General features: G+C 57.2%; 57 protein-coding genes (1 of these 57 running past the window's edge). 18 read left to right on the top strand and 39 right to left on the bottom strand.

The features are described from left to right. Positions 1 to 172: 172 nt before the first annotated feature. The 3 genes from NMP98_RS19400 to NMP98_RS19390 form a co-directional block, all read right to left on the bottom strand. A complete protein-coding gene (locus NMP98_RS19400) occupies positions 173 to 457 on the bottom strand; it encodes a hypothetical protein (RefSeq protein WP_092635550.1) in 285 nt (94 codons plus the stop codon). 3 nt (positions 458 to 460) lie between these two features. After that, positions 461 to 823, bottom strand: a complete 363-nt coding sequence (locus NMP98_RS19395) for a hypothetical protein (RefSeq protein ID WP_254861390.1) — start codon at positions 821 to 823, stop codon at positions 461 to 463. A gap of 545 nt (positions 824 to 1,368) precedes the next feature. Beyond that, positions 1,369 to 1,761: a winged helix-turn-helix domain-containing protein gene (locus tag NMP98_RS19390; protein ID WP_254861389.1), complete on the bottom strand. Its 393-nt coding sequence runs from the start codon at positions 1,759 to 1,761 to the stop codon at positions 1,369 to 1,371. Between the two features lie 112 nt (positions 1,762 to 1,873). Between NMP98_RS19390 and NMP98_RS19385 the strand changes: the two genes are divergently transcribed. Continuing rightward, positions 1,874 to 2,542 (top strand): DUF7509 family protein, encoded by a 669-nt coding sequence (locus tag NMP98_RS19385; RefSeq protein ID WP_254861388.1) that lies wholly within the window; start codon positions 1,874 to 1,876, stop codon positions 2,540 to 2,542. A gap of 196 nt (positions 2,543 to 2,738) precedes the next feature. Here NMP98_RS19385 and NMP98_RS19380 read toward each other — a convergent pair whose 3' ends face one another. Further along, positions 2,739 to 3,422, bottom strand: a complete 684-nt coding sequence (locus NMP98_RS19380; protein WP_254861387.1) for a hypothetical protein — start codon at positions 3,420 to 3,422, stop codon at positions 2,739 to 2,741. Between the two features lie 45 nt (positions 3,423 to 3,467). Continuing rightward, the gene (locus NMP98_RS19375) at positions 3,468 to 4,484 is read right to left on the bottom strand and encodes a nucleotide kinase domain-containing protein (RefSeq protein WP_254861386.1); all 1,017 of its coding nucleotides are present in this window, start codon (positions 4,482 to 4,484) and stop codon (positions 3,468 to 3,470) included. A 120-nt stretch (positions 4,485 to 4,604) separates the two neighbouring features. Here NMP98_RS19375 and NMP98_RS19370 point away from each other — a divergent pair, with 120 nt between their 5' ends. Genes NMP98_RS19370 through NMP98_RS19355 form a run of 4 tightly spaced genes read left to right on the top strand, consistent with a single transcriptional unit; the run spans position 4,605 to position 7,033 of the window. Continuing rightward, a complete protein-coding gene (locus NMP98_RS19370) occupies positions 4,605 to 5,492 on the top strand; it encodes a zinc-ribbon domain-containing protein (protein ID WP_254861385.1) in 888 nt (295 codons plus the stop codon). After that, complete coding sequence (locus tag NMP98_RS19365) at positions 5,489 to 6,064, top strand: hypothetical protein (protein WP_254861384.1); 576 nt, start codon at positions 5,489 to 5,491, stop codon at positions 6,062 to 6,064. Before NMP98_RS19370 ends, NMP98_RS19365 begins: the two co-directional genes overlap by 4 nt. Before the next feature lie 16 nt (positions 6,065 to 6,080). Beyond that, on the top strand, positions 6,081 to 6,518 hold the full coding sequence (locus tag NMP98_RS19360; protein ID WP_254861383.1) for a DUF4231 domain-containing protein: 438 nt from the start codon (positions 6,081 to 6,083) through the stop codon (positions 6,516 to 6,518). A 44-nt stretch (positions 6,519 to 6,562) separates the two neighbouring features. Beyond that, positions 6,563 to 7,033 (top strand): TIR domain-containing protein, encoded by a 471-nt coding sequence (locus NMP98_RS19355; RefSeq protein ID WP_254861382.1) that lies wholly within the window; start codon positions 6,563 to 6,565, stop codon positions 7,031 to 7,033. 23 nt (positions 7,034 to 7,056) lie between these two features. Here the strand turns inward: NMP98_RS19355 and NMP98_RS19350 are convergent, their stop codons facing one another. After that, complete coding sequence (locus NMP98_RS19350) at positions 7,057 to 7,659, bottom strand: hypothetical protein (protein ID WP_254861381.1); 603 nt, start codon at positions 7,657 to 7,659, stop codon at positions 7,057 to 7,059. 440 nt (positions 7,660 to 8,099) lie between these two features. Between NMP98_RS19350 and NMP98_RS19345 the strand changes: the two genes are divergently transcribed. From NMP98_RS19345 to NMP98_RS19330, 4 genes are all read left to right on the top strand, one after another. Beyond that, positions 8,100 to 8,456 (top strand): calcium-binding protein, encoded by a 357-nt coding sequence (locus NMP98_RS19345; protein WP_254861380.1) that lies wholly within the window; start codon positions 8,100 to 8,102, stop codon positions 8,454 to 8,456. Positions 8,457 to 8,570: 114 nt separating this feature from the next. Beyond that, the gene (locus tag NMP98_RS19340) at positions 8,571 to 9,983 is read left to right on the top strand and encodes a DEAD/DEAH box helicase (protein WP_254861379.1); all 1,413 of its coding nucleotides are present in this window, start codon (positions 8,571 to 8,573) and stop codon (positions 9,981 to 9,983) included. Further along, entirely contained in the window at positions 9,970 to 11,310 is a 1,341-nt protein-coding gene (locus NMP98_RS19335; protein ID WP_254861405.1) for a DUF790 family protein, read from the top strand. The genes NMP98_RS19340 and NMP98_RS19335 overlap by 14 nt, the downstream gene beginning before the upstream one ends. Before the next feature lie 131 nt (positions 11,311 to 11,441). Next, the gene (locus NMP98_RS19330) at positions 11,442 to 12,113 is read left to right on the top strand and encodes a tyrosine-type recombinase/integrase (RefSeq protein WP_254861378.1); all 672 of its coding nucleotides are present in this window, start codon (positions 11,442 to 11,444) and stop codon (positions 12,111 to 12,113) included. A 49-nt stretch (positions 12,114 to 12,162) separates the two neighbouring features. On the opposite strand, the gene NMP98_RS19325 is transcribed toward NMP98_RS19330, so the two are convergent. Beyond that, the gene (locus NMP98_RS19325) at positions 12,163 to 15,816 is read right to left on the bottom strand and encodes an Eco57I restriction-modification methylase domain-containing protein (protein WP_254861377.1); all 3,654 of its coding nucleotides are present in this window, start codon (positions 15,814 to 15,816) and stop codon (positions 12,163 to 12,165) included. Between the two features lie 162 nt (positions 15,817 to 15,978). Between NMP98_RS19325 and NMP98_RS19320 the strand changes: the two genes are divergently transcribed. After that, positions 15,979 to 18,285, top strand: a complete 2,307-nt coding sequence (locus NMP98_RS19320) for an Eco57I restriction-modification methylase domain-containing protein (protein ID WP_254861376.1) — start codon at positions 15,979 to 15,981, stop codon at positions 18,283 to 18,285. Between the two features lie 8 nt (positions 18,286 to 18,293). Here NMP98_RS19320 and NMP98_RS19315 read toward each other — a convergent pair whose 3' ends face one another. The 6 genes from NMP98_RS19315 to NMP98_RS19290 form a co-directional block, all read right to left on the bottom strand. Next, positions 18,294 to 22,100: a helicase-related protein gene (locus NMP98_RS19315; protein WP_254861375.1), complete on the bottom strand. Its 3,807-nt coding sequence runs from the start codon at positions 22,098 to 22,100 to the stop codon at positions 18,294 to 18,296. Between the two features lie 86 nt (positions 22,101 to 22,186). Continuing rightward, positions 22,187 to 22,408 (bottom strand): DUF8139 family protein, encoded by a 222-nt coding sequence (locus tag NMP98_RS19310; RefSeq protein ID WP_254861374.1) that lies wholly within the window; start codon positions 22,406 to 22,408, stop codon positions 22,187 to 22,189. A 104-nt stretch (positions 22,409 to 22,512) separates the two neighbouring features. Beyond that, the gene (locus NMP98_RS19305) at positions 22,513 to 23,679 is read right to left on the bottom strand and encodes a hypothetical protein (RefSeq protein ID WP_254861373.1); all 1,167 of its coding nucleotides are present in this window, start codon (positions 23,677 to 23,679) and stop codon (positions 22,513 to 22,515) included. Beyond that, positions 23,669 to 24,460, bottom strand: coding sequence for a hypothetical protein (locus NMP98_RS19300; RefSeq protein WP_254861372.1), 792 nt, complete (start codon positions 24,458 to 24,460; stop codon positions 23,669 to 23,671). Before NMP98_RS19300 ends, NMP98_RS19305 begins: the two co-directional genes overlap by 11 nt. Continuing rightward, positions 24,457 to 25,140 carry a hypothetical protein gene (locus NMP98_RS19295; RefSeq protein ID WP_254861371.1) on the bottom strand — a complete coding sequence of 228 codons (684 nt, stop codon included), beginning with the start codon at positions 25,138 to 25,140 and terminating at the stop codon, positions 24,457 to 24,459. The genes NMP98_RS19300 and NMP98_RS19295 overlap by 4 nt, the downstream gene beginning before the upstream one ends. Further along, positions 25,130 to 25,483, bottom strand: coding sequence for a histone H3 family protein (locus tag NMP98_RS19290; RefSeq protein ID WP_092635745.1), 354 nt, complete (start codon positions 25,481 to 25,483; stop codon positions 25,130 to 25,132). The genes NMP98_RS19295 and NMP98_RS19290 overlap by 11 nt, the downstream gene beginning before the upstream one ends. A 405-nt stretch (positions 25,484 to 25,888) precedes the next feature. On the opposite strand from NMP98_RS19290, the gene NMP98_RS19285 reads away from it, so the two are divergent. Together NMP98_RS19285 and NMP98_RS19280 are read left to right on the top strand one after the other, a co-directional pair. Further along, entirely contained in the window at positions 25,889 to 26,062 is a 174-nt protein-coding gene (locus NMP98_RS19285; protein WP_176791250.1) for a hypothetical protein, read from the top strand. A gap of 1,015 nt (positions 26,063 to 27,077) precedes the next feature. Further along, positions 27,078 to 28,484, top strand: coding sequence for a Cdc6/Cdc18 family protein (locus NMP98_RS19280; protein ID WP_367997280.1), 1,407 nt, complete (start codon positions 27,078 to 27,080; stop codon positions 28,482 to 28,484). Positions 28,485 to 28,791: 307 nt separating this feature from the next. Here the strand turns inward: NMP98_RS19280 and NMP98_RS19275 are convergent, their stop codons facing one another. Then, positions 28,792 to 29,115: a DUF6788 family protein gene (locus NMP98_RS19275; protein ID WP_254861369.1), complete on the bottom strand. Its 324-nt coding sequence runs from the start codon at positions 29,113 to 29,115 to the stop codon at positions 28,792 to 28,794. Positions 29,116 to 29,248: 133 nt separating this feature from the next. Here NMP98_RS19275 and NMP98_RS19270 point away from each other — a divergent pair, with 133 nt between their 5' ends. Continuing rightward, a complete protein-coding gene (locus tag NMP98_RS19270) occupies positions 29,249 to 29,791 on the top strand; it encodes a hypothetical protein (protein WP_254861368.1) in 543 nt (180 codons plus the stop codon). Positions 29,792 to 29,828: 37 nt separating this feature from the next. Here the strand turns inward: NMP98_RS19270 and NMP98_RS19265 are convergent, their stop codons facing one another. Continuing rightward, positions 29,829 to 30,647: a hypothetical protein gene (locus NMP98_RS19265; protein ID WP_254861367.1), complete on the bottom strand. Its 819-nt coding sequence runs from the start codon at positions 30,645 to 30,647 to the stop codon at positions 29,829 to 29,831. A 228-nt stretch (positions 30,648 to 30,875) separates the two neighbouring features. On the opposite strand from NMP98_RS19265, the gene NMP98_RS19260 reads away from it, so the two are divergent. After that, positions 30,876 to 31,574, top strand: coding sequence for a helix-turn-helix domain-containing protein (locus NMP98_RS19260; RefSeq protein ID WP_254861366.1), 699 nt, complete (start codon positions 30,876 to 30,878; stop codon positions 31,572 to 31,574). A gap of 90 nt (positions 31,575 to 31,664) precedes the next feature. Here the strand turns inward: NMP98_RS19260 and NMP98_RS19255 are convergent, their stop codons facing one another. The 4 genes from NMP98_RS19255 to NMP98_RS19240 form a co-directional block, all read right to left on the bottom strand. After that, positions 31,665 to 32,594 carry an ArdC-like ssDNA-binding domain-containing protein gene (locus tag NMP98_RS19255; RefSeq protein WP_254861365.1) on the bottom strand — a complete coding sequence of 310 codons (930 nt, stop codon included), beginning with the start codon at positions 32,592 to 32,594 and terminating at the stop codon, positions 31,665 to 31,667. Positions 32,595 to 32,681: 87 nt separating this feature from the next. Then, positions 32,682 to 33,029, bottom strand: coding sequence for a DUF8013 domain-containing protein (locus tag NMP98_RS19250; RefSeq protein ID WP_254861364.1), 348 nt, complete (start codon positions 33,027 to 33,029; stop codon positions 32,682 to 32,684). Positions 33,030 to 33,104: 75 nt separating this feature from the next. Further along, positions 33,105 to 34,106 (bottom strand): DUF6610 family protein, encoded by a 1,002-nt coding sequence (locus NMP98_RS19245; RefSeq protein ID WP_254861363.1) that lies wholly within the window; start codon positions 34,104 to 34,106, stop codon positions 33,105 to 33,107. Positions 34,107 to 34,230: 124 nt separating this feature from the next. Continuing rightward, a complete protein-coding gene (locus NMP98_RS19240; protein ID WP_254861362.1) occupies positions 34,231 to 34,479 on the bottom strand; it encodes a DUF8129 domain-containing protein in 249 nt (82 codons plus the stop codon). 99 nt (positions 34,480 to 34,578) lie between these two features. Here NMP98_RS19240 and NMP98_RS19235 point away from each other — a divergent pair, with 99 nt between their 5' ends. Further along, complete coding sequence (locus NMP98_RS19235; protein ID WP_254861361.1) at positions 34,579 to 34,785, top strand: heavy-metal-associated domain-containing protein; 207 nt, start codon at positions 34,579 to 34,581, stop codon at positions 34,783 to 34,785. A gap of 22 nt (positions 34,786 to 34,807) precedes the next feature. Here NMP98_RS19235 and NMP98_RS19230 read toward each other — a convergent pair whose 3' ends face one another. Beyond that, positions 34,808 to 37,057, bottom strand: coding sequence for a heavy metal translocating P-type ATPase (locus NMP98_RS19230; protein ID WP_367997279.1), 2,250 nt, complete (start codon positions 37,055 to 37,057; stop codon positions 34,808 to 34,810). A 131-nt stretch (positions 37,058 to 37,188) separates the two neighbouring features. On the opposite strand from NMP98_RS19230, the gene NMP98_RS19225 reads away from it, so the two are divergent. Further along, complete coding sequence (locus NMP98_RS19225; protein WP_123115218.1) at positions 37,189 to 37,743, top strand: ArsR/SmtB family transcription factor; 555 nt, start codon at positions 37,189 to 37,191, stop codon at positions 37,741 to 37,743. 3 nt (positions 37,744 to 37,746) lie between these two features. Here the strand turns inward: NMP98_RS19225 and merA are convergent, their stop codons facing one another. Next, positions 37,747 to 39,201, bottom strand: a complete 1,455-nt coding sequence (gene merA / locus NMP98_RS19220) for a mercury(II) reductase (protein ID WP_144906847.1) — start codon at positions 39,199 to 39,201, stop codon at positions 37,747 to 37,749. Positions 39,202 to 39,279: 78 nt separating this feature from the next. Between merA and NMP98_RS19215 the strand changes: the two genes are divergently transcribed. Together NMP98_RS19215 and NMP98_RS19210 are read left to right on the top strand one after the other, a co-directional pair. Beyond that, positions 39,280 to 39,624 (top strand): winged helix-turn-helix transcriptional regulator, encoded by a 345-nt coding sequence (locus NMP98_RS19215; protein ID WP_080508382.1) that lies wholly within the window; start codon positions 39,280 to 39,282, stop codon positions 39,622 to 39,624. Between the two features lie 101 nt (positions 39,625 to 39,725). Continuing rightward, positions 39,726 to 40,280 (top strand): peroxiredoxin, encoded by a 555-nt coding sequence (locus tag NMP98_RS19210; RefSeq protein ID WP_080508383.1) that lies wholly within the window; start codon positions 39,726 to 39,728, stop codon positions 40,278 to 40,280. A 42-nt stretch (positions 40,281 to 40,322) separates the two neighbouring features. On the opposite strand, the gene NMP98_RS19205 is transcribed toward NMP98_RS19210, so the two are convergent. The 18 genes from NMP98_RS19205 to NMP98_RS19120 all read right to left on the bottom strand — a co-directional run. After that, positions 40,323 to 41,483: a hypothetical protein gene (locus NMP98_RS19205; protein WP_058365921.1), complete on the bottom strand. Its 1,161-nt coding sequence runs from the start codon at positions 41,481 to 41,483 to the stop codon at positions 40,323 to 40,325. 173 nt (positions 41,484 to 41,656) lie between these two features. Next, positions 41,657 to 42,193, bottom strand: coding sequence for a hypothetical protein (locus tag NMP98_RS19200; RefSeq protein ID WP_080508253.1), 537 nt, complete (start codon positions 42,191 to 42,193; stop codon positions 41,657 to 41,659). Continuing rightward, a complete protein-coding gene (locus NMP98_RS19195) occupies positions 42,190 to 42,345 on the bottom strand; it encodes a hypothetical protein (RefSeq protein ID WP_176329435.1) in 156 nt (51 codons plus the stop codon). Before NMP98_RS19195 ends, NMP98_RS19200 begins: the two co-directional genes overlap by 4 nt. Continuing rightward, a complete protein-coding gene (locus tag NMP98_RS19190; RefSeq protein ID WP_058364835.1) occupies positions 42,345 to 43,031 on the bottom strand; it encodes a DUF6166 domain-containing protein in 687 nt (228 codons plus the stop codon). The genes NMP98_RS19195 and NMP98_RS19190 overlap by 1 nt, the downstream gene beginning before the upstream one ends. 102 nt (positions 43,032 to 43,133) lie before the next feature. Next, the gene (locus NMP98_RS19185; protein WP_123115070.1) at positions 43,134 to 43,415 is read right to left on the bottom strand and encodes a hypothetical protein; all 282 of its coding nucleotides are present in this window, start codon (positions 43,413 to 43,415) and stop codon (positions 43,134 to 43,136) included. 53 nt (positions 43,416 to 43,468) lie between these two features. Further along, entirely contained in the window at positions 43,469 to 43,834 is a 366-nt protein-coding gene (locus NMP98_RS19180) for a DUF7568 family protein (protein ID WP_080508372.1), read from the bottom strand. Continuing rightward, complete coding sequence (locus NMP98_RS19175; RefSeq protein ID WP_058365830.1) at positions 43,831 to 44,136, bottom strand: hypothetical protein; 306 nt, start codon at positions 44,134 to 44,136, stop codon at positions 43,831 to 43,833. Before NMP98_RS19175 ends, NMP98_RS19180 begins: the two co-directional genes overlap by 4 nt. 53 nt (positions 44,137 to 44,189) lie before the next feature. Beyond that, entirely contained in the window at positions 44,190 to 44,411 is a 222-nt protein-coding gene (locus NMP98_RS19170) for a DUF8129 domain-containing protein (RefSeq protein ID WP_058365829.1), read from the bottom strand. A 121-nt stretch (positions 44,412 to 44,532) separates the two neighbouring features. After that, entirely contained in the window at positions 44,533 to 45,228 is a 696-nt protein-coding gene (locus NMP98_RS19165; RefSeq protein ID WP_058365828.1) for a nucleotidyltransferase domain-containing protein, read from the bottom strand. 2 nt (positions 45,229 to 45,230) lie between these two features. Further along, positions 45,231 to 45,896 carry a helix-turn-helix domain-containing protein gene (locus NMP98_RS19160; protein ID WP_058365827.1) on the bottom strand — a complete coding sequence of 222 codons (666 nt, stop codon included), beginning with the start codon at positions 45,894 to 45,896 and terminating at the stop codon, positions 45,231 to 45,233. 37 nt (positions 45,897 to 45,933) lie between these two features. Then, a complete protein-coding gene (locus NMP98_RS19155; RefSeq protein ID WP_254861360.1) occupies positions 45,934 to 46,215 on the bottom strand; it encodes a DUF7389 domain-containing protein in 282 nt (93 codons plus the stop codon). Between the two features lie 23 nt (positions 46,216 to 46,238). Then, positions 46,239 to 46,640 carry a DUF6166 domain-containing protein gene (locus NMP98_RS19150; protein ID WP_254861359.1) on the bottom strand — a complete coding sequence of 134 codons (402 nt, stop codon included), beginning with the start codon at positions 46,638 to 46,640 and terminating at the stop codon, positions 46,239 to 46,241. A gap of 78 nt (positions 46,641 to 46,718) precedes the next feature. Beyond that, positions 46,719 to 47,114, bottom strand: a complete 396-nt coding sequence (locus NMP98_RS19145) for a DUF7567 family protein (RefSeq protein WP_254861358.1) — start codon at positions 47,112 to 47,114, stop codon at positions 46,719 to 46,721. A gap of 77 nt (positions 47,115 to 47,191) precedes the next feature. Further along, positions 47,192 to 47,557, bottom strand: coding sequence for a DUF7568 family protein (locus NMP98_RS19140; protein ID WP_254861357.1), 366 nt, complete (start codon positions 47,555 to 47,557; stop codon positions 47,192 to 47,194). A gap of 3 nt (positions 47,558 to 47,560) precedes the next feature. Continuing rightward, on the bottom strand, positions 47,561 to 48,052 hold the full coding sequence (locus NMP98_RS19135; RefSeq protein ID WP_144906867.1) for a DUF7995 family protein: 492 nt from the start codon (positions 48,050 to 48,052) through the stop codon (positions 47,561 to 47,563). A 106-nt stretch (positions 48,053 to 48,158) separates the two neighbouring features. Next, complete coding sequence (locus NMP98_RS19130) at positions 48,159 to 48,581, bottom strand: DUF8025 family protein (RefSeq protein WP_058365747.1); 423 nt, start codon at positions 48,579 to 48,581, stop codon at positions 48,159 to 48,161. A 120-nt stretch (positions 48,582 to 48,701) separates the two neighbouring features. Beyond that, a complete protein-coding gene (locus NMP98_RS19125; protein WP_254861356.1) occupies positions 48,702 to 51,074 on the bottom strand; it encodes a heavy metal translocating P-type ATPase in 2,373 nt (790 codons plus the stop codon). Positions 51,075 to 51,134: 60 nt separating this feature from the next. Further along, positions 51,135 to 51,174: the 3' portion of a helix-turn-helix domain-containing protein gene (locus NMP98_RS19120; protein ID WP_123115081.1), read on the bottom strand. Its footprint extends 707 nt past the window's final position; 40 of the gene's 747 nt are visible here — the last part of the coding sequence; the start codon falls outside the window, past its right edge; it ends in the stop codon at positions 51,135 to 51,137.

The raw sequence follows: 51,174 nt of genomic DNA, 5'->3' as shown, positions 1-51,174 counted from the left end.
CACAATCTACATTTTGTACATTATTCATATTTTGGGCACAATCCCAACTTCCCCGATCTCTACCATTTAAATATAATCTACGCAATCTACATTATCTAGGTAGAGTCAGATTGGCAAACTCTCATCGGTAAGAGCACACCTCTACTTTTTGTAAGAGAGATCGGTCTAAATGCTACAGGTGCTCATCAAACCAATCTCCAAGACCACCTGAGACATTACGATACGCCCACCTTCCTCCACCACTCTTTGGGATTTGGGTTACGACGATTGAGTCATTCGTGTCGGTGACACCAGTCAGCTCATCGGCGATATCACCCGCGCCTTTGTTTGAAACGTCAACCAACCAGGTGGACTCAAGAGCATCAAATGTCGGACCTAGGGACTCAATCGCCTCGTGGATCTCTTCGTAGTCCTGTCCCGGTTCGTGTAAATCGTAACTGATCTCGTAAACCGTCATGTATTAAGAACTAAAGCTGCTAACGGCTGCACCTGCAATTCCGACAGCGGCCAGGGTATACTTCGGTGCATCATAGATCCCGTGGGCGATCGCATTGCCGGTCTCTGGGTTGTGGCGGTCTAATTCGATTGTCCATTCATCCTCGTACTCCCGGATCTGGAAGCTATCCGTCTCTCGCTGATCCCGGTACACCGCCTCTGCACCAGCTTCGATCGACCAATACGAACGCTCGAATCCCGGAGGGAGCGTAAGTTCGGCAGTCTTCGGAACGGTGATTTTCACTCCGTACCCTTGCTCGCGTGATAACCGTTTTGCCTCTGCCCAAGAATAGGCGTAACCGCTGTCCTCAGATGGTGAACTGACCATATCTAATTCTAGCAACTAAGTAACATAAAGGCTGAGTAAGCGGGGTGGAAGTGAAACACATTCCTAGCTATTTTTTAGCTCTACATTCCGCACACATTCATCACAATTATCACTACAACCTTCGAGCGCCAAGGAATGCAATGTACAGAATCTACATTATCCACATTATTTACATTATCCCAATGGGTGCGATATCGACATTGTCCAGCCATTCCGATATGAGAAACCGGGGTGGTAGACTGCCTCGGATTCCCGCCAGACCGAGGCACCATGGTCGTTCGACTATCTACACGACCCCAGACAGGAACGGGAGGTGACCAGTAGAACAGTGACGACGACCGCCTGAGTAATCGATGGATCAGTACTCGTGGTAGTGAAGCTCCACGGCAGCCACGAGACGGATTGCAGAGACGTTCTGATGGTTGCGGAAGAGATCAATCCGATTCAGCAAACCGTGTTTGTTGGTTGGCGATATGATGTGCTGAAACCCGGCAAAAGTTCCGATGAGCGTTGGGAACGACACAGACAGAGAACCCTACGACAGCTTACGAATAGGCGTCGTTGAACTCCCGTTCACGGCGCATCAGCTCTTCGACACCGTGCTCAAGAATACCCCGCCCCATTGCCGTCGGCCGATAGTACGTGTAAAAACCCTGGCTGTCAGCGGTCCGTCGCTGGCGCTTGTCGACAAGCCCGACGTCGACCAGTTCGTCGAGATGGTAGTGGAAATTGTGGGATTCGACCTCGACCGCGGTCTTGAGATCGGCAGCACTCAGTTCGTCGTTGGCGACGAGCGTGCGGAGGATCCGGAACCGCGTCGGGTGGCCGATCGCCTGTTGCATCGCGAGATACTCCTCAAGCGTCAGCCCGCTATCCTTGGGAAGCGGCGGTTCCGGCTGACGAATCTCCTCTGTTGGCTGGCGATCGGTTTCGGACATTTGGGGGTGCCTCGGGTCCTATGTTGGGACGCCACGTACTTAGTCGTTCTCGACTAGAATATTCCTGAAAACACCGATATTTATATACTATCGTTCCGAATCGACGAGTCGAATGCGGCAACGGATTATCGATAATCTCCCCCGTGCCGCTGGTGATTCAGATGCGCTCGCTCCAGTCCGGCGGGAACAGTTTCTCGTCTATCTGATGGGCCCATACCGGACATTCGACGTCGACGCGCTGCTGCCGGCGGACGCCGATATCGAAACCGATGCCCCGTCATTTGCGACGTGGGACGAGACCAGCGGCGAGTACGCCGAAGACGAGGTGTTGCGGCTCCTGCAGGAGACGCGGGACTGCCTCCGCGACCGCGGATTTAATGCTTTTCTCGCAATCGATGTCGGGATTCCGCTCGACGAGATGGATGCCGCCACACAGAGTATCGCCTTTGCGCAAGCGAGTAATGCAACAATCTTCATCGCTCCACAGGTCGGCGACAATCTCGGTGTCGGGATCGAGATCGGGAGCGTCCTCGAGGAGATTCTGTCGACAGCTGGAATGCAGGGGCCGGCAGCCGATGCAACGCCACCAAGGCGTGCGCGACGGGTGATGGTCGCGACCGAACCATCGGTTCGAAGTGCGATGCTTGGCGCCGTCCACGCGCGCTGGGACGCCAGTGTCCGGACGTTCACCGATGCCGCGGACTGCTGTCGGCTCTGCGCACAGTTCTGTACCCACATTCAGAACGAGGAGCTCTATGGCTCGCTCGACCGTCTGGACTGAGTGGGCTGTCAACCGTGGACTGATGAGGCCAGGGCCTCGTTGACACTCAACCCTAATTTTAGCGTGGACGCTGTTATCGGCGTGTTCCTCCCGTTATCATCTCCTCCGGCGTCTCGTCCACCTCTTATAGGTCCATCAGGTAGGCGTCCAGCCGCGCGACCTGTAACTGTCGGATCGTCCTTTGTTGACTCGCGTATCAGGCCGAAAGAGGCGGATCCTTGAACATCTGGTACATTACATCGACAGAACGGGCGCTCCGCATCCGGTCGAACACATTGACTGGGTCCGCCATCGACAGCTCCATCACGTACCCGTCCGGTCGCTGCAGGACCAGACTCTCTAGGCCGGGCGTGAAAAAGAGGCGTGAATCGCTCTCCCACGCTTCGCACCGCCCGACCTTGTCGTAGACACGATCGAAGAACTCGACGAACGCCTCCTTGTCGTCGGCCAGGTTCTCGATGAACTCTTTCAGGCGGGTAAAGCTGAACCACAACCGGGTGTCGCTACGCTCCATGACGCCGGCTTCCTCGAGGACCTCACCGTAGGCATCCACGTCGAGTTCCCAGAGATAATCGGCGTTCACCCAGTTCGCTGGCTTCAACTGACCGAACGCGCCGTAGGCGCTGTACATCTCGTACAGGTACTCGTCCTCGGACCCGTACTCGACCTTCGCGACTGGCTCCTCTCGCGTCTCGTCGGTGACGTGCTGGAACGGCGCACCCGTATCCTCGTCGGCCGCCCAAGTCAAATGGCGATCGTTCCAGTCCGGGATGAACGCAGCCCCACTAGAAGTGGAAGTGATACCGAACGTCCGATCACCCGGGAGATTGATCTTTACTTTGTCGTCTTTAGCGACGATCTCCAAGCTGAACTTCGTCACGTGCCATGATAGACACCACTTACCTCCGCTTACGGACTGCCGGATTTATATCTTGCTCCGTTCCGGAACCCGGATGTGTGGTGCCGTTTCGTAGATGCTCCGCAGCTCGTTTCCGGACCGGGCCTCGGAGTCCCGGAAGCATCGGCGGGCACGGCCGTTCGAGTGCAGGATCTTGTGGTACTTGTAGAACTCGCAGAGACAGTTCTGGATGTTCGCCAGCGACAGTTCCAGCGGGTCGCCCTCCTCCGTTTCCAGGAAAGGAAAATCCAAATCAAGCCGGTCGAACTCCTCTTGCTGGTGCTGGCGTAGCCACCGCATTACGGCAAGCCGGTCGAATCCGTTGAACTCGGTGACAAGTTGCTTCAATCCCTTCTGCGCGCCCGGTCCCGGTGACGACCAGTCGTCAGGTGAGAACGAGAGTACGCTATCACCGTCGTAGGAATCGACGGGATACAGGAGGTCCACAAGGGTCTGATAGGAGAGAAAGTTCCCGAACCCAGGTTGCGCCCGGATCAGGTCGTAGGCATCCTCCAGCGAATCGGCTGCGAGCACCTGGTCAAAGAAGTTGGGGTCCGCGGTGAGCTCGTCGAAGAGCGCAGCCACGTTCTCGACTTTGTCGGATGACCCCATGTGGTTGTAGCCGCTGACCATGTACGCCCCGGTGAACACTGTCTCGTCCAGCTCGTCGCGCCGATGTTTCAACTGGGCCTCAAACTCGGCCGCGTCGAAGTCGTCGAGCGACTGGAACCCGAGATAGTCGTGCGTCTCCAGCCGGCCGATCAACCGGTACAGCATCACATTGAAGATCTTGTCCTGCCGGGACGCATCGACCTCGAGGATGTGCTGGATGACGTACTGCGTCCCGGGATCGAGCTCGCGATAAACGTTCGTGAACCGGTATTCTTGGAGAATATCGTCGTCCGTCCACGGCGACTGCTGCCCCTCAACCACCCGACGATACCACACCTGCTGACGTTCGGTGATGAACCGCCAGAACAGGTCAAGCGTATCTTGGTCGAGACTATCCCTGATCTCGTCGGGCTTCGATAAGGATTGAGACATTACTCGTATGCTGTGTAAACCAGCCGTTGACTCATTGAATCTTACGGGAACCCGTTTTACCGAGCGAACATTCGTGCGGAGAAACCTTTAGGCGGCCGGAGGATCGCATCTCTACGTAGTATGAGATATGATTCCGATGCTGCACGCGACTTCATGCCCCCCAACGATCCGTGGGAGGAGCATAATGCATCGGAGGACGCCAAGAGCTATCTGACGCTCTACTACTGCGAGGACGACATCAGCAAGTATCCGGTCCGAGAGGTCACCAAGGTCAACGACAACAAGAGCGATCCGAACCTCGAAACGATGAGTTACGGCCTCTGCTCTACCTGCACCCGGGACATCCGCTCCGGCCTGGTCAAGAACGACCGCCCCTATCTCTTCTTCTGCACCAACTACCACGGCGACCGCCACCTCGCCGGATACTACCACATCGGCTGGCACTCCTTGGGCTGGCCACTGCTCACCAACTACCGGGACGGTAGCATCCAGGATGATTATCGACTGGTGGCCGACGAGATGCACTGGGTCTATCCACCGATCAGTTTCGAGACCGTCGCCGAGGAGACAGGGTTCGACGGGATCCAGAGCGGGTTCCGGAAGAAGCTGGTCGGTCCCGACCGGACCGCCGACCTCCTCGCCCTCCTCCACGACCGCGAGGATTATTCTGAGCGGTATATCGAGGAGATCCGGCGGCTGGAACGGATCAACAAGCGGTACCACGAGTACCGGTACCCGACCTGGGAGCGGGAGGACAGTTTCGACTGGGAGTCCGTGGAGAACTACGTCGAGATGGCGACCACGGACGAGGATGACGGCAATAAGGAAATCCTAGAGCAGAAGGTCGACGAGTTCGACGTCGATCTCGATCTTATCACCTCTAGAGGCGTGTCCGACTGGTTCTGCCTGCTCTGCGAGCATGAGTTCGAGAACGAGGCCCCGCTGAAACTGTGCCCTAACTGTGATAATGGAGGCGGGGTTATTCCCGACCGAGCGATCAACGCATGACCGACTCCACAGACCTCCTTGACCTGCAGAAACGGCAGCAGGAGCACGACGAAGGACATCACCGGGATGTCTACACGCTTCCGTATCCCGACAGGATGAACCACTACGTCCTGCACTTCTCGAAATACGTAGGCCGCCTCTCCCGAGACTACGCCGACGAGGAGACGCGGATGGAACAACTCGAAAAGACGCTGGCGGACAGCTTCATCGTCGCCCTCGCGGCGGCGAACACGCTCAACCTGGACCTGCAGGCGCAGCTGGAGGAGATGTTCGGGATCGAAGCCGAGGGCGTCGCAGAATGGGCGGAACAGCTGGATCCAGCTGACGACCCGATGGATTCGGAGGAGGTCCAGGACTGGCTGTTCCAGCGGATGGCCGCGCCCGCCGGCAGCATGTCGAATGCGATGGAATCCCTCGACCACATGGAGCCGATGAACACCCGGGAACTGCTCGAAGAGGAGACCGTCGAGATCGTCTCGGATCTGCTCATCGCCGCGGAGAATCTGGACGTCGACCTCGAAGCACTGCTGGACGACCGGTGGACGAAGATTGAGGAAGAGTCGATTCTGTGACCGTGGAGCCTTACCGATGGTAGATAATTTCGACGAATTCTACGAGTTCTACGAAGGACAGTTCGAGTGGTATGACGACAAGGCGGTTCGTAACAAATGGATGCATCGGTTAATGAAGGGCGCACAGATCGTGCTGGCCGCCATCCTACCTGTCGCCGTGTCGCTGTTCCCTGTGACGAGCAGCACGGTCTGGAAGAACACAATCATCATCGCTGCGGTCCTGCTTATCATCTTGGAGGCACTCGAATCCTATCTCAACTATCAAAAGAAGTGGATGAACTACCGAACCACCGCCGAAGGCCTGCGGCGGGAAGAACAGATGTTCAAGACGCGGACGGATGAGTACGAGGGTGTAGACGATCCTGAGCAGGTGTTCGTCGATCGGGTGCTGGCGCTCACCAGCCAGGAAAACCGGTACTGGGAGATTACTACGCGAAAGGCACAAGAGGCCTAGCCACGTTTTATCAATAAGCACGGCTTTCCAGGCCGCCATCACCAATGCCGACCCGCCGCGTCTTCATCAGTTACGAAGGAAGCGACCGCATGAAAGCGAAAGGCTTCCGGCTGCTCCGCTGGAACAACAACGTCGATGTCTCCTTCCACGACCGACACCTCCTCGACCCTGTAGACAGCACAAACGACGACTACATTCGTAGCTGCATCCGGGACGAAATGAAAGGTACCTCGGTCACCGTCGTCATGGTCGGCGAGAACACGAAAGACAGCGACTGGGTCGATTACGAGGTTGAGCGCTCGCTCAAGGAAGGCAACGGCCTAGTCGCAATCAAGGTCGATGACGATATCTCCGACGAGGACATCCCTGATAAGTTGAAAGAAAACGGCGCTGAGATCGTCGACTGGGATCCAAACGAGTTCGACGACGCGATTGAGCGAGCGGCGAGCCAGCGGAGCAAGGTCGGCGAGTCTACGGTCCGCGGCCGGGCAGGAACCGGCTGTGGCCGTTCCTGACACCCGTTCTCTGCCGTCTTCACTCAGGCGTTCCGGTAGAGAATGTCGATATCTTCAGGCCTGTCACGGCGGTCATGGGCCCGATTCGTTCGGCCCCAGACCAGCCCCTCTGCCCAAATCACCAGATCCTCTAGCACCCAGTCGGACGGCAAATTCCCGTCGACCACATGGATGTCGTATTCGAACGCATCATCCGTCTGATCGGAGTACGTCACCTGCACGCGAGCGTCTTCCGAGATGTCGTCGTCCGTGGTTCCGGCCTTGGAGACGACAACCGTGCTCGGGTGAGAGAAGAGAGGGTAACGCTCGGATGTCGGGCCAGTTCGAACCTCCACGCTTCCCGGGTCGGGGTAGTTCGATCCCTGCTGGAGCGGCCTGATCGGATATCCGCGATCGACCAGTTCTTCCTCAACCTCGTGAATAAACTGGGGGACACCATCGGCGTCCCTATTTACCGGTCCGTCAGCTCGTCCCGTACCGACGAGCGTGAACCATGTGTTCGTGCCAAGCGGACGGAGATAATGGAGGTTCTCCGTGGGGCCGTCGTCGACATCCGCACGGATGGTGAGTGCCTGTTCGCTATCAGTGATAGCCGTTGTCACGGATATATCCTCGATTGTTACCATAGTATCTCCAGATGATGGCCGGCCGATACGTGAAGGTACTGCCACAGACTTGGATCGGGACTCAAGCTCAGATAAACGAAGTTATGCCGTGGAAGTCGCGTTTCTGGATAATCCGTTGTAGAGTTCTTTGATTTTGCGACACGCTCCCCTGCCGTCCGCGTCCATCTGCTCGCACAACTCATACGGATTAGTGCCTTCGAGTACCGGTGGTTCGCCGCGCAGTTCGGGCGAACCACCGGTAAAGAGCGACCCTAATCTGTATCAGACAATCCCATCCTCCAGATTAACCAACAGTATACAGATCTGTCGAGCATTCGTTGGTTAACTTTGTCCAGCGACTCGGAGCGGTTCCACGACCATGATTGAGCGCGTCCTGCATCGGTGGAGGAGTGGTTTCGGCCACCCCGAATATCTTGAAATCGGAATGAGTAGTGGTCAGCATGACGCGGGCCGAGAAGGACGAGGAGCGGGAAGAGCGCATCAAGATACGCATCATCGTTGATACCTACAGCCCAGAAGAGCAGGCGTGGGGATGGTACGCGTATCTGGATGACACGATGGACTTTCCGTTCGAAGCACAGTGTGTCACCGAGCGAGAGGAGTCACCCCTAGAGGAAGGCGAAACGGTACGCGTGGTTGGAATGTCCCCGACAGATCCGACTCTCAACCAGATGTTCGTGACGATCGAGTGGATGGGCAGAGAACTTGGCGTGCCACTGGAGCAACTGGAGCCGATCGAAGCCAGTAGTAACACGAACCAAGCGATCGCGGACTGGCAGTACTGGCTCGATCGTTGACAACCAAGCCCCTCGATAGAACATCCCCAACTACAGAAGAACAGAGGCGTGCTTCACCAGATCCCGGACAACCCACATATTGAATCCGGTCGGGAACGTCCGAGGTGATACTGAATGCAAGTCGAATTCGACGACGGAACGCTCCTGCTCCGTAATGCCCCCGACGATGTTCCCTATGGGGAGTGGGACGACCGCGTCGACGAGTACCGAACGCGAGCATATCGATATCGAGCGCTGCTCGAGTGGGCCGGCGAGTGGACGGACGGAAACGAGCAGGCAACGTTGCAAGAGGGTTTCGCTCACACTCTCGAAGACGACGCGCGGGCCTACCCCGATCTCGAACTCACGCCAGCGCTCCACATCGAACCGCGCGACTACCAGCAGGCCGCGCTCGACGCCTGGATCGACCACGATCGGCGAGGGAGTGTCGTGCTCCCCACGGGCAGCGGGAAGACGTTCCTCGGGCTGCAGGCCATCGCCGACGCCGGCGTGAGCACGCTCGTCGTGACGCCGACGATCGACCTCATGAATCAGTGGCACGCCACGCTCACCAACGCCTTCGGCGACCAGCTCTCCGAGCCGATCGGCGTCCTCGGTGGCGGCAGCCACGACGTCACCGCGATCACCGTCACCACCTACGACAGCGCCTACCGCTACGTCAACGAGTACGGCGACCAGTTCGGTCTACTTGTCGTCGACGAGGAACACCACCTGCCAGCTCCGACCTACCGGCAGATCCCCGAGATGATGATCGCGCCGTATCGCCTCGGGCTGACCGCCACCTACGAGCGGCCCGACGGCAAGCACGAACTCCTCGAGGACCTCATCGGCCCCGTTGTCTACCGGGAAGACATCGACGAGCTCGCCGGTGAATACCTCAGCGAGTACGAAACGATCCACATGTCGGTCGAGCTCACGGCCGACGAGCGCGAGCAGTACGACGAAGAGTATCATATCTACCGGGACTACGTCGACAGCCACGAGTTCGACCTCTGGAAAGAAGAGGGCTACCAGGAGTTCCTCAAGAGCACCTCCTACGACCCGCAGGGGCGACGTGCCCTCATCGCCAAGCAACGCGCCGAACGAATCGCCCGCACTGCCGAGAAGAAACTTGACACACTTGACAATCTCATCAAGCGCCATCACGACGACCGCGCGATCATCTTCACCGCCAACAACGACTTCGCCTACGACATCTCTCGGGAGTTCATCGTCCCCTGCATCACCCACCAGACCAAGACCGACGAACGCACCGAGATTCTGGAGCGGTTCCGGACCGGCGAATACTCGATGCTCGTCACGTCGCAGGTCCTCGACGAGGGGATCGACGTCCCGGCGGCAAACGTTGGGATCATCCTCTCGGGGAGCGCCTCGAAACGCCAGTACGCGCAACGGCTCGGCCGCATTCTTCGACCGACGGACGACCGCCAGCCCGCCCGTCTCTACGAAATCATCACCGAGGACACGATGGAGACCTACGTTTCGCAACGCCGCCAGGAGGGGGTGAGTGCCAGTGCTGACGGCTGACCTCGCACGCTCGCGCACGACCGACGAGAAGGTCACCCCGCTGTTCATCGATCCCGACGAGGAGCGCTACCGACAGACCGCTCGAGAACTCATCCAGCTGTTTGAGAACCACCTTGGCGAGCCGAAAGGCGATCTCGAAGACGCGATTGACGAGCTCACCGTCGCGGATACCGACTACAAGATCGTCCAGGGACTCGCGAAGCTCCTCAAAGACGAGTGTGAGTTCGAGGTCGTCGCCTCCGTCGACCCACGGGAGATTCGCCGGCGACTCTTCGAGAAAGCCAACGAGCGCTATCCGATCGTCCGACAGCCGACGCTCGGCGAAGACACACAGAAACTGGAGGTGTACAGCGCGGTCGCTGACGACCTCGGGGTGTCGCTCGAGGAGTGCTATCGAGGGATGTACGCCGATCTCGAAGACAACAAACGACTCGTCCGAATCGGCACGCGGACGGCCGCCCAGTACGCCAGTGATGACGATACGTCGACGTCGACGACCAACCTGACCGGCAGCAGCGACGCGGAGTACGAACACACAGATCTCACCGTGGACTGGCTGTTGACGCGCTACAACCTCGCGCTCGCACAGGCGGTGCTCTACGACGCCACAGAAATGCGGATTCAGGTATGGGACCACTTCGGGACGGTGTTCAGCTACGTGAAGCTGTTCGGGTTGATGCATCGCATCTATCCGATCGACTCCGACGGTGAGCGCGTAGCGGGCACGGACCAAGCCGCCGGCTACGAGGCCGTACTGGACGGCCCGGCGTCGCTATTCTCGAAGTCGCAGAAGTATGGAATCCGGATGGCGAACTTCCTGCCGGCGTTGCCCCTCTGTGACCGCTGGGAGATGGTTGCCGAGATCCTCGTCGACGAGACGACCGGCGCGACGCGACAGTTCGCGCTCGATCACACGGAGGGCCTCGATTCGCACTACAGTGCTGGCAAGCGGTTCGATAGCGACGTGGAGCGGACGCTCGCGGATAAATGGGAGCGAGCGAATACGGACTGGGTGTTGGTGCGGGAGGACGATGTCTTCGACCTGGGTGCCGAGGTGATGATCCCCGACTTCGCAATCGAAAATCCCGATGGCAGGCGAGCGATCCTCGAGATCGTCGGCTTCTGGACACCCGAGTATCTGGACGCAAAGCTGGAGAAGATTCGAAAGGTGGAGGCCGACAATTTCGTGCTGGCTGTCTCGGAGCAACTGGATTGTGCGAGCGAGGAGTTCGGGAGCGCCGCCGATCGAGTGCTGTGGTTCAAAACTGGAATTCACGTCTACGATGTAGTCGATTTAGTCGAGCAATACGCGACAGAGATGCCATAGAGTCAAGAGTAGGCTCGCAAACGCAACCTTCTCCTGTCACAGTGGATCTCAGCTCCGATCGCTGTGAACCAATTCGTCTTAACAGCCGGAGAAGATGCGGGTTATCTTTGTATCGACAGACAGCGATAGATATGGTAGCAACACGAGAGAGAGCCCTTAGCGAACGGGAGTTCGAACTATTGTTAGAAGGAGCTGGGCGAATAGGAGATACGCAACGGAGGCTCGAAACACGAGCAGCTATCCTCCTTGGAGGTCGTCTTGGACTTAGACCAGGAGAAACAACGCACTTGTCGACATCGTGGGTTGACATAGAGCGGCAGATGATCCAAATACCCAGTCAAGAAAACTGTACGAAGGGACGAGATGGCGGGATCTGTGGATACTGTCGGCAGGCGGTAAAACAACGGCTGGACCACAATCCCAATACGGATTTTCAGAGCTTTGCTGAGCGTTATTGGCTCCCGAAAACAGAAGCCGCATCTCGAACAGTTCCGTACCACTTTTCATATCGAGTTCGAGTCGCGGTTGAATTGTTACTCGACGAACATGGTGGCTGGCCGTATTCGTTCTCGACCTTACAGCGGCGTCTAGAAACGGCCCTGGGACTGTCTCCAGAACTGTCCAATGACGCAACCTCGTTACACGGACTACGTGCCACAGCAGCCTCGTACCATGCAGGAAGAGGCTTGGATCTTCCCGCACTCCGAGCAATGTTCGGTTGGGAGGACATCACGACTGCACGTCAATATCTGAACGTCGATGGAGCGATGACCCGGCGAGCGCTGGACAGTATTCATCAGTAAAGCTGAACCCCCTGATGTTCGGAAACCAGGCGTAGCGCTAATTCAATAGTTATTCCATCGGCCCTACGTCTCCAAGATGAGTGTATTTCTCAGCAACCTTCTCGAAGTACGCCTCCGTCATAATTCGAGGATTCGACACCCGATGGAAGTCATCAAGGACGAACTGCATTTCCTCCTCATCCAGCCCATATGCGTGAAACACGGCCGCGTCAACTTCGGCTTGTAGTTCACGCCGAGTCTCCATATCCGTCGCCGGCTTAATCCCACCCAGTCGCTCACGCATCTCAGCAAACTCCTCACCATAACAGTTGAGCTTCGCCGCTCGATCGGCGATGTAGTGGAACCAGTCGTCGCCGTCAGTGAGTCGGGGCGCCTGTGACTCCTCAAATTTGTACTTCGAGGCGTGTGAATCAACTTTTGTCCGCATCAAGAAATCAAAGGGGATACTGTTGATCAGACCAAGCGCGACGAAAAGCTCCCTATCAGTGAAAACGCTGTCGTAAGCGCTGTGCATCGGGAACTCCGAAAGATCGTCCTTGGTAGGGTTCGCCTCGAATGGGCGGACCGTGTACAGCGTATGGACGACGACTCCACCTGGCGGAATTACAGCCGCGATGAGCGTCCGTTCATCAGTTGCACGAGCGACTTCACGGAGCACAAGTCGATACTCAGAGCTATGGAGACGGACGTCTTCCAAGGACAGTTCGGGACGGTCGAATTCCCCGGTCAGCAACCGATTGACGAAACGTTTCTGGGAACTTGACGGGAGATGGCTGAACGCAGGGGCATCAGCGAATTTGTTGTAGATAGCCTTCTTGAGGCTGATCGCATCGTTCCGGGCACGGAAGTTCTTCTCTCGAACGCGATGCTTCGCGCTCAGCTCCTCGTTATCCTCATCGACACTCCACAAAGAGATGGGTTCGAGGTCGTCGACGTAGGTCGGTTCGTAACAAAACTGATGTATATTCTTTCCCTGATAGACTGGATAATCTCCTTTGGATTCGTCGTCGATGAATCTATCTCGATCTCGTCCTCGATCCAGTTCCTTGTACAAGACCGTACGCCAAGCACCTTCAATTTCAGTCGACAATGGTGGTGTCTGGAGAATTTTATCCAGCACAGAGACCTCTCGTTGGTCCTCGATGTTAGGGAAAATTCGAGCTCCAGGAGAATACTCTTTGAGGATGCGTGCTGGAATTTCTAGAGCTACATCGTCAATTGACCGAAGAACATCAACGGAAGTCTGATGAAAGATTCCGTGGACAGTATCAGTGCTTCCGTCTGTTCGGAGCGTAACGATACCGAAGTTATACCTAGTGTCTATATCGGAGAAGATACCTCGGTTTTCAAATCCGATGATGCTCTGAATCTCAGACTCTTCCAAGGCATGTACTCGCAAATCCTTCCCCGCGGCGGCATTGAAGAACGGACCAGGAAGCAGCTGTGAAACATAACCACCATCTCTGACGATATCATAGACGCGCTCGAAGAACAGTAGAGACAGGTCGTTCGTCCGCGCAATCTGCTGACCTTCTACGCTTGGCGTTTGGTACTCATATTCTCCACTCTGGTTGATATAGGTCGCTTGCCGTTCCTTGTCCCGCTGGAACTTCTCCCATCCCGCAGCGATCTCAGGGTTCTCTAAGAGCTCCTCTACCTTCTTGTCCTTTTTACTTGGCGGGCGGCTACGAAACTCAGTATCGTACTTTGGGAAGAAGTCCGTCCGGTATGGCTTCAGCTCATCCCACGGTGGATTTCCAATGATGACATCAAAGCCGCCTTCGCGATAGACTGTCGCGAACTCAAGTACCCAATGAAACGGTGAGAACTCCTCTAGTTCCTCAAGAGAAACATCCTCGTCGACAAGTTCGTTGAACTGATCGCGGATCTTTTCATTAAGCTCCTCGCTGTGGGTGTCGATTTTTCGCTCAGCCATTTTACGAGCATTCTGCGCCTCACGGGCAGAGTCCGCTGCTCGATGGCGATCCTGTTCCCTGATGATGTCTTCATAGAGGTCTTTGACTGCAGTTCCGACACCCCAATTCGAGAGTGACGCGTCGCCGGCATCCTCCCGTGCGACTTCTTGGAGCTCGGTGAACCCGATTAGCGAGTTACCCTGACGGATGTTGAAATCAATATTCGGGAGTGGTTCGACCTCGTTCGGTTCGTCCTCGATATCAGCGACCATCGACAGCCACAATCGTAGTTTGCAGATCTCGACTGCTCCGTCCTCAATATCGACCCCATAGAGATTGTTAAGAATGATAGATCGCTTTGCGAAAAGTGACATCCCCCCGTGTCCCTCTTCAATACTCTCTAATTCTACACGACTTCGACTCTCCAGCTCCCAACCTTGCCCTTCAGCTTCGAGCCGCTGGAAATACTCAATGCATTGCATATATAGGTCCATCAGCACCTCCTGTGCGGCGAGAAGGAAGGCACCACTTCCTACGGCGGGATCGAGAATGTGTGCTTCCTTCAGAATGTCGTGGTAGAGAGTCTCCACATGGCTGGTCTGGACGTTTTCCGTTGGAACTTGCTGGGTTATGGTTCCACCATCGGCAACAGCTTCTGCGCTACTATCTGCCTCGGGCACAGGGAATCCGAACACATTGTCGATCTCGTCGTAGTCTGCGTTCACAGCCTCGTTGAGTTGATCGAGTAGATATGGATGAATCGTCCGTCGGGCCATGAACCCCGTGATCTCTTCCGGTGTGTAGTACGCCCCCATCTCCTTCTGATTAACCGTTTGCTCGAAGATGTGGCCCAAGATCGCTGGGGAGAGGTTCTTGGGATCGACAATGTCGAGTCGTTCGTCTACGTTCCAATTCCAGTCGGAGAGGAAGTCGAGGATATCGTCGAAGAGCCCGTTCGTTTCCTCGGCAGAGCCGCCTAATTTCGCATCCTCAAACTCCTCTTCGACAGGATTCCTTGCGAACAAGCCACCGTTCAGGTACGGAAGACTGCCGAAGTCAGGGTTCTGTTTGTCTTCCGCGAGGTATTCGAAGAAAAGCGGTTCGTAGAACTCTTCGTAATGGTCACCACCCTCGTCAACGACTTCATTCGGCTGTTCGTGAAGGTAATTTGGATTCCGATCAAGAAGGCGTTTTTCCTGAATGAAGTAGAGGAAGATCATCCGGTCAAGAATGACCTGCACATATCGTTGCTTCGCATCACCACGATCGTCAGGGATGCCTGTAACCTCTCGAATGAGATCTGTCCGGAGTTCCTCGAACTGTTCATAGAACTCCTTGACGACCTGTTGCGTGTCGTAGAGCGTATCGTATATCGCAGCAGAGGAACCGTACTCGATCGAGTTCAGCTTCTGGAGAATAGTGTTTTTCTCTCCGCTGTCCCGCGTGAACTGCTCCTTCGAGAACGAAATCTTTTGATGCTTAATTCGACCGTGCTGCTGCCCCTCCCAGCTTCGGACTCGCGTAATAAAGGTGAAGGTCTCGAAATCGTTGGTGGCAACAAGGTTGGTATGCCGTGAGCGATTTTCCGGTTTGAAGTCCGTGGCAGTCTCACCGGGGCCAGCATTGACAATGACGATGAATTCGTCATCATCAAGCTGGACTACGAGTTCGTTATCGCCCCCTAGTTTCGGGCGTGGTTTAAGCCCGCGTTTTTCAAAGGAGTTCGCTATATCCTGTAAAGAGTCCCAGCCCGCGATATCGGATGCGGTGATCTGCTGGAGAGTCATACCACCTGAAAGTTGCTTTACTCATATGAAAATGATGGATACGAGGGTGACTTTCGACTTAACTGGTCAATGCACTTGTTGAATAGAGTGTGAGAAGCAGCTCGTATTTTGCCAGCGTTCGTAGATAAAGCCGGAAACAGCCAGTAGCGAGACGCTCAGTTGATGCAATGCATTGAGTATTTCCAGCGGCTCGAAGCTGAAGGGCAAGGCTGGGAGCTAGAATCCAGAACGCGAGAAGAGATAGAGGATATCGAGTCTGGAAAAGGCACCTCATCACTGTACGCAAAGCGAACGGCCATCCTCAACAATTTGTACGGAGTCGATATCGACGAAGGTGCTGTTGAAATTTGCAAGCTCAGGCTCTGGTTGTCGATGGTCGCTGATATCGAGGATGAACCGAGCGAGGTCGAGCCGCTCCCCAATATCGATTTCAACGTACGGCAGGGGAACAGCCTAATCGGTCAACTCGATACGGACATCGAGAGTAACGAAGACGGAGACAGCGATCTCGATTCTTGGGAAGTGAAAACTCGTTTTGAGGACGTGAAAGAGGCCATCAAGAAGCACAAGAAAGCTGAGACCAGTGTTGAAGCCCAAGAATGGCGGAAGGAGGCAGAAGACAGAATAGAGGAACACCGGGACAAATTTGACGAAATCCTTCGGCGAGAATTCCAGGATGCTGGCTTTGACGACATAACGATTGAGGAAATTCGGGAGTGGTCCCCCTTCCACTGGCCGTTGGAGTTCGCCGACGTCTTCGAGAAAGGTGGATTCGACGTGTTCATCGGGAACCCACCATGGGACATGCTATACGCGAATCGCGACGACTTCTTCATCCGCTACGATGAGCAGTTCCGTACCTATCAGTCGGAGGAAAAAGACGGTGTGATGGAAGACCTCCTCTCAAGCCCTGAAGTTGCGTGGGAATGGGAGGACTACAAGGACTCAATGGAAACTCAGGCAGACTTCTTCACGCAAGGAGATGTCTATAAGCTCCAATCTCCGGTGGTGGGCGGTCGAACGATGCCGACAAAGAACGAACTTTCGGCTCTTTTTCTTGAGCGGGTCTTCAGACTCTCCAGAGACGGCGTGAAGGTGAGTCTGCTCCTCCCCGGTACTATCTTCGGGGGAGTAATGGGGAAAGACCTCCGAATGCATCTGCTGGACCACACGGACGTGGAGAATCTCATCGGGTTCGAGAACAAGGGTATCTTTGAGGCTATCGACGATAGATACCGGTTCGCGATTCTGACGTTCGAATATGGGGGGAAGACATCAGCTCTTCGGGGGATATTCAACCAACGTGATATGGATATAGTCTACAGGATCGAAGATGAGGCAGTCAACATTCCGCGCGACGTACTCGTCAGTTATTCTCCAGAAGGGGGAATCTTCCCATCCATCACCTCGCAGATCGAAGTAAGCGTCTTGGAGAAGGTAGTTGAGCAGCCTTCCTTGGGTGAAGATTTAGAGGACGCTTGGACAGTTGATATGCTCACTAAGGAGTTCGTTGAATCGACTGATAAGGATAGGCTCCTGACATCGCCGGAGGAGGCCGACTATCCCGTCTATGGCGGCAAAAATATCCACCAGTTCCAGTACGATAATACCCACACAGATGCGTTAGATGGACCGCAGTACTGGAGTCGGGGGATGTACGATCCACCGAATAGTGCCCAATACCGTGTTCGAGAGAAAAAATTCAACCGGGGGAACCTCAAACGGGCAATCTACGACGCCTTTGGAGGTTCAGAGACGAGCAAGTCCCAAGTTCAATTCGTAGATGAACTACTCGAAGAACACCGTAGTCACGGACTTGAGGAAGAAGATGTCCTGCTCGATTGCACTGAATACCGAATCGGCATTCGAGACGTTTCTCGATCCCGGGACGAGCGGACGATAATAGCGACGGTACTTCCGAAGGACGTCATCTGTCTCCACACCATTAACACGTTCAAGCCGTTCGCTATTGAGCCGGAAGAGGAACACCTCACAGAGTCCCCACTTCGGTCACCCTACGTTCGGCGATTTACGGATCAAGAACTCTTCGTGGCAACGGGACTCCTGAACAGCATTGCGTTCGATTTCCTGATGCGGACCAAAGTCGAGACGCACATCGTCAAGCGCGAGCTACTGGAATCCCAGCTACCACGCCTCACCGACGGAGATGACTGGTTCCATTATATCACTGAACGAGCTGCCCGATTGAACTGTTACGGGAAAGAATTCAAAGAAATGCGTGAGCGACTCGGCGGAATCGAGGCAGCGGTAGAAAACCAAGAACGCAGAGAATTACAGGCTGAAATCGACGCGGCCGCATTCCACGCGTATGGCCTGGAACGTCGTGACGTGAAGTTTGTCCTCGACGACTTCCATCGCGTTGAGAGTCCGAAGCTGATGGACGAGATGTACTTCGATCTGGTCTTGGAGAAATATGATCTGCTGGATCAGAAGGGGCCCCTACCGTAGCTCCCGAATCACTGTCCGACAACCCCCCAGCATACGAGCTTCGCTTGTACATCACTCTCTCCCATTAGTTTCGTCTGGTATTCAGTAGAGGCTTCGACGTTCTCTTCCAAGAACTCCTCAAGCTGACTGAGGAACTCCCCGGTCGGCCACTCTGGGAAAGAGTCGTACTGCTCGTTCTGGCGAAAGATTTCCCGTAGAATTCGGTCTTCATCCGTGTTCGCCAGCTTTACCTCCTGCAGCCGCGCTTCGATGTCGGTAGCCCATTCTCCTATCGTTTCGAACTCTTCAACAGGAGCCGGCTCATCGCCGTGATTCGGCTGAACGTAGTGACTGATGAAATCGAGGATCGTCTCTTGTTCCTTCGAGAAGGCCTCTCCCTGTTTGAAAGCACCCTCAACTTGGCCCTCTCGAATCACCTCAAGACGCTCGTCAAGCACTGCTTGAATTTCACCACGATTCGATAACACCGTATCTGGATGCCCGGTAATCGGTTCGCCGTCAACTGAAGGGTCAATATTGAGCGTGCTCACGGGCCGCTCTTTGACCTCGTCGGCGAAGGGCTTGTAGTAGAAAGCACGACGGACGCGACCAAGCGGGGACTCGTGGTCATCATCGTCAAACCAGAGGTGGGCAAGGGCGAACACGCCCGGACGAGGACCGGCATCGTGGTCAGTTACATTCGTGTAGAGGAATTCTCGTTCTTCGGGCGGGTCATTAAAGAAGTCCTCAGCGTACTCGAAGTCTTCCGCAGTCAGGTCATAATCCTCGTTCAGTTCTCGCTTCAGAAGGTACCGCTCGAACGCAGCGTGTTCATTACTCCCAGCATTGCGGAGGAGCGGATTCTTGCTCGTGTCGTCAAGTTCATTCACGTCGTCAATTTCACGGGACTTCTGGAGAGAGTCCTCGATCTCGTCCACCTGTAATTCTCCGATAGTCTTCTCCGTGTCTACACCTGTCTTTTCAAGAATCTGGTCTTCGTTCGGATCGAGGATGTTGTTCTCCTTTCCGACGATGAGCGCGATATCGTTGATCTTTGCCTGTAGGCGTTTCAGGAGCTTAATCGCCGCCTCGATGTCGCCGTCCGGGTAGAAGTTGTGGACGTGTTTCTCGGCGGTACTCCCGATCCGGTCGACTCGCCCGACACGCTGGACAATCCGCATCGGGTTCCACGGCAGGTCGTAATTGACCACAACATGAACGTCCTGAAGATTAACCCCTTCACTCAGCGTGTCAGTGGCCACTACGTACTGTAGCTCTGAGTCCCCCGACTCGGCGAGCGTTTGCTGGTAGCCTGACGCCTCGGGAGCAAAGCGTTGAATGATGTCCTGCTTATTCTCGTCACCACCCTTGACGACGGCACTGTTCGCCTCTGTGAGTGGGGAATCCTCGTTGTCACAGAGGGTTCTATAGACGTAGTCTGCAGTTGCTCGATACTGCGTGAAGATGAGCACCTTCTGATCGTGATTCGTGAGGACATCTGCAAGTCGGTCGATCTTCGGATCGCGGAACTCGCGGAGTGAAAAGACGGCCTCGTAAAAGTCGCGTGTGGCGGGGTCGACTTCGCTCAGGTCACTATTCGGGTAGATAATCGGATTCATCTCCTCTTCGGGAATATCTGGGAGGACACCAGCGTCGTGGTCAGCGAGCCATTGCCGCGTGGAAACTGCATAATCGCTCACATCACCCGCATCACGGGCGACATCACCGATGAACTGCGAGAGGAAATACGAGAGAAGGGTAAGGTCCTCCCTGATGTACGTCTTCACCTCGCCGATGGTGGCGTCCGCCAGTTCATCTCCCTCGGTATCAGCTCCTTCTTCCGATTGAATAGCGGCGGTATCGAACCCGAATTCTTCGAGTGTTTGTTCGAGGTCTTCAGCAGCGTCGGCTCCTTCGACAAAGTCACCGAGTTCAGAGTCATCCCCCTCCCGAACAGTTCGGAGCATATCGATGTCTTCGTCCTCGGGGAGTTCACCAAGAAGGCCGAGAAGCTGGCGTTCGCTCTGATGCAGCGTCTCGATCGACTGGACGAACGCGTACGTTGAGGACTCGAGCCGTTTGAGGAGGTTCAGCTTGTAGAGGGCTTTCAGCGTGCTCCCTGCTTTCGGGTTTTTGACTGTGATGTGAGGAAGGTGGAGGGCGTCCATTACGTCGGGAAGCATCCGATATATTGGCTGGTAGGCCGCCGGCAGGGAGTACTGTTGCTTGTTGAGTTTCGGCGGCTTGAAGCTCATCTCGAAGTCTTCGCTGTCCTGTATCTGGTCTTTGACGTGCTTGCGCGTTCGGAGAACCATCACTTCGTTAAGGATATTCGATATCTCAGAGGAGTGTCGCTGGAGCTGCTCGGTGATTTCTTGCTGTTCGTCGTCGCCGACCTCCTCTTTCCCGGATGCGATGCGTTTTCGCGTCTCCGAGAGTTCGATATATTCGTCGAACGCATCAAAGTCGAGTGACGCCTTGTTCCGAAGTTCCTCCGGGCTGGTGAACAAGCTGATGAGGTTCTTTAGGTCGGTAGCGCTGTTATTGATCGGGGTCGCGGTCAGCATAATCATCGTCTTTCCGCGGAGTTGCCTGAGATTCGCGTGTCGTCGCGTCCCCTTGTAGTCATCATCGTGGTCCGGATTCGGTCGCCACTTCCCGTAGTTCCGGAACCGGTGAGCCTCGTCGATAAGCAGGACGTCGAACTCGTCTTTGAGGTCCTGCACCTCGTCGTAGGAGAGATTCTGGAACTTGCTGATACTCATCACGTCAAGGTGCGTGCCGTCTACCTCTAACCCGAAGTACGGATTGCCGTCTTCGTCAGTGTCGTTCTGGAGTAGGTCTTCCCACTGATCAGTCAGGTTGGCCGGGACAATGAGGAGACAGTGGTCGCCACGTTGGCGGTAGTCGTGGAGGAGTTCACCGCCAATAAATGATTTTCCCAGGCCGACCGAGTCGGAGACGATGCACCCGTTGAACTGGGAGAGCTTCTCCTTTGCACTCTCGTACCCGAGCTTCTGGAAGTAGTACAGTGGGCTGTCACGGATGTTGACGTTCCCACTCAGTTCGTCGTAGGCGAGCAGCTTGTAGAGCTCGAACGGTTCGAGATACGTGCCCAGCTCCTCGGATGACGTCTCCTGGTCGGACTCGTCCTCCTGCTGTTCCTTCCAGTCCTGGTACTCCTCGCTGTTCTCGATGATTCGGATGATCTCCTCACTGAACTCCTCGGCGTTGGCCCACTGGTTGTCGTACCACTCCTCGAACGCTTCGGCCTTGTGTCGATCCTGACTCGTGAGGTTCAGCTCGATGTTATTCTGGTGGCCGCTCTTGGTGAAGTTCGAGGAGCCGACAACTGTAGCACATGGGCGGGTGTCTTCATCCCCGTCGTGTCCCCAATCTTCGTCATCTTCGAGTGGCGCTCGAAATGATGCACCCTTTGCGTGGAAGTAACCATTTTCAGGATTTCGCACACGGACGCTCACCTCGCCTTCGGCGATAAAGTCTCGTAGCCGGTCTAGTCGGCCGATCTGAGCGTTATTCAGCTCCGAGATGCTTTCTCTCACCTCTCTTTTGAGTTCCTCTTTGAGATTCTGTCCCTCACCGATTTCGTCAGCAGTTCCCCTATTCGTCTGCCGACCCATCAAAATCCGAAGCGGAGCGTGGCCGAGCTCATCGGGGTCAGCCAAGTTTTCAAGGTCTTCCCGGTAGAGGTCAAATCCTGAGAGATAAAAGTAGCCAGTTGCGATACGGCCTTCCTCGATCTGGGGAATAATCCGCTTGTAAGCGTCTTCTAGTGTTCTGTTGGCGTTATCGACAAGCGGAGGAAGTGAGAGCATCGTAATGCCGAGATGTATTCAGTACGCTAACTTAGTGTTTAGTGACCTCCCTACAGAGGTGGCACCAGACAATAGCCAATAGCCAATCAAACTGGCCGAAGATCCCGCCAACGGACGTCAACGGTGTCATCATTGGCGAGTTCAACCCGGAAAAGATAGCCCTCTCGTTGATCACCAGTCATAGTTCCTGCATCGTCTGAGATGATCTCAACGACTGTTCCTCGACATCCATGGAGGCGCTCGTGATCTGGATCTGTCTCGTCCGGGATATCGATCCGGACCGTGTCCCCAATGTCGAATCGTTTCATAGTAGGCGTCATCAGCTCCGAATCCAGAATAGCCCTATCGAACCAGCTATAACGGTTGCATCGATTATTAGCCCGACTGTCGTCGGAGACGGTAGAGAATCGATTTATATAGACCAATCAAACGTCCTGAGCTTATAGACGGGCCAGAGTGCTAAGTACACAAGGGCGAGCGTGAGGATCAGGTTGAGACCTAATGTAGCGACGAATGTTAGTACAGTTTGCTGTGGAGTGAGACTGACGTCCATCACCTGAAGGAACTGGACGAGTGGACCGAGATTGATGATGCCGAGTATGATAGCGAAGAACCGGACAAACGGTCCTAGGTCTTGGCGACTGTCTGAAAGATTATTGTACCTGGTGATGTTTGTACGCATTCCATCCCGTGCTTCGGTGACTTCATCTGAAGTGGTGACGTCAGTTAGTCGCCCATCATCGAAGTAATGGAAGTGCCAGTGATCTGGATCTGAATCACATTTGCACAGTAATGCGTGGGCCTCTTCTGCGGCAGTCGCTACAAAGTCAACCTGATCAATGTTAATATACTCATCTACGTCGGGACAGACAAGCTGTGGATGTTCTGAGATATCCCAGCCCTGGGTGTCGAAGTGCGCCTGTAGTTCGTCTTCGATCTCTTCCGCACTGATGCTCACTGCGTCGGTGTTAAACCGGCAGAGACGGAGCGACAGTGGGTTCTGTAATTGAACAATGTCGCCATGTAAACTACTCCAGAATCGGTGTTCAAGGAATTCAGTCCAGAAAAAGGCGTATTCCTCGTCTTGGCAGTGTACGGCGTTAACAAATCCGACAGGGAACCGCTTTTTCAATGGATCGGCTGAGTGGTTTTCCAACCGCTGCCCATCAAAAAATACCCGGAATACAACCTCTCCGACGCTATCTGATTCAGCGACTAAACGCTTGTTGAGGTCGTCGATGGACTCCGTCGTTGTCTCACTAAACCACTCATGCTGGTCTATCCGTTCTGCCCATTCTTGAAACACATAATCTGGATCGATGAAATATATTGTATCGACATGATTCGGGTCGGTACAACTACACTCGGCTACACTTGACCGGCAAGAAGCGCATACGTCTCGTGCCTCGTCAGTGAAGAAGGCGTGCCACCCGGAACTCAGATCGGTCTCATCAACACCGGCTTGATAGAGGAATTCCTCCATTTCCGGCTCGAAGAACTGATAATCAGTGACAGCACCATGCGATGGTACCTCACTGAGACACCGGTTGAGGAACCTCGCATCCTCATCAGAGAGCATACTCTTCGATCGCGTACTCAATGATTTCAAGTGGTGATTCCCAGCGCTGGCCTAACATGTGGTGTAGATGGCTTGAAAGGAGTTCAAAGTCGGGACGCGTCATCCCGTCTGCCGTTACTGCATAATTCTCGAAGAAGTCCTCAATATATCCCTCATGATGTGGCATCATTTCATCCTCATCCACATCGGGGTAGGTATCGGCAGTCAGATCGAGTCGGGACAGTTCGATACCAAGACACGCGATGATTGACTCGAAGATATGCCGCTCTTCATCTTGGTAGTCATCCTCGTCAAAATAGTCACTGACGAGATTCCTGAAGGCCCGGTTCACCCGTTCTCGATGGATATCTTCCGGCGAAGCGAACGAGCCTCGAAATGCTTGATACACATACTCGTCAATTAGATCATCCAACGGATCAAGGAACTCTCGGTGCTCCCGAATGGCTGCTAAATGCTGCTCAAGCTCATTGAGGAAATCCTCCTGCGTCGGTTTCGTGGTGCTAATATGACCGTCGCTATAGGCCCGCACCTGCACTGGTTTCTCGATCGTCCCATCATCATAATCGACATAGAACCGGACCTGTGTGATGCGGCCTTCCTCCCGTGCTGGTTCCAGGATAGGAGACCCATACAGTGATTCAGCACGGTCACCTCGATACCGAGCTGTATTGACATTCGAGTCGCGGAATTCCTCGTAATCGAGTCCAGAGTTGTCACCCCGCATCAAGTTCTGCAACAGGAGCAGCTCGGTTTCCCGGAGCGATAACTCGGCTTGGCTCATGATTGTACCCCCCATCGCTTCACCGCGTTCTTCATTTCCTTTCGGATCGGATTCCGGCCCACCGAATTGGATACGGCGACGATGCCATCGTCCGCATAGGCGCGCACCTCCATCATGTACCGATTTTCCCGAATCAAACGCTCTGCCTCTTCTAACTCAGTCTCGCTCAAATCAATAATCTCTCCTTCAGCTGTATATGCCGTTTCCAGTCCCTCTGCATCGATATTCTCGGGATGATCGACAACCTCAAACTGTAAATCAACGATACGGGCCTCATCATTCGCCTGGACCTTAGTTAAGGTCGTAGGACGTCGAAACTCCTCGCTCTCGACCTGTCTGAGTTCTTCTCCACCTAACTCTTCAGCACGCGTTACGAGGTCGTCATAGACGATATCATCAACCACATAGAACTGGATATTGAACTGGTCACCTTTCTCTCCATATTGTTCAAACATCGCTTCAATAAACTCGTCATATCGTTCGTCTCCTACCCGGTCTTTGATTTCACCAAGAAAATCTTGCTTCTCGTGTTCCAGTAGGTAAGCCCGCCCTAGATCTGCTTCCTCTAAAACGTCTTGCACAAGTTCCTCTTCCTCTGACCGAAAGTGTTCGACTCGGATACGGCTAATCATATCCTCCGTCCGGTAGTCTTCCCGGAAAATGTAGGTATTATCCGCCATCACTCTCACCTCCGTCCGACGGCAAGACTGGATCAGCCTCCGCCAAGGATTCGAACTCCCCCTTGTAGCGATCTAACATCTCGGTCACGTCCAGCAGCATCATATGAGGGTGAACGAGTTCTCGAAAGGCCTCCCGGACATCGTCCTCCTGAATCGTTTTGGCATTCCTATCCCGTGCGTTCTCTGCAGCTAACTGCCACACAATACGAGTCGTCTCCTCAAGCTGCGCATTTAGATAATCAAGAGAATCCCCACCAACCTGCATTTCCTCCTCGTGTGCCTTCACAAACTCCCAGAGCGGCGAACGCTTAATCGGATCAATATCCTCCGATGAATCATCCATACCCCGGAGAATTAAGCCACTGACATAAAATCTTGTGTCTCTGTCCAAACAAAATCATCAATCCGTATCTGAAGTAGTACTCTCTACAATTCTACGAACACGGTCATCGCCCAGAAACACCCACTACCCAGGTCTCTTTCACTTCGCTGTCGCAGATACACTCGTAAAAATACTCGGTACCCGGGCGAGTTGGAGGACATGGTCGTGGAGTTGGTGGGCAAGGGTGGTCATTTCGCGGTAGTAGGTTCGGGAGTGGTTGTTACGCCAGAGGCCGAGGTGCTTGTCCCGGATGCCCTAATTGTAGAGACGGACGTCGCAATGACTACAGGGCAGTACCCGTTCTCTGCTTCGAGAATTCGGCCGCTTTTAGCAAGGCGTATCCTTCCGAAGTTGTAGTAGGGCGTGATGGTCGACGACGAGAAGACATCGCGAGAACGGGTCACGTTGGCCCACAAAGAGATCAAGTCAGACAATCCCTCGTACTACGAGACGGAGCTCCTCAGAGCTGTGGAGAGCATATGGTACCTCTTGACTGGGACCGGAACGACATCCGACGAGAACTCAACGGAACACGTTTAGTCGGTATCACGGACTGGACCTGACAACCCCCTCCCCCCTTTTTCGAGTTGTAAACTCGTGACGGCGGGGAGGGGTGAACAGCAAAAGGGACTGTAAAATAGCTGATTGTGGCAGATATACACGATAGAGAGGGTGAACACCTAATCATCTAACTTGTGACTAGAAATGCGAAAGTTTATGTTGTACGTTACCTTACCATAACCGCACTAGAGACAAAGAAAACAAATCGTCTAGCTCCGGCTAGACGATTGAGATCTCTGGAGTAGATGACCTCTTCATCTCGTCCGTGGTTCTGATCCCATATACTATCACGTCTCATGGCCTCTACGCCAACTTCTGTTAACTCAACGCTCGTTACATGGAGTCTGGTGTGGCCTGTTCCCATCGACTTACAACTCGAAAAAGGGGGGAGAGGGTACAACATTTGAGATCACCAAATCAGCTTCACCAGCTACCATGTCTGAAACCCGGTATTACTCTCATTCGTGACCGGGTCCTACAAGCGTCGGTCTCTTGCGACTATTCTGGTGCTTACTACTCGAAAACGGGGAGTGTGAGTAAGCCCGTATCACCCAGAGCATCATTCACAAAATCTAGATTATGTGGATTTTGCTTCGAGACTCACTTCGACTCCCTTCTCCTTACAACACGAAAATGGGGGGTGGGAGTATCGAACCAGGTGTGTTACTGCCCCCCAATGTCTTACAACTCGAAAAAGGGGAGTCTAGTTCATCGAGGAAGATCGACGACAGAGAGCTTCGTCGAATCGTTACAACTCGACAACGGAGAGTGATAGATTCCGAAGACGGTATCTGACTCATCCAGAAGATACGGGGCTGTAGTCGTTAGATAGCCTGTTTTCGCCCGGTTACAACTCCACAAGGGTCCATATTTTTATACCCAGAGTTCGAGGGGGTTCATAATGGGACGAGAGGGACGTAGAGCAGGATCGAATAATCCGGAAAGTGAGGAGGATCGTGAATCTTCTGCTGCTGATCCTGAAAATCCCGAGTCGATGGATGAGGAGGTGGCGTCTCCTGGCACATCACAAACGACCTTCGAAAACGGATCAGATCTCGCTGATTCGTCTCAAGAAGCAACTAATGGCGACGGTGGCGGCATCTCAATTCGTGATCGGCTCCAAACCGAGTCGTCCGGTGGGGTCTTCGCGAACAAAGACCTCGTCCGGTCAGATACCATCATCGACGAGGACCGTATCGTCGGTCGTGACGACCAGCTAGGCCGTGTCGTCGACAACCTAAAACCGGTCCTCCAGAATGAGGGGATCCCCGATATGCTCCTGAGCGGGCCATCTGGAACGGGGAAATCGCTCATCATTCATGCAGTCTGCAAACAGATCGTCGAACTGTGTGAATCCCAAGACAAGACCTTCGGGGTCATTTCAATCAACTGCGAGGGGCCGAAGACTGCAGATCGGGCTGTCTATCGGTTAGTCAAAGCTGCTGCCGACGACCTCGGCGTTGATCCTGGTGTTCCCCAAACCGGTGTCTCAACGGATCAGAAGCTGGAGCGACTGTACGAACTCATGCGAGAGTATTACGACGGTGTCATCTTCATTCTCGATGAGATCGATATGCTCGAGGGGCCGTATCAGGAAGCAGAGTACAATTCTCTCATCTACCAGCTTTCACGAGCTCGCAAACTCGCTGACTTTGATGGCCCCATCTCGCTCACGACGATCACGAACTACGCCGACTTTATGAAGGACCTCAACAGCCGCGCACAGAGTTCTTACAACCCTGACGACATCTTCTTCGACGATTACGATGCGAACCAACTCCGTAGTATTCTCCGCAACCGGCGGGACGCCTTCAAGCCAGACTCACTTGCAGATGACGTTGTTCCGCTTGTTGCTGCGTTCGGCTCCCAAACGCACGGGGATGCGCGGAAAGCGATTGATCTCCTCAGATGGGCTGGTGAATTAGCCGAACGGCGTGGGGCTGACACGGTTATCGAGACTGATGTCCGTGATGCTCAGGAAAAATACACCGAAAACCGCAAGCTCCGCCATATCAGCGGCATTTCGACTCAAAAGAAACTCTCCATCTACGCTGTGGCGGCCACTGCCCACTACGCAAGAGAACATCCTGAGTGGATCCCTGCTGGACCTGCGTTCAAGACGTATCAATTCATTGCCGACACGATGGATGCGGACCAGTACAGCCGCGAGACGTTCGTCAATCACGTCACAGAACAGAGTACGTACGGTGTACTGGACTTCGAGCGTCGGGGCAAGGGGCGAGGCAGAGGAGTGCATATGTATTTCTCCCTCTCCGAGGATCCGGAAACGATCATGGAGACGATCCGTGAGGATTCCCGGTTCGAAGATCTAGCTCACGAGGAGGCGACTATCAGCGCGGTTGTCCGCGAACGGCTGAAGCAGTTCCGGAGTAAGAACTGATCTCGCCCGTATTCTCCTCGCACTTACTTCTCGAAAACGGGGGGTGTTCGTATCCCGCGCGATGCGTTACAACTCGAAAATGGGGGGTGTCAGTCGTCGGGATGTCTCGTTACTACTCGAAAACGGGGGGTGGGTGAGCCAAGAGATTTGACGTGCCGGTCGATGTACTGTGCTTTCCCCTTTCCCTCTCCCATTTACAACTCGAAAACGGGGGGTGTGTCCTCCGATTTTCTTGTCGTCGATACCATCGTGATGCGGAGATCGTGGGGAAACGACGGCAACGTGGGGTGGGAGCCCCGGGTTGCGTTCACTCGTCTGGATTGACCGGCCCTTTGTACTTTGACGTCACTGTGTCACCTTCTCTCCACTGCCAGTAGTAGTAGCGGTTATCGTTGATCTCCTTGATCGTGATCGTGGCTTTCGCTGGGACATCGTCCGGGAGGTCATCGGGCCGCTCTTCGATTTCGTCTTCCTCTGACTCTTCGTTGAGACGAGCCTCACGTTCCTTGTGTTCGGCTACTGCCTCGGCGTAGCGGGCAACGTGCTGGAGCTGGTCTGGGGAGCATCCGTTGAGCGTATCGACGATGTCTGCCGGGAGTTCTGCTGGCGGCGTCGGTGGTTCGTAGGACATGGGCCGATCTGTGTTAACCAACACTGGTGGTGGAATCATAGTTTTGTTGGTTAAATCTGTTCAGATTCGACTCCTCCCGCTCGCTGTCAACGCGGCCGATGATTTACGGTTCGGGGGCTAAAACCGATAGCTGATGTCGAATGGGCTGGGAGCCGGCTTCTTCGGGTTGACGCTCTTGGCGATTCTCCTGGGACTGGCTGCGGTCCTCACCCTAGCATTGGTCGGTGTGGTCGAGTTTCGACGACGGATAGGGACCGTACCTCAACTGCTCAAATACGTCTCGATTGCCGTGCTCGGCGGCGTCCTTGTGGTTGCTGGGTTTGGCGTGCTGGCGATGTACGATGAAGCAGTCCTCCTCGCCGTCCTATTCCTGGTGATTGTCTTCGTGCCGCTCACCGTAGTCGGTATCTATCTGCACCAGACGATCGAGCTAACCCGGGTGGATGTCCTTGTGACCGCCGGCTTGGCGTGGAGTCTCCCGTTCGTAATCGGTGTGGGTGTCACGTTCGGCCTCACGATTGGCGTTAGTTCGACGTTTGATCTGGCACCGGCCGAATCACAACGACTGGGGGTGGTCTGGATCGCCATGTTCGTCGGTGGGGCTGTCATTGTGATCGGCTCGGTTCTCCTCGGCAAGTATCTCAGTCAGTCGTTTCCTTCGTCTCGCTCCGTGTAACTCCTGCAATAGTGAGACTACATGAGGACCAGTGACGCTACGAGTTCGAGGGGAGGCGCCCATCAGGCCGGGGGACCCGTCCCTGCTTGATCTCATAATCGACTCGCCGGAGGTGTTTACACCCGCCCTCGGGCGTACGCTTCCGCCAGTCTGGACACGTACACGACTCGCTGATCACGTCGACTTCGTACCAGTTTCCCGACGCCGATCGGACCTCGTACCGGCCACCCTTTTCGAGCAGCGAGACGGCCATTCTTTCGTCGATGGCACGGCTAGTTCGCGGCTCAAGGTCGTCATGCTGGGTCGAGTGTTCTGTGACGACCATCCGATCGCGTACGTCGCCGGTGCGGCCGCCGTCTGGGGCAACCGCAGCCTCGAGGCGCTGGAGACGATCCACAAGTAGGGTTTCGACTGGATGGCCCTCCGGCCACAGATAGTGGACTTCCCGCCGCTCACGATGATCGTAGGAGCCACAGGCGGCAGCGCTCCCAGTCCAGACACGCCACGCCCCGAGTGCTGCCATCACGTCGACGATGACTCGCGGAACAGCCTCGTGCTTGTCGGGGTAGAACATCCGAAAGCGAGTACATCCCGCCTGCGGCGGAACCGTCTCCCACCACTCGACGTCGTCGTCCCAGCTCTCGTACATCGCCTTATCCTCCCCGTATCCGACGGTCACGCCGTCAATCTGCGGTATCTCCACCGATGTTTCGTCAGCCTCGTCTTCGAGTAGCCGAAGGACGGCGTACCGAAGATACTCGTGATTCGGATTGTCTGATGATTGGGCGACCTGCTCGTGGTGCTTTGCGACTCGCTCTGCATCGTCGAGAACGGTCGTTAGATATCGGTCGGTCATGGGTCGATGGAGACGGGAGTGCGCCTCCGCCCCTCGGCGGGCGCTGATAGACTTAACCAACAAATAGCGATCAGTCGTATCCTTTGTTGGTTAACCCTTCTCTGCTCGAATGCTGCGCCGGATCGGACTACCGGAGCCAAGAATTGTATATCTGTATAGAGATAACTCTATCGGGAATACGGGGGACAAGACTAATACAGTTAGATGCGATACCGATAACTAGTGATGATGGAGTACGTCGACGAGACCGCGGCGAAGATCATGGTCGCGGCCCGGCCGGGTGACTCGATCCGACGAATCGCCCAGAAGATCGACGGCTCCTACTCGTGGGTCTACGACTGGATCCAGCGGTTGGAGGACGCAGGCTTCATCCGACGTGAGGACGGCGTCTACATCGAGAATCACGCTGTCAGGGATCGCTACTACGATCTCGTCGCGGCCATTTCTCGCGCTGTTCCTCCCTCGATCGACGACGGCTACGTCATTCCGCACTTCGCCGGGATGCCCTTTGTGTACACGAAAATCGACGGCGTCTACGTCTGGACCCACGGCGGCTATCAGATCGCTCGCGGCCACGACGATTATCCGATCTTCATCCAGGTCGCCGACCAGGACGTCGAGCGGTGGACAGCGTTCTTCGATGAGTTCGGGATTCCGAGCCGGATCGAAGAGCGGCCGGATGCGACCGCCTCCGACGCGGCCGTCTCGTACGTGTTGTTCCCGACGAGTGGGGGCATCACTCGCGAGTGGGTCGACGGCAATCCGGTTATTCCGTTGGACGAGACGATTGAGCACATGTTGGAGTACCGGGTGAACTACGAGCCAGCGTTGGAGATGATCGCCGACGAGTACGACCGCGATATCGACGCGTCCCACGAGGATCCGCATCATAACATCGACTGTCGGTGGGGTATATTTCGGGACTGATCGAAACACTCGGGGTCGAACGCTGAACGAATTAACCAACAAAGTAGGAATGATAATTCAGGCGTTGGTTAACGCCCGAGGAAGGCGTGTTCAGCCCTCGGCGACCGTCCCGATGATCTCTTGCGCGGTCGAGCTGATCCGGCCGAGACGCTCCTGAATGCTCTCCGCATCGTCGTCCTGCCACGCGGCGAGATAGAACGCTGATCCGCTCGTATCTAGGTCGAAATACCGCCCGACGATGTACGCAACGGCTTCGGCTTCGATCTCGCGTTTTGCACGCTCGGGTTCGTCGTCGACATCGAAATGGAGCAGTGCGTGGGCGTACTCGTGAATCAGCGTCACGGCGAGATCGGCCTGATTCGAGCGGGCTTTCGCTTCGACGACGGGTTGGCACTCGTGGAGAGTCTGGTGTTTGCAGACGCCTTTCGCGTCGCCATGCTCCCACTCAGCAGTGTCGACGACACGGACGTCGATATCGAGCGTAGGTGCCGCATCAAGGAGCGCTGGCACCAGGTCGTCGGCGTCTCCAGCTGCCTCGGTTTCCAGTTCGGGGAGCGGTTCGCCCTCGGTCTGAGACACATCGAAGACTGCCGTTGGTTTGAATCCAACCAGTCCTTTCGACCACTCCTCGGGCGGTGTCTCGTCGTAGTCACAGTCGCTTTGCTCGTGGTAGCTCGGCGAATTCTCGCACTCCGGGCACTGCTTCGTAATAATGGGTGCCCAGATCCAGATCGCCTGTTCGCCCTCTTGGACGTGCCTGTCGAACTCCGACCTCCACGTATTGTAGCCTGCCACGCGGGTTGCCTCGGGACACTGGAGCTTGATCAAGAGGGTGTTGCGATGGGAGTAGTCGTGGAATCGGGACTGGACATCGAGCCACTCTTGGAACTGTTGGCTGGCTTTTGCCTCGTCAACGTCTGCGACGAGCTCGTCGATCCACTGTTCGATGGTACTGTGCATCTCGTCGTCTCGCGTGTCGGTCTCCTCGAAGGAAACCGACGGATTACTGGTCGTAGCCATTGTGTTCACCGAATCGAGTTCACCGCGACTGCAGCAGTTCAGAACGCGCCGCACCCCTCAGGGGGCGAAGAAAAACCACCCTCTCGATTATCGGAGTTCGTGGGTCTCGTCAGCGAAGCCGACCGTAACGAGGTACTTGAGGAACTCGTCGAACCGCTCGACGTCGCTAGGCGTGTCAGTCGCAAGGTGGCGCGCCCACTCGATGGCCCACTGGAAGGCGGGATCCGTGCCGCCCTTGCCATGGATGTACCACCAGCGAGCCGCTTTGAGGACGACCAGTGGGTTCGTCGGTGGCTGTTCGCTTGCGAGACCACGGGTGATCGATTCGATTTCTCCGGGCACGTCGGCTGGTTCTATCTCCCCGGACTGGGTGTTCGAGATATCGATTGGAATCTCATCGACTGAAACGTCGTCTGCAGTTTGTTGCTGGCTCACGGAAAGTCACCTCTGGACGAAGGCTCACGACCGAGCCTCCGCCCTCTCCCCGGGCTCGAAAAACAGCACGCTGCGTCACGCTGGAGGGATGTAGACACTCTGTTCGCCAGCGATTTCCTCGAGGTTGTTCCGATGGCGATGGGTGAAGTAGCACTCGTAACTGCAGTACCCACAGACTGCACCGGTATCGTATTCAGCGACGAAAGGCCCGCGACGTGTTCGCCAGACGTTCGCTCCGCACTCGGTGCAAGCTGCCTGTTCGAGATCGGCAGGACTCGGTCCCTCGTACTCGAAGTGTAACCCAGCGTCCTCAGGTGTCGTCTCGGGCCAGATCCCATGTGACTGCCAGAACTCGCGGATGCGAGCGAGACTATGGCGCACCGTCTTTCGCACGGTGACGTGGTCGGCGTTGCGACCGCTGTCGTCCCAGCCGTCAGCCGTCCAGAACTCACCGAACTGTGCGCCACGATGCAGCCCGTTCCAATCGACGCCGACGATGTCGGCTGGTGGCTCGTCGGTGAGTGTCGGCCTGGTCAGCTGTCGAATGGCGTCGAGCTGCTTGGGCGGACTCCCGCCGAGGATGTGGACGCGCCGCCCTCTCCAATCCGCTGGGTCGGAGAACTCGTGGGCCAGGCGGTCGGCGTACCCGTGTGAATACCCGAGGACGAGGGTCTCGGGTATCGCGTCGATCACCGCCCGCGACTTCGGAACGACGATGAGCTCGGCCTCGGGATAGCTCGCTTGGATCTCACGAGCAGCAGCGACGTGGGCGTCGACGTCGTCGATTTCGTCGACGTCCCCGATGACCCCGACCTGAGGTTCGTACTCGAAGAACCGGTCGACGAACCGCTCCAGATCGGGATTCCGGAAATCGTTGTCGAGCATCCCAACGGGAATATCGAGGTTCAGGTACTGATCCGTCTGATACCCACAGTCTTCCCGAAACCCGGGGAGAAATCCGAGGGCGAGAGCATCGCCGGCAAAGGGAGCTCGGTGGAGGAACGCCACGAAGTCTGTTTGTCTGGCGGCGGCGATTTCACGGGCGGTGCTGGCGCTGGAGCTCAGCTCGAGGGACATGATTAGGCTCGCGAGGCCGCTGCTGGCTGCCCCGCACCCTTTCAGGGGCCGGAAAAACCGAGGCACAGCAGATTAACCAACAATAGGGGGAACTCACGCAGAGTGTGTTGGTTAAGAATAGGGCTTACTTTTCGTCCTCACGCAGCTCTTCAGCCTTCCACTTGAGCCGGCGCAGAATCTGCGTCCGGTTCTGATGGGCGTTCTCGTAGGCAACACACTCCTGAAGAGTCTCCATATCAGGAATCGTGGCGATACCGGCCTTGATCAGGCGCGTGTTCGATGCTTCAAGCCGCTTCTCTGGCGGGAATTCGTCGCTCTCTTCGTCGTTAGTAGGTCCCCTCTCGAAGAGCCTCCACCCCTTTGGGGCCGACACAAACAGCTCTCCGGACGATGACGCCCCATCTCTAATAGAGATAAAACCGATACAACAGTTACCGTAATGGCCATCCCCCGCGAGTGTTTACAGTCCCGTATGGAGCGAAAGACGATCTCAGTCACCGGGATGTCGTGCAACGGGTGCGAACAGAACGTGGAGACCGCCCTGCGAAACCTCGACGGTGTGAGTCGGGTCGAGGCCGACCACGACGCTGACACGGTCGACGTGGTCCTCGAGGATGGGGTCTCCGACGACGACGTGAACGCGGCAATCGAACAGGCTGGCTACGACGTCGTGGCCTAATCGGCCGCCGTCCGGCCGTCGCTCACGTCACCGTCCGTGCGTTCGTCGAGGCGAATTCGGTGTTGACACCCTCGCCCGAGAGGAGTTGACCAGCGAAGCTGTTGGCGAGGACGGCCGAGACGGACAACACCATCGCAAGCATCGCGAACACTGGGTGAACGAGCCCTGTGGTCGCGGCGGCGACGCCGATGCCGTTGAACGCGAGGGCCGTCGCGAGGTTCTGACGGGTCTTCCGGTAGCTCTCTTTCCCGATCTCGTAGGCGTCCATCACGCCACCAAGCCGGTCGCCCATCAGGACGATATCCGCTGACTCGATGGCGATATCGGTCCCTGCGCCGATGGCGATACCAATGTCCGCCTGCGTGAGTGCGGGAGCGTCGTTGATGCCGTCGCCGACCATCGCGACGCGGTAACCCTCGTCCTGCAGGCGACCGATCTCTTCGCGTTTCTCGTCGGGCAGCACGTCTGCCATAACGCGGTCGATGCCGACCTCCTCGGCGACCGCGTTCGCGGTGCGCTCGTTGTCCCCGGTGATCATCACGGGCGTAATGCCGACCTCTGTCATCCGCTGGACGGTCGCAGCGGCGTCGCTCTTGACCTCGTCACCGATACCGATCAGGCCGATGAGGTCACCGCCACGAACAACTCCAGCAACGGTGAGGCCGCGGCCTTGGAGTCGCTCAATATCGGCGTCTCCCTTCGACAGGTCGATCCCCTCGTCGCTGAGCCATCCCGGTTTCCCGACCAGTACGTCGTCGCTGGCCACGGTTACCCGGACGCCCTTGCCGGTCACGGAATCGAAGGCGTCGGGGTCTCCGTACTCGAAGCCTTGCTCGTCGGCGGCCTCGAGGATCGCATCGGCAAGTGGATGTTCGGAGAACGTCTCCGCGCTGGCCGCAGTCGTGAGTACATCCACCTCGTCGGCACCGAAGGCGACGACCTCACTGACGGCGGGTTCGCCGACGGTGATCGTGCCAGTCTTGTCCAGCACGATGTGGTCGACGTCGGGGAAAATCTGGAAGGCGTCACCGGAGCGCATCAGGATGCCTCGGTCAGCGGCCTTCCCGCCGCCCCGAATTAGCGCGAGCGGTGTCGCCATCCCGAGGGCACATGGATAGCCGAGCACGAGGACCGCCAGCGCTGCGAACGCCCCGCGCTGGACGTTGGGGGCTGCACCCCACGCAAGCGGTGCGACCACCCAGAAGAGGAACGAGAGCGCGGAAATCGTCAAGACGCCTGGGACGAAGTACTTGAGGACGTGGTCGGCGAGCTGAATGATGCCGGGCTTCATAGCGCGTGCTTCCTCGATTTCGCGGGCCACCTGGTTCAGGAACGCGTCCTCGCCCGTTGCAGTTACCTCGATGAGCAGCGTCCCGGTCTCGTTGACGCTGCCGCCGATCACCTCGTCGCCTTCGGACTTCTTCTCGGGGATGGACTCGCCGGTAGCGACCGACTCGTCGACCGTCGATTCGCCCTCGACGACGGTGCCGTCGACGGGGATGTTCTCGCCGGGCTTGACGCGGACGCGATGGCCAACGTCGAGGTCGTCGATCGGGACTTCCTCGACATCGCCGTCGTCGGTGACTCGGCGTGCCGTGTCGGGTTGGAGATCGAGGAGGCTCTGGACGGCTTGGGAGGCCCGAGTGCGGACGATGAGGCTGGTGTACTCCGAGAGGATGTGGTAGGTGGTGATGAACACGGAGACGGCGAAGAAGTGGACGGTCGGGAAGCTCGGGAAGACGAACAGGCCGAGCAGTCCGCCGACGAGCCCGGCGAACGAGCCCGCTTCCAGGAGGACGTGCTGGTTGAAGATCCCCCGGCGCAGGCTCTGGTAAGCTTTCTGTTTGATGTATCGTCCTGGGCCGAACATCGTCCCGAGCGCCAGCCCGAGAGTCACGAGGTCCATCGCGAGCGACGCTGACTCGAAGCGCCCCATCACGAGGATCATCCAGCCCATCAGCACAGCAACGACGATGGATGCGCCGCCGGCGAGCAGGAGGCGGCGCTTGCCGTCGGCGAGCTCGGCCTGCTGTTGCTCGTATCGTTTCGCTTTGTCCGGGTCGCGGATGGTATAGCCGAGTTCCCGAAGCGTGTCCTTCACCTCGACCTCGCTCAGGCGGTCGTCGTCATACTGAACGAGGACCTCCTCGTGGGCGAGACTCACGTCGACGTCCTCGACGCCGTCGGTCCGGCTGTAGGCCTTCTTGATGCTCTCGGCACAGAACGAGCAGGACATCCCCCCGACGTTGAATTGTTCCTGTGTCGTTCCCATTGTGGTCGCTAGTTACCCAGCGAAGTGGATAACCATTACGACTAGAGTTATAGCGGTATCGAATAACTAAGACTGCTGTCGAGTGTGTGGCGTTACTCTTACTATCGTCGTTCCCCTACGTCCTCACAAGAATGGCGCTCCTCGAATCCGACGTGCCGATCCGTGAAGTCGTGACGACGGATCCGGAGAAAGCGAAGGCACTGGAGAACGACGTTCGGGCGAAGATCCTCGATATGCTCGCGACCGATGAAATGACGATCGAGGAGATCCACGACGAGTTGCACCGTCGCGGCGAGGAGAAGGCCGAGACGACAGTGCGTCACCATGTGAACGTCCTGAAGGATGCGGGGATGGTGGAAATCGCTCGTCTGGAAGAGGCTGGTGGAGGGACACGGAAGTACTACAAGTCGAACACGCGAGTCTTCTCCTACGATCTTCCGGAAGGCGCCGACAATAACCTCGCGCAGGCGCAGTCTACCGCGTCCGAAGAATTGACTGCCCTCATCGAGACGTTGTATGCGGACCACGGTACCGAGATTGAGGCGGTTGCCCGCGAAATGAAGCCTTGCGAGTACTGCGACACCCAGCATTACGAGGAGTTCATGGTTCGCGAACTCCTGAACCGTGCCCTCATCGAATTAGGCGAGAGCGGCACGCTCGACGATGTGTTCTCGACCGAGGACTGACGCTCACTCGATACAGCAGCTCATTTTGGACGTATTCCGACGGAACGCCTGACAGGCGTGTTTGAACGCCTCGGAGAACGTTGGGAACGGGTGGACAGTATTGATGATGTCGTCAACGGTGAGACCGAAATTCACCGCCAGCGTGGCTTCCATGATCATGTCGGCGGCGCGGGGGCCGACCATGTGGACGCCAACAATCCCGTCGGTCTCGTGGTGCTTCACCACCTGGACGAGTCCATCCGTGTTCTTGACGGCCTTTGCCCGAGGGACATCTTCCATCTGAACCGTCCGGCAGGAACAGGTACCGTGTTCGTCCATATATTCACGTTCAGTTGTCCCAACGACTGCTACCTCGGGACTGGTGAACACGACTGCGGGGACTGCATCGTAGTCGATGCTGACGCCCTCGTTGCCGAAGGCGTTCTTGACGGCGTGATTGCCCTCCTTGGCGGCGACCGTCTCCAGTTCGGGCTCGCCGATCACGTCCCCCGCCGCGTAGATGTCGGAATTGGTCGTCTGGAAATGCTCGTCGACGCGAATCGCGCCATCGGATTCGGTCTCGACGCCGACTGCTTCCAAGCCGATGTTCTCACTGTTGGGCTGGACGCCGGTTGCGACGAATAACGTCTCTGCGGTGAACGCTTGCTCCTCGCCCTCGATGACAGTCTCCACAGCGACGCCCTTCTGACCAGGGTCAGCACCACTGTCGGTAGCCACATCCTGAACCTGCTGGAAGTCGTTACTGGTCACGACATCGATTCCCTCCTCATTGAAGGCTCGTTGCATCTCCCGGCCGAGCTGACCTTCCATATCTGAGAGCACGTGACCGGAGCGCTGGAGAATGGTTACGTCGACGCCGACACGGTGGAGGATCTGGCCCCACTCCAGCGCGATGTATCCGCCACCAAGGATCACGATGCTCTCGGGGAGGTCGCGCCCCTCGAGGATGGTCTCGCTCGTGTAGTAGTCGACGTCGTCGAGGCCGTCGATGGGCGGCGCCCACGGTGAACTGCCCGTCGCGACGAGCGCCTTCTTCCCAGTAATGTGCGCGCCCTCGTCGGCGCCGTCGACGACCTCAATGGTCGTGTCGTCCATCAGCTGGCCGTAGCCCTCGTAGATGTCGGTCTCGAAGTGCTCGGCGACGTCGACGTAGTTCTCCTGCCGGAACCGCTCGACGAGTTCGTTGGTGCCGTCGAGTGCGTCGGCCCAGTCGACAGTCGGCTCTTCGGGATATGTGACGGCGTCGAAGGGATTCTCCGACGCTGCAGCGCCACTCTCGGCGACGGCGAGTAGATGCTTACTCGGGACACAGCCGACGTTCACGCAGGTCCCGCCGATCGGCAGGCCGGTGTTCACCATCGCCGTCGAGAGATCTCTCCGGCTCGCTTCGGTGATGGCGGCGAAGGCAGCGGCTCCGCCGCCGAGGATCACGAGATCATAGTCGGAGGTGTGAGTCATCTATACTGATACTTTACGATGGGAAGTTCTTATACTCCAGAGTCCGAAGCTATGGAGTAGGTTGGAGGCCACGAAGCTATGGCAGATACTACTTCATCGGCGCCCACGTGTGATGTTGAGGGGACGTGCTACTGCCCGCTCACAGGAGTTATCGACACGTTGAGCCGAAAATACGCGATGCAACTCGTCAGCATCATCGGCGCACACGACTCACTGCGGTTCGCGGAAATCGAAGATCATCTTCCGACTGCGAGCACGTCGACGATCTCGAAACGCCTCACTGAGTTCGAGGAGGCAGGACTCGTCTCACGGACGCAGTACAACGAAATTCCGCCACGCGTCGAATACGCGCTAACTGACGAGGGGGATGAGATTTGTTCGAGATTAGAACCCCTTCTTGAGTGGGCGACGGCGAACTCCTGACGTACGGACTCCAGTGAATTTCATCCCACATCTGAGGCTCCTCCATTCAGGTGGGGGTGTTAGCCCCAAGACTATCCTTTCTTCGTGTGCTACTGTGACACATGATAAACCAGGGAGCGTCTGCACCGTCGTTTACTCTTCCAGGTCTCCGTGACGGAGAACAAACCGAGTACAGCTTGGATGAGACAACTGCCAATAATCGGGCTGCGTTGCTGGTATTTTACCCGTTTGATTTCAGTCCTGTTTGTACAAACGAACTGTGTGCGATTCGCGATGCAGAGTGGTTTCAGCTGACGCCGGCGCTTGATGTCTGGGCAATTTCTGGTGACAGCGTCTACGCCCACCGAGCATTCGCCGAGGAATACGGCCTCAATTTCCCGTTACTTAGTGATAGTTCCGGGCGGGTTGCCGAGTCGTATGATGTCTGTTATGACGGATGGGAGAACCACGAGCGCGTCCCGCAGCGTGCCGTGTTCCTCATCGATTCCGAGCAAACGATTCGATACGCCTGGGCGACAGAAGATGCGCTCGAGAAGCCGGATTTCTTCCCTGTTAAAGACGCTCTTGAGACGCTGGAAGCGGAACGCGATGAACTCGGTCCTGAGGATGTCGAATTAGTAGTCGAATATAATGAGGAACCGGAACCGCTCACATAATCTGTTATTTGAGGATCGTTTCAGTGAACGCCGCTCCGATTTTCAGCTCATTGCGTCCTGGAACCGCTCACGGAGCGCGTCCTCCCGCTCCTCGAACTGGTCGATCTTCTCCTGCAGATCATCGTTGACGCGCTCGATGCTCGCGAGCGCCCGCTCGCCGGCGAGTGACGCCTGGGACCCGTCATCGCCGTCTGTCTCCAGCTGCTCCTCGTAAGCGCGTTCGACGCGCTCGATGGTGCCCTCCGGGTTGAACAGGATGTCGTTGGCCGTACGAACGTAGCCGTCCAGCGACGCGCCCTCCTTGCCCTGGAAGAAGTGAGTGAGTGCGTACGTCGCGCCGGAATGGAGCGTCCACATATCGATCTCGATCGGTGAGGCCGCGTTGGCCTCCGCATCGCTCGCAGCGCGCTCGGCCAGGTAGTCCGGGAAGCCCAGCAGGCTGTAGAACTCGGTGACGGTGAACGGCAGGTCCGAAAAGTCGAGGTCGATGTCCTGCGCATCTCGGATGAACCCGAAGAGGTCGTCGGCGACGAGTTCGACCTGGGCGAGAAGCTCCTCCCACCAGGTCCGGAAGTTCCGGATGTCCCCGACGTGCTTGATGACTTCCTTATCGGTGAGCGAGCGCATCGAATTCGAGCAGTACCCGTCCTGAGCGAATCCCTCCACGTAGACGGCGTGCTCACCGAAGAAGTCGTAGCCGGAGGTCACGCCCATCGTGATCGGGTCCGAGCGGCCCGGGAGGCGTACCTCGAGGCCGTCGAACATCACGTCCATGTGGACCTCGCCACCGCCCCGGTAGCGTCGAATCTCGCCGAACATCACGTCCCCGAGCGACGTGTCTTCGATGGTCTCCTCGCGAAGGACGTCCTCGAGGGGCTGGTAGACATCGGCCGGATTGATGATCGAGTAACTGTCTGTCGGGACGTGAAAGAGGGGGTCAGTTTCAGGCTCGCTCTCCGTCGCTTGGTCGCGAGCCCGACCCGGCTCGACGAGGGCGTTGAAGCGCTCCGTCTCGACCCACTCGTCGGTGTAGGGGTTTTGATAGGCCACGGTCGTCTCGACGGCCTGCGGGAGGTCGCGAACCGCTTCGGCGAAGGACTCTGGATCGTTGACCCTCTTCTTCTGGCGGTACCACTCGGGTAGTTCTGTGTCGGTTCGTCCGTCGACGCCAGCGAACACGGTGCTGGATTCTGGATCTTTCATTTTGGGTCACCTCGAAATCGGACTCAACTATCGCGACGACGCTCTCATCACGCGCCCTGCGCCCCTCTCACGGGCGCAAAAAACAGCACCTCTTAACCAACACCCTGCCCAAGAATCCAGCGTTGTTGGTTAATCACCTGGACGATTCCGACACCTGTCTTCAACTCTCGAACTCACTCGTCGGGCTGACGTCGACGGCGTACCTGCTCCGGATTCGGCACCCACGGATGGGCCTCCCAGCAGTGGAGGGCGTGTTGTTGTGGTGTGTCGAACAGCGCCCCGCAGGACCCACACTCGTAGGTCGTCTCGGGCCAGCGTTCGGTGACGAACATCGCGGTCACCGTCGTTCTGACCGGGTCTGGGGCGGTCGACCGCCGAACGTAGTCGTAACCGATCATCGTCCGTCGACGAAGCGCCGACCGCGCCAGCCGTTCGGGCTTGTCCGTTGGGAGATACACCCAGCGGACGAACGCCTCTTCCGACGCTTTTGCCGACGGTTGGAGTATGAACCATCGGTCGTGCTCGTCACAGAAGAGATACCGCTCAGTGCCTCGATTCTGTAGATAGAACGGATCACCACGACCGGGAATCAGTCGAAGCCCCACGGACGGCGAGATCGGGCTGAGAAGCCGGTCTCCAAGTGAGGGCGAGCGGGATTCACCGGACGATGTCTCGGCCTCGAATTCGTCGAGCGTCGCTTCGCCGGTCATGAGTCATCGGGACTCGTCTCGTCTGTGGCTTCCTCCGCTATTCGCTCGTGCCGGTCGTTGTATCGCTCGAGTTCCCGGCCGATGCGCTCCAGTGCCTCGACAGCCCGTTCGATCAGCTGGTAGGTAGTTCGCGAGAGACGAAGAGCGTCCATCAAATGTCCTCCTCTGGCTCGACGAGGTCGTTACTCTCAGCGACGAGTGCCTGAACGGCTGAAGCAGGATCGTTCTCAACCGGAAGTGTTCGATGGTCAAGCGGCGCGGGATACGCGCGGTCGCCCTGCGCACAGAGCAGGAGTAGCCACTCATCGCTCCCGTCACCGAGAACGACGTAATGGTCGATGTCCTGGCGCTGGAAGACCGTCCGATCTGTCCGGCTCACGGCACTCCAATTCGCCGGCAGCGATGTCGACGCGACGCCACCGTCCGGCGTGAGGGCGTGATGGTCCTGGAACTCACCGAGTGCAGCCTCGATGTCGTCACCGGTGAGATGCCAGCAGTCAGCCGGGCCATCACACGCGAGCTGACTCACCACCTCATTTCGGAACTGGATGTAGTACTGATGGGCGACGCTCTCGTCGTCGAAGTAGTCGAGGAGGAGCGCACAGGCGAGTTGCGCCGGGCCGCTTCCGGTGTAGCCCCACTCGAATCCCGCCGGGCTATGTCGGACGAGGTCGAGGCTTCGGTCGGGCGAGAGGCGCTCGTGCTCTGTGAGCTTCAGCACCACCGGAGTTCCGTCGACGCGCATACCCACGTACTCGACGTGGTCTGCGTTGGTCTGGCATTGCTCACTATCATCCTGTACTGCCGCTCGTGGGTGGTTGGTCGAATCCGTCTTCATAGGTCGAATGCGGGTTATTGGATTCCCCGCACCCCTCTTGGGGGTCGAAAAACTCTGCCGGACGAGCGTACTCGAGGCGACTGATGCACTCTCGCTGAACGGTCAGTGAATGTAGAAGATTATCTTGTCCGGGCTCTCACCCATGCTGAGGCCTGTACCGACGCAGTAGCTATCCGCATCTTCGATGGCTTTGATGATGGGCAAGAGGTCTTCGGTGCCGTTCTTCGCCTCGACGTGTTCCTTAATCTCATCCGCGTACTGATCCAACTGGGTGACCTTGGACTTTGATGGGTCAACCTTCGCTGTTCCGTGCTCAAGGATTGTTTCAGGAACATCGAGATCCTTTGTTTCGTCGACCGGCTCACCGCACTCTGTACAATCCATGGTGGATCTCACGACGCCGGTTTTCTAAGGCTTTGTCTGTTCTACTAGGGGAATTAGCGCTCGGCGCCGTAGACGATTGCTGAGCGGCTTTCGTAGCCGCAGTCTCGACACTCGAACCACCGTTGTACCTTCGCGCCGTCAGCACTCTTCTGGCCGACGACGACGTCTTCGTTAGGACACTCTGGACAGGGTAGTTCAGGCTGAGGGCGCTTTCGGAGTTCGTCACGAAGTGATGTGGCTTCCTTCGTCGCGAATCCGCGCGACCATACGGAATAGCCGTCGACGAGAATCGCGGCCCGCCACTTATGCACGTACGAGTCCGGCGCTCGGTGCAGGGCTGCTCGAACGTTGGTCTCTGTATTTCGGTACGCCAGGATTGGAGTACGGCTCTCTCGCGTCCAATTGGTGAGTCGTGTCATCGTTGTTCCTCGAAAAGACAGCGAGCGGCCGCATCGTCGCCGGCGAGCGTCTGCTGGTCCTCGGCTGTATCGGCGAAGAGACTGGACTGTTCACCCTCGGATGGTTGCTCAACTTCAGGCCGGTCGTCGACGCCGAACTCACTCGACTCGGGCCGATCGAGACGTGAATCCCGGTCGCGATGATCCACGTCAGCGCCGAAGTCCTCGAGTGAGGTTTCGACGCTCGTCTCTGTGACTTCGAGCTGGCCATCATCACCGAACGCGGTCTGCTGTTGAATCTCGATTTCGGGTCGCTCGCTCATTTGGATTGAGCCTCCACCCACCGAGGCTCCGACAGACACCTCCGAGTGTCGCGTCAGTCGCCCTGAGAGCGGATCTCGGTAGCCCGCTGTTTGAGTCGGCGGAGGATCTGGACCCGTTGCTGATTCGCGTTCTCGTAGGCGACGCAGGCTCGCAGCGTCTCCATGTCGTTGATCGTCACGATACCGGCGTTGATGAGTCGCGTGCTTGGTGGGTCGAGCCGTTGCTCCGGTGTGAGACCATCTGGTTCTGCAGCTTGGTCTGACGAGTCACTCACGTATGTTCGCCTCCGCCTTTTCAAGGCGGCAACAAACCGCTCTAACTCGCTTTCCGTCTTCCGTAGCTACGGGAACGGATTCGCAGCTACCGGTACTGCTGCTGTCGCGGTGACCGCTGTCTCACTTCTGTTGTCGCTTGAGAAACTCGAGGAGGATCTCGATGTCCTCAGCCGATGCCGACGATTGGCCGAACAAGCTCTTGAATCGGTGATCGAGTCCGCCCTCTTCGATGAACGCTTGTGCGTCACTGAGCTGTTCCCGAAGGGCATCAGCATCGCCGCGATGCAGATGTGTCTCGACTAGATCTAAGTCGATCGAGGGGATCGCAGCAAGGACATCTGCGAGATCCGTTTTCCGGCCACTATGGAGCTTGGCGGCAACGAGCACTTCCCCATCAGCGGCTCGTGCAGTCGTCGACCGAGTCCCGCCTGAAATCGTCGTCGGGGAGCTGTGCGTGCATAGATAGTCGAACGACCACTCTGCTTCGGTTTGTCGACACCCAAGTCCGTTCACGAGAATGTCCACACCGACCGGATGGGGCAGTCCTTCGGTTCGCTCGAAGCAGTCGATTTCCCGGTTGTAGATTGTCTCTTCTGCTGGGACTTCGAACTCGGTTGTCCGTTCGAAGCCATGTTGTTCCAGAAACGCCACGACGTCCTTGTAGTCATCTGGTGCAATGACGAGGTCGAGGTCGGTCGAGAACCGCGTCTCGAACTGACTGATCGCGTATCCACCAACGAGGACGAATCCAATGTTTGACTGCTCCAGTTCATCGAGGACTTGGATGAGCGCGTCACTGCGGTCTTCCTGGCTCATGCTCAGGCGGGCTCTCGGCGATAATTCGCATCGGTGTCGACGTCGTCGTACATTCGGCCGAGCATGTCGAGGGCAGACTGAAAGGTTGCGTAGTACTCGTTCGCGAATGCCACGGTTTCCTGAAGCGGAATGACAGGCCGTCCGTCGACCATCTCGGCATCGATCTGTGGCCGGGGCTCGAGGACAACCTGAATGGCGCAATCAAGGTCTTCAGCGGGCTGGCGTTCTTCCGCAGTCGGGATTCCGAACCGATCGAAGAATGTCTCCCAGGCGTCGACGTCCTGCTCGCGAACAGCGATGAACAGGGGATAATCCTCCGGGTCGCGAGCGACTTGGTAGCCGCCCTGGGTCCAGACGTATACTGCATCGATGGATGTGAATGCATAGTCCAGGCCGGCGAACTGCGGGATGACGTACGCCTCCGAGATGGATGGTGGTGAGATGTCTGCTGCCGTCGTCAGGAACTCGAGACCGGCGTCTCGGAGCGTCTGATCGACGAGCTGGAGGCCATCATCGTACGCGACGTATCCCGCTTCTTCGATGCGGTTCATGACGCGCCGAATCGTCTCTCGGTTCTCGTCGATCTTTCGCGCGACGCCGGAGATGGAATCGCCTTGGTCAAGCGCGAGGATGACCTTGAGTTCCTTCTCACCGCATACTTCGTACATCCTATGGTTACACAATTCTGTGCAACACCTAAAAGAATTACTCTTCGTGTGGGGCTGCTGGCTGGATCTGGCGAGCGTCCTCAGCAAGATCGTGGATGTACTCCCGGAGGATTTCCATGTCCTCGCGGGCATCTTCGAGTGTCTTGCCTTTCGCCTTCGCGATCACCTCGTCCTGATCCCTGGTACCGGTTCCACGCTTGAGCTTCACGGTGAGGGAGACGCCGACGTCACTGCGTTCGATGTACTCCGTTTGTGTCGGTTGCTCACTGGCTTCGGCCGATTCGTCATCCGCACGAGATGGCTGGGTGTGTTCTGACATGGATTGCTCTCGGTGAGTGGTGCTTAGATGGTCGGTGCGACTGGCTCGGCAGTCGTCTCACGAAGGGCTGCGTCGATCTCGCTAGAGGTGAGTCGCCAGTACTCGTCGGACCCCGCGCAGCCCAGCTGGCTCACGACCTCGGTTTTGAATGCCTGGTAGTGGTCGAGGGCAAACGCTTCGGCACCCGTGTAATCGAGGAGGAGTGCGAGCGCGAGTTGTGCCGGACCACTACCACCATATCCCCATTCGAAGCCTGAGGGACTGTGGTTCACCAGTGCGAGACTCCGCTCTGGCGTGAGCCGTTCTTGGCCGGGACGTTTCTCAACGATAGCCTGCCCGCTCTGCCGATACCCGACGTAGGCGACGTCGCAGTCGCTCGCTGGGTGTGTCTGTTCAATCGAGTGTGTGTCGCTAGGTCTACTCATCGGTCTGTTCGGGAGCTACTCGTTCGAGCACCTCGCACCCCTCAGGGGGTGAAAAACAGCCACAGGGACTGCTTGCCCCTACGCGAGATGGGAGATATCGGCTGGTTCGTCGACATCGTCGAACTCGCCTCGTTCGACCGGCTCCCAGTCATCGCCGGGTTCTGGACTCCACCAGTCGACCTTGTAGGCACCCGGTGCGCCGAGGATCTTCACCCGTGCCGACCCATCGGGTAGGTCGCGACGGAGCTTCTCGTCGACGTGGAGGTTCCACGTTGAGTGGGTGTCGAAGCAGGCGAGGACGGCCTCCTCGTATCCGCGTGTCTCTCGGGATTCTTGGAGTTCGACCTGCGTGTTGCAGTTCTTGCAGAACACACCTTCGAAGGGAATGTGACTGAATATCTCGTGCCCGCAGACCGGACACCAGAGGAACTCGAACAGTGCTTCGCTGTGGCGGTCGATGACTTCCAGGCTCATCTGTGGATCTGGCCCGATTAAGACGGGCCACCCATTCCGGCCCAAAATAAACGTCACCGCAGATGCGCCCTTATCAATCAGCGCTCGGCGCCATACACGATTCGCGAGGATGCTTCGTACCCACAGTTCCGATACTCGAACCAGCGCTGAACCTTCGCGCCGTCAGCCGTTTTCCCACCGATTGCTACATCGCTGTTCGGACACTCGGGACAACTCAGTTCGGGCGCTGGCCGGTCACGGAGCTCGTCACGGAACGATTTCGCGTCCTTCGTCTCGTACCCCCGCGACCACACCGGGTAGCCGTCGACGAGGATTGCGCCGCGCCACTTGTAGCGGTACGAGTCCGGTGCTCGGTGTAAGATAGCCCGAGCTCCGGTCTCCGTATTCCGGTATGCGAGTGTGGGCGACCGACTCTCGCGCTTCCAATTTGTGATCCGGGACATCTGTTAGAAGTGGACGTCGGCAGGTACGATCCAGAGCTCCTCGCTCTCCTCCAGCACTCGATCCAGCTGCTCACGGTGACGGATACCGTTCGAATATTCGTTGTACAGAAAGATCGTTGGCCCGTCGTAGGCGCCGACCTGGTGGAACGCGTGCCGAGCGAGATCTTCGTCGCGCATAATCTCCTCGTCGGAGAGTTCGTCAAGTGCTTCCCTCACCCGCTCGAGGTTGCGCTCGAACTCCTCTTTCGTCGCCTCCCAGCCACGCTCAAGTAGGTCTTGGCCGTCATCGGAGTCGATGGGGGCTGCAGTCGGCAACTCACCCCATCGCGCCTTCCCCGCAACGGACGTGTCTTCCTCATCGAAAGTCACGTGGTAGTCGAAGACGGCGCCGGCGTGTGGGTCCGCGCCGACCAGGCGGTCGAACACCGACTTTCCGGTGGATAGTGCTTCGTCTTCTGTCGATGCTTCTACCAGACTGTAAATGACCATGTGCATCTCGAACACCTCGAAGCGCCGACGCACCGGGAATGATTGCTCGCTCACTCCTGCTGCGCCGGCACCCATCGCCGGCGCTCGAAAAACCTGATCTAGCGGTCGATTCTTAGGACTCGTTCGCTCGGTCGACTGTGATGGTTAGATCGCCCGACGCGTAGTCGGCCTCGAAGTCGACGGTGAACGCATCCGAGTCGTACGCGGCGTGGTAGGCACGGTGTCGTTCGAGTGACCCCGTCGCCTTGAAATGGAAGAACGCAGCTGAGGTGTAGGGCTTGCTCTGTGTTTCGACCTGCGACTCGACGGATGCGGGGAGCGCGATTTGTGGTGTGTCCGTGTCGATACTCGCAGCGAACGCCTTCACTTCCTCGACGGTGGCTTGCGAATGCGCTGGTGTCTCGCCAGTGAGCACGTTCACCGGTGTCTCCGTGTCGTCGGTGAACAGGACATCGTGGAAGGTGTGCGTCCCGAGGACTGCGTCGGGACCTAACTCGCAATCGTGAAACGGATCGTCGTCTGGATTCTCGGGCATCAAATCAGAGCCCACGGTGGGGCTCAGTCCTTTCTGCCCCAGACAAACCACAACTTGTCTCGATGTAGCGGAGGTAAGTCCCGAAAGAAGAGCGCCCTGCCCGCCTTTTCAGCCGCAGAATCAGGTGTCGGAGAACCGGTCGGGCTCAATCCGGGACAACCGCATCGCGTTCCCGGTGACGCCGAGGCTCATCCCCATATCTCCGACAACGACTGCCAGCGCAACGCTGACCAGGCCCAGCGGCACGCCTAACGCGAGCAGGAGCTTCACGCCGAGGCTCGCCCAGATGTTCTGCCGGATCACGCCGTTGGCCGTATGCGACAGGTCGTACAGGTACGGGAGTTTCCCGATGTCGTCGCCCATCAACGCAATATCAGCCGTTTCGAGGGCGGTGTCGGTGCCGGCGGCGCCCATCGCGATGCCGACCTCCGCAGTGGCGAGCGCGGGGGCGTCATTGATGCCGTCGCCGACCATCGCGACCTCCCCGTACTCCGCCTGTAACTCTTCGACTGCGTCGACCTTCTCGTCGGGTAGGAGTTCGGCGCGATACTCATCGACACCGACCTGCTCGGCGATGGCGCGGGCGGTGCCCTCGTTGTCGCCGGTCAGCATCACCACGCGCTCGACGCCCAGCTCGTGCAGGCGTTCGACAGCCCGCTTCGAGGCCGGGCGTACCTCGTCGGCGATGGCGATTGCACCCAGCAGTTCCGACTCCGTCCCGACGATAACGACCGTCTTGCCCTCCCGCTCCAGTGAGGTGAGCGCGTCCTCGGCGAATGCCCCGTCGTCGTACTCGGCCGCCTCTTCCGCCGCGACGCCGCCGTCCGTCTCGCGGCGTGCCCGAGCGAGGTCGAAGCCCAGCTCCTCGAAGAGCGCGGGCTTGCCCGCATAGTACGTCTCGCCGTCGATCTCCCCGCGGATGCCCTTTCCGGTGAGGCTCTCGAAGCCACTCGGGTCGGGCAGGTCGCCCACGCCCGTCTCCTCAGCACGGGCGAGAATCGCCGCAGCGATGGGGTGCTCACTGCGCCGCTCCAGCCCGGCGGCGCGACGGAGCAGATCGGCCTCAGTGGTGTCGCCGACCGGGACGACATCGGTGACGGCGAGTTCGCCCTTCGTGAGCGTCCCCGTCTTGTCGAGCGCGACGGCATCGACTTCGCCCATCGCTTCGAGGTAGTTGCCGCCCTTGATCAGGACGCCGTTCTTCGCGGCGCTGGTGATGCCCGACACCACCGAGACGGGTGTGGAGATGACGAACGCACAGGGGCAGGCGATTACCAGCAGGGTGAGCCCGCGGATGAACCAGGTCTGCCAGTCGCCGGCGAAAGTGAACCCGTACCCGGCCACGTCCACCGAGATGGGGTCGGCGATAACCAGCGGCGGGATAGCGGCGGTCAGGATTGCCAGCACGACGACGAGGGGTGTGTAGTAGCCGGAGAAGCGGTCGACGAACTGCTCAGACTCGGTCTTCTTCGCCTGTGCGCCCTGTACCATCTCGATGATGCGCGAGAGCGTCGAATCGCCAGCGGTCGAGGTGACCTCTACCTCGAGGTACCCCTCTTCGCTGATCGCGCCGGCGTAGACCTCGTCGCCGGCAGTCTTGTCGACGGGGACGCTCTCGCCCGTGATCGGCGACTGGTCGACTGCACTCTCGCCGTCGATGACCGTTCCGTCGAGCGGAATCTTGTCGCCGGGGCGGACGACGACGGTCTCGCCAACGTCGACCTCCTCGGCGGGAACGGTCACTTCCTCACCATCGCGAAGGACGGTCGCCTCGTCGGGCGAGAGTTCCATCAGCTCGCGCAGGGAGTCCCGTGCCCTGTCCATCGCGTAGTCCTCGAGCAGCTCGGCGATGCTGAACAGGACGGCCAGCGTGGCGGCCTCGACGAAGTAGCCGATACCGGTCGCCGCGATGATCGCCGTTCCCATCAGCAGGTCGATGTCCAGGCTTCGGTTCTTCGCAGAGTAGTACCCGCTACGGACGACTGGGATGCCACTAGCCGCGACGGCGCCGAGGAACAGGACATCTGCGATGTGGAGCGGGTACTCGAGGACGCTCGCCACCGTGACGTTCTGTCCGGTGAGGAGGAACTCGAAGAGGAGGCCGAGCGTGACGAACGCCGCGCCGAGCCACGTCTTCTTCGCGCGAAGACTCGTCCAGACCTCCGATGGTGGCGCGATGTCGACGCCATCGGTCACCTGGTTGTCCTCATCATCGCCCTCGGTGTCCGAGCCCCCGACGACCTCGTAGCCGGCACCTTCAATCGCCTTGATTACGTCGGCTTCGCTAGTCCGATCAGGATCGTACGTGACGTTGGCCGTGCCGGTGGTCGTCTGGAGCGTGGCGTCAGTAATGCCGTCGACACGCTGGAGGCTCTTGTCCACCTTTTGGGCGCAAGAGGGACAGTCCATCTCGGGGACAACGAGGCGGGCGGTCAGCTCACGTCGCTGCCCGCCCCCGTTCGTTCCTCCTGCTGCGTCCGGATTCTCTGTCATCACGTCACGGTAGGAGCGGGAGTTCGATATGTCTTTGTTGGAATATTCCAACTGCGGCCCTCAGTACGATGCCAGCTGTTCTTCCGTGACCCGCTCGCCG

The organism is Natronomonas gomsonensis, from assembly GCF_024300825.1.
Taxonomy (GTDB): Archaea; Halobacteriota; Halobacteria; order Halobacteriales; family Haloarculaceae; genus Natronomonas; species Natronomonas gomsonensis.
The sequence above is the reverse complement of the archived record's forward strand: the minus strand, read 5'-3'. Positions and strand labels throughout refer to the sequence as shown.

What these genes read in the sequence shown, in the direction of transcription:
- NMP98_RS19400 (WP_092635550.1), bottom strand. Translation starts at nt 457, where the DNA reads ATGACGGTTTACGAGATCAGTTACGATTTACACGAACCGGGACAGGAC.
- NMP98_RS19395 (WP_254861390.1), bottom strand. Translation starts at nt 823, where the DNA reads ATGGTCAGTTCACCATCTGAGGACAGCGGTTACGCCTATTCTTGGGCA.
- NMP98_RS19390 (WP_254861389.1), bottom strand. Translation starts at nt 1,761, where the DNA reads ATGTCCGAAACCGATCGCCAGCCAACAGAGGAGATTCGTCAGCCGGAA.
- NMP98_RS19385 (WP_254861388.1), top strand. Translation starts at nt 1,874, where the DNA reads ATGCGGCAACGGATTATCGATAATCTCCCCCGTGCCGCTGGTGATTCA.
- NMP98_RS19375 (WP_254861386.1), bottom strand. Translation starts at nt 4,484, where the DNA reads ATGTCTCAATCCTTATCGAAGCCCGACGAGATCAGGGATAGTCTCGAC.
- NMP98_RS19370 (WP_254861385.1), top strand. Translation starts at nt 4,605, where the DNA reads ATGAGATATGATTCCGATGCTGCACGCGACTTCATGCCCCCCAACGAT.
- NMP98_RS19365 (WP_254861384.1), top strand. Translation starts at nt 5,489, where the DNA reads ATGACCGACTCCACAGACCTCCTTGACCTGCAGAAACGGCAGCAGGAG.
- NMP98_RS19360 (WP_254861383.1), top strand. Translation starts at nt 6,081, where the DNA reads ATGGTAGATAATTTCGACGAATTCTACGAGTTCTACGAAGGACAGTTC.
- NMP98_RS19355 (WP_254861382.1), top strand. Translation starts at nt 6,563, where the DNA reads ATGCCGACCCGCCGCGTCTTCATCAGTTACGAAGGAAGCGACCGCATG.
- NMP98_RS19350 (WP_254861381.1), bottom strand. Translation starts at nt 7,659, where the DNA reads ATGGTAACAATCGAGGATATATCCGTGACAACGGCTATCACTGATAGC.
- NMP98_RS19345 (WP_254861380.1), top strand. Translation starts at nt 8,100, where the DNA reads ATGACGCGGGCCGAGAAGGACGAGGAGCGGGAAGAGCGCATCAAGATA.
- NMP98_RS19340 (WP_254861379.1), top strand. Translation starts at nt 8,571, where the DNA reads ATGCAAGTCGAATTCGACGACGGAACGCTCCTGCTCCGTAATGCCCCC.
- NMP98_RS19330 (WP_254861378.1), top strand. Translation starts at nt 11,442, where the DNA reads ATGGTAGCAACACGAGAGAGAGCCCTTAGCGAACGGGAGTTCGAACTA.
- NMP98_RS19325 (WP_254861377.1), bottom strand. Translation starts at nt 15,816, where the DNA reads ATGACTCTCCAGCAGATCACCGCATCCGATATCGCGGGCTGGGACTCT.
- NMP98_RS19320 (WP_254861376.1), top strand. Translation starts at nt 15,979, where the DNA reads ATGCAATGCATTGAGTATTTCCAGCGGCTCGAAGCTGAAGGGCAAGGC.
- NMP98_RS19315 (WP_254861375.1), bottom strand. Translation starts at nt 22,100, where the DNA reads ATGCTCTCACTTCCTCCGCTTGTCGATAACGCCAACAGAACACTAGAA.
- NMP98_RS19310 (WP_254861374.1), bottom strand. Translation starts at nt 22,408, where the DNA reads ATGAAACGATTCGACATTGGGGACACGGTCCGGATCGATATCCCGGAC.
- NMP98_RS19305 (WP_254861373.1), bottom strand. Translation starts at nt 23,679, where the DNA reads ATGCTCTCTGATGAGGATGCGAGGTTCCTCAACCGGTGTCTCAGTGAG.
- NMP98_RS19300 (WP_254861372.1), bottom strand. Translation starts at nt 24,460, where the DNA reads ATGAGCCAAGCCGAGTTATCGCTCCGGGAAACCGAGCTGCTCCTGTTG.
- NMP98_RS19295 (WP_254861371.1), bottom strand. Translation starts at nt 25,140, where the DNA reads ATGGCGGATAATACCTACATTTTCCGGGAAGACTACCGGACGGAGGAT.
- NMP98_RS19290 (WP_092635745.1), bottom strand. Translation starts at nt 25,483, where the DNA reads ATGGATGATTCATCGGAGGATATTGATCCGATTAAGCGTTCGCCGCTC.
- NMP98_RS19285 (WP_176791250.1), top strand. Translation starts at nt 25,889, where the DNA reads ATGGTCGACGACGAGAAGACATCGCGAGAACGGGTCACGTTGGCCCAC.
- NMP98_RS19280 (WP_367997280.1), top strand. Translation starts at nt 27,078, where the DNA reads ATGGATGAGGAGGTGGCGTCTCCTGGCACATCACAAACGACCTTCGAA.
- NMP98_RS19275 (WP_254861369.1), bottom strand. Translation starts at nt 29,115, where the DNA reads ATGTCCTACGAACCACCGACGCCGCCAGCAGAACTCCCGGCAGACATC.
- NMP98_RS19270 (WP_254861368.1), top strand. Translation starts at nt 29,249, where the DNA reads ATGTCGAATGGGCTGGGAGCCGGCTTCTTCGGGTTGACGCTCTTGGCG.
- NMP98_RS19265 (WP_254861367.1), bottom strand. Translation starts at nt 30,647, where the DNA reads ATGACCGACCGATATCTAACGACCGTTCTCGACGATGCAGAGCGAGTC.
- NMP98_RS19260 (WP_254861366.1), top strand. Translation starts at nt 30,876, where the DNA reads ATGGAGTACGTCGACGAGACCGCGGCGAAGATCATGGTCGCGGCCCGG.
- NMP98_RS19255 (WP_254861365.1), bottom strand. Translation starts at nt 32,594, where the DNA reads ATGGCTACGACCAGTAATCCGTCGGTTTCCTTCGAGGAGACCGACACG.
- NMP98_RS19245 (WP_254861363.1), bottom strand. Translation starts at nt 34,106, where the DNA reads ATGTCCCTCGAGCTGAGCTCCAGCGCCAGCACCGCCCGTGAAATCGCC.
- NMP98_RS19235 (WP_254861361.1), top strand. Translation starts at nt 34,579, where the DNA reads ATGGAGCGAAAGACGATCTCAGTCACCGGGATGTCGTGCAACGGGTGC.
- NMP98_RS19230 (WP_367997279.1), bottom strand. Translation starts at nt 37,057, where the DNA reads ATGGGAACGACACAGGAACAATTCAACGTCGGGGGGATGTCCTGCTCG.
- NMP98_RS19225 (WP_123115218.1), top strand. Translation starts at nt 37,189, where the DNA reads ATGGCGCTCCTCGAATCCGACGTGCCGATCCGTGAAGTCGTGACGACG.
- merA (WP_144906847.1), bottom strand. Translation starts at nt 39,201, where the DNA reads ATGACTCACACCTCCGACTATGATCTCGTGATCCTCGGCGGCGGAGCC.
- NMP98_RS19215 (WP_080508382.1), top strand. Translation starts at nt 39,280, where the DNA reads ATGGCAGATACTACTTCATCGGCGCCCACGTGTGATGTTGAGGGGACG.
- NMP98_RS19210 (WP_080508383.1), top strand. Translation starts at nt 39,726, where the DNA reads ATGATAAACCAGGGAGCGTCTGCACCGTCGTTTACTCTTCCAGGTCTC.
- NMP98_RS19205 (WP_058365921.1), bottom strand. Translation starts at nt 41,483, where the DNA reads ATGAAAGATCCAGAATCCAGCACCGTGTTCGCTGGCGTCGACGGACGA.
- NMP98_RS19200 (WP_080508253.1), bottom strand. Translation starts at nt 42,193, where the DNA reads ATGACCGGCGAAGCGACGCTCGACGAATTCGAGGCCGAGACATCGTCC.
- NMP98_RS19195 (WP_176329435.1), bottom strand. Translation starts at nt 42,345, where the DNA reads ATGGACGCTCTTCGTCTCTCGCGAACTACCTACCAGCTGATCGAACGG.
- NMP98_RS19190 (WP_058364835.1), bottom strand. Translation starts at nt 43,031, where the DNA reads ATGAAGACGGATTCGACCAACCACCCACGAGCGGCAGTACAGGATGAT.
- NMP98_RS19185 (WP_123115070.1), bottom strand. Translation starts at nt 43,415, where the DNA reads ATGGATTGTACAGAGTGCGGTGAGCCGGTCGACGAAACAAAGGATCTC.
- NMP98_RS19180 (WP_080508372.1), bottom strand. Translation starts at nt 43,834, where the DNA reads ATGACACGACTCACCAATTGGACGCGAGAGAGCCGTACTCCAATCCTG.
- NMP98_RS19175 (WP_058365830.1), bottom strand. Translation starts at nt 44,136, where the DNA reads ATGAGCGAGCGACCCGAAATCGAGATTCAACAGCAGACCGCGTTCGGT.
- NMP98_RS19165 (WP_058365828.1), bottom strand. Translation starts at nt 45,228, where the DNA reads ATGAGCCAGGAAGACCGCAGTGACGCGCTCATCCAAGTCCTCGATGAA.
- NMP98_RS19160 (WP_058365827.1), bottom strand. Translation starts at nt 45,896, where the DNA reads ATGTACGAAGTATGCGGTGAGAAGGAACTCAAGGTCATCCTCGCGCTT.
- NMP98_RS19155 (WP_254861360.1), bottom strand. Translation starts at nt 46,215, where the DNA reads ATGTCAGAACACACCCAGCCATCTCGTGCGGATGACGAATCGGCCGAA.
- NMP98_RS19150 (WP_254861359.1), bottom strand. Translation starts at nt 46,640, where the DNA reads ATGAGTAGACCTAGCGACACACACTCGATTGAACAGACACACCCAGCG.
- NMP98_RS19145 (WP_254861358.1), bottom strand. Translation starts at nt 47,114, where the DNA reads ATGAGCCTGGAAGTCATCGACCGCCACAGCGAAGCACTGTTCGAGTTC.
- NMP98_RS19140 (WP_254861357.1), bottom strand. Translation starts at nt 47,557, where the DNA reads ATGTCCCGGATCACAAATTGGAAGCGCGAGAGTCGGTCGCCCACACTC.
- NMP98_RS19135 (WP_144906867.1), bottom strand. Translation starts at nt 48,052, where the DNA reads ATGCACATGGTCATTTACAGTCTGGTAGAAGCATCGACAGAAGACGAA.
- NMP98_RS19130 (WP_058365747.1), bottom strand. Translation starts at nt 48,581, where the DNA reads ATGCCCGAGAATCCAGACGACGATCCGTTTCACGATTGCGAGTTAGGT.
- NMP98_RS19125 (WP_254861356.1), bottom strand. Translation starts at nt 51,074, where the DNA reads ATGACAGAGAATCCGGACGCAGCAGGAGGAACGAACGGGGGCGGGCAG.